The 57671-nt window shown below is 41.2% G+C and carries 55 protein-coding genes, 1 other RNA gene and 3 other annotated features (2 of these 59 running past the window's edge); of the genes, 51 read left to right on the plus strand and 5 right to left on the minus strand.

Annotated features, from left to right (window positions below; translation table 11 throughout):
• The 3 genes from hemB to BCM40_RS06640 all read left to right on the plus strand — a co-directional run.
• On the plus strand, positions 1–17 hold the 3' end of the coding sequence (hemB, locus tag BCM40_RS06630) for a porphobilinogen synthase (protein WP_065526625.1). Its footprint begins 967 nt before the window's first position; the window shows 17 of its 984 coding nt (coding positions 968–984); the start codon falls outside the window, past its left edge; it ends in the stop codon at positions 15–17.
• Positions 14–1300 carry a glutamate-1-semialdehyde 2,1-aminomutase gene (hemL, locus tag BCM40_RS06635; protein WP_065526624.1) on the plus strand — a complete coding sequence of 429 codons (1287 nt, stop codon included), beginning with the start codon at positions 14–16 and terminating at the stop codon, positions 1298–1300. Before hemB ends, hemL begins: the two co-directional genes overlap by 4 nt.
• Before the next feature lie 742 nt (positions 1301–2042).
• Positions 2043–2263, plus strand: a binding site (T-box leader).
• Between the two features lie 50 nt (positions 2264–2313).
• Positions 2314–4947 (plus strand): valine--tRNA ligase, encoded by a 2634-nt coding sequence (locus tag BCM40_RS06640; protein ID WP_065526623.1) that lies wholly within the window; start codon positions 2314–2316, stop codon positions 4945–4947.
• 279 nt (positions 4948–5226) lie between these two features.
• On the opposite strand, the gene BCM40_RS06645 is transcribed toward BCM40_RS06640, so the two are convergent.
• Together BCM40_RS06645 and BCM40_RS06650 are read right to left on the minus strand one after the other, a co-directional pair.
• On the minus strand, positions 5227–6024 hold the full coding sequence (locus BCM40_RS06645) for an ATP-grasp domain-containing protein (RefSeq protein WP_065526622.1): 798 nt from the start codon (positions 6022–6024) through the stop codon (positions 5227–5229).
• A complete protein-coding gene (locus BCM40_RS06650; protein ID WP_065526621.1) occupies positions 6021–6884 on the minus strand; it encodes an ATP-grasp domain-containing protein in 864 nt (287 codons plus the stop codon). The genes BCM40_RS06645 and BCM40_RS06650 overlap by 4 nt, the downstream gene beginning before the upstream one ends.
• A gap of 71 nt (positions 6885–6955) precedes the next feature.
• Here BCM40_RS06650 and BCM40_RS06655 point away from each other — a divergent pair, with 71 nt between their 5' ends.
• From BCM40_RS06655 to pheA, 30 genes are all read left to right on the plus strand, one after another.
• Positions 6956–8143: a bifunctional folylpolyglutamate synthase/dihydrofolate synthase gene (locus BCM40_RS06655; RefSeq protein ID WP_065526620.1), complete on the plus strand. Its 1188-nt coding sequence runs from the start codon at positions 6956–6958 to the stop codon at positions 8141–8143.
• Positions 8144–8190: 47 nt separating this feature from the next.
• The gene (locus tag BCM40_RS06660; RefSeq protein WP_065526619.1) at positions 8191–9894 is read left to right on the plus strand and encodes a sensor domain-containing diguanylate cyclase; all 1704 of its coding nucleotides are present in this window, start codon (positions 8191–8193) and stop codon (positions 9892–9894) included.
• A 215-nt stretch (positions 9895–10109) separates the two neighbouring features.
• Positions 10110–10625 carry a type IV pilus modification PilV family protein gene (locus tag BCM40_RS06665; RefSeq protein WP_065526618.1) on the plus strand — a complete coding sequence of 172 codons (516 nt, stop codon included), beginning with the start codon at positions 10110–10112 and terminating at the stop codon, positions 10623–10625.
• Between the two features lies 1 nt (position 10626).
• Positions 10627–11178 (plus strand): PilW family protein, encoded by a 552-nt coding sequence (locus tag BCM40_RS06670; RefSeq protein WP_065526617.1) that lies wholly within the window; start codon positions 10627–10629, stop codon positions 11176–11178.
• Complete coding sequence (locus BCM40_RS06675) at positions 11108–12640, plus strand: hypothetical protein (protein ID WP_065526616.1); 1533 nt, start codon at positions 11108–11110, stop codon at positions 12638–12640. The genes BCM40_RS06670 and BCM40_RS06675 overlap by 71 nt, the downstream gene beginning before the upstream one ends.
• 29 nt (positions 12641–12669) lie before the next feature.
• Complete coding sequence (locus BCM40_RS06680; protein WP_065526615.1) at positions 12670–13074, plus strand: hypothetical protein; 405 nt, start codon at positions 12670–12672, stop codon at positions 13072–13074.
• Positions 13067–14503 (plus strand): VanW family protein, encoded by a 1437-nt coding sequence (locus BCM40_RS06685; RefSeq protein WP_065526614.1) that lies wholly within the window; start codon positions 13067–13069, stop codon positions 14501–14503. The genes BCM40_RS06680 and BCM40_RS06685 overlap by 8 nt, the downstream gene beginning before the upstream one ends.
• Before the next feature lie 22 nt (positions 14504–14525).
• Positions 14526–16184, plus strand: coding sequence for a GspE/PulE family protein (locus BCM40_RS06690; RefSeq protein ID WP_197681401.1), 1659 nt, complete (start codon positions 14526–14528; stop codon positions 16182–16184).
• A gap of 3 nt (positions 16185–16187) precedes the next feature.
• Entirely contained in the window at positions 16188–17234 is a 1047-nt protein-coding gene (locus BCM40_RS06695; RefSeq protein WP_065526613.1) for a type IV pilus twitching motility protein PilT, read from the plus strand.
• Position 17235: 1 nt separating this feature from the next.
• Positions 17236–18447, plus strand: coding sequence for a type II secretion system F family protein (locus tag BCM40_RS06700; protein WP_065526612.1), 1212 nt, complete (start codon positions 17236–17238; stop codon positions 18445–18447).
• A gap of 131 nt (positions 18448–18578) precedes the next feature.
• The gene (locus BCM40_RS16565) at positions 18579–19037 is read left to right on the plus strand and encodes a prepilin-type N-terminal cleavage/methylation domain-containing protein (protein ID WP_065526611.1); all 459 of its coding nucleotides are present in this window, start codon (positions 18579–18581) and stop codon (positions 19035–19037) included.
• 24 nt (positions 19038–19061) lie between these two features.
• Positions 19062–20000, plus strand: a complete 939-nt coding sequence (pilM, locus tag BCM40_RS06710; protein WP_065526610.1) for a type IV pilus biogenesis protein PilM — start codon at positions 19062–19064, stop codon at positions 19998–20000.
• A gap of 6 nt (positions 20001–20006) precedes the next feature.
• Positions 20007–20750 carry a fimbrial assembly protein gene (locus tag BCM40_RS06715; RefSeq protein ID WP_065526609.1) on the plus strand — a complete coding sequence of 248 codons (744 nt, stop codon included), beginning with the start codon at positions 20007–20009 and terminating at the stop codon, positions 20748–20750.
• Positions 20747–21508, plus strand: coding sequence for a pilus assembly protein PilO (locus tag BCM40_RS06720; RefSeq protein WP_065526608.1), 762 nt, complete (start codon positions 20747–20749; stop codon positions 21506–21508). Before BCM40_RS06715 ends, BCM40_RS06720 begins: the two co-directional genes overlap by 4 nt.
• A gap of 98 nt (positions 21509–21606) precedes the next feature.
• Positions 21607–22362, plus strand: coding sequence for a prepilin peptidase (locus tag BCM40_RS06725; RefSeq protein ID WP_065526607.1), 756 nt, complete (start codon positions 21607–21609; stop codon positions 22360–22362).
• 575 nt (positions 22363–22937) lie between these two features.
• Positions 22938–23546, plus strand: coding sequence for a Maf family protein (locus BCM40_RS06730; RefSeq protein ID WP_065526606.1), 609 nt, complete (start codon positions 22938–22940; stop codon positions 23544–23546).
• Complete coding sequence (gene radC, locus BCM40_RS06735) at positions 23540–24232, plus strand: RadC family protein (protein WP_065526605.1); 693 nt, start codon at positions 23540–23542, stop codon at positions 24230–24232. The genes BCM40_RS06730 and radC overlap by 7 nt, the downstream gene beginning before the upstream one ends.
• A 94-nt stretch (positions 24233–24326) precedes the next feature.
• Positions 24327–25355, plus strand: a complete 1029-nt coding sequence (locus BCM40_RS06740; RefSeq protein ID WP_065526604.1) for a rod shape-determining protein — start codon at positions 24327–24329, stop codon at positions 25353–25355.
• Positions 25356–25368: 13 nt separating this feature from the next.
• Positions 25369–26253: a rod shape-determining protein MreC gene (gene mreC / locus BCM40_RS06745; RefSeq protein WP_065526603.1), complete on the plus strand. Its 885-nt coding sequence runs from the start codon at positions 25369–25371 to the stop codon at positions 26251–26253.
• Positions 26250–26780, plus strand: a complete 531-nt coding sequence (gene mreD, locus BCM40_RS06750) for a rod shape-determining protein MreD (RefSeq protein WP_065526602.1) — start codon at positions 26250–26252, stop codon at positions 26778–26780. The genes mreC and mreD overlap by 4 nt, the downstream gene beginning before the upstream one ends.
• A 16-nt stretch (positions 26781–26796) precedes the next feature.
• Positions 26797–27468: a septum site-determining protein MinC gene (minC, locus tag BCM40_RS06755; protein ID WP_156851267.1), complete on the plus strand. Its 672-nt coding sequence runs from the start codon at positions 26797–26799 to the stop codon at positions 27466–27468.
• Position 27469: 1 nt separating this feature from the next.
• Positions 27470–28270 (plus strand): septum site-determining protein MinD, encoded by an 801-nt coding sequence (gene minD, locus BCM40_RS06760; protein ID WP_065526600.1) that lies wholly within the window; start codon positions 27470–27472, stop codon positions 28268–28270.
• 61 nt (positions 28271–28331) lie between these two features.
• Positions 28332–29270, plus strand: coding sequence for a nuclease-related domain-containing protein (locus tag BCM40_RS06765; protein WP_065526599.1), 939 nt, complete (start codon positions 28332–28334; stop codon positions 29268–29270).
• Between the two features lie 223 nt (positions 29271–29493).
• Positions 29494–29575 (plus strand) — a sequence feature (ribosomal protein L21 leader region).
• Between the two features lie 13 nt (positions 29576–29588).
• Positions 29589–29897: a 50S ribosomal protein L21 gene (gene rplU, locus BCM40_RS06770; RefSeq protein ID WP_065526598.1), complete on the plus strand. Its 309-nt coding sequence runs from the start codon at positions 29589–29591 to the stop codon at positions 29895–29897.
• 2 nt (positions 29898–29899) lie between these two features.
• Positions 29900–30229, plus strand: coding sequence for a ribosomal-processing cysteine protease Prp (locus BCM40_RS06775; protein WP_065526597.1), 330 nt, complete (start codon positions 29900–29902; stop codon positions 30227–30229).
• A 13-nt stretch (positions 30230–30242) separates the two neighbouring features.
• Positions 30243–30533, plus strand: coding sequence for a 50S ribosomal protein L27 (rpmA, locus tag BCM40_RS06780; protein ID WP_008431505.1), 291 nt, complete (start codon positions 30243–30245; stop codon positions 30531–30533).
• 146 nt (positions 30534–30679) lie between these two features.
• On the plus strand, positions 30680–31195 hold the full coding sequence (locus tag BCM40_RS06785; protein ID WP_065526596.1) for a Spo0B domain-containing protein: 516 nt from the start codon (positions 30680–30682) through the stop codon (positions 31193–31195).
• A gap of 1 nt (position 31196) precedes the next feature.
• Entirely contained in the window at positions 31197–32486 is a 1290-nt protein-coding gene (gene obgE, locus BCM40_RS06790) for a GTPase ObgE (RefSeq protein WP_065526595.1), read from the plus strand.
• Between the two features lie 16 nt (positions 32487–32502).
• A complete protein-coding gene (locus BCM40_RS06795; RefSeq protein ID WP_008431510.1) occupies positions 32503–32955 on the plus strand; it encodes an ACT domain-containing protein in 453 nt (150 codons plus the stop codon).
• Positions 32956–32970: 15 nt separating this feature from the next.
• Positions 32971–33837: a prephenate dehydratase gene (pheA, locus tag BCM40_RS06800; RefSeq protein WP_065526594.1), complete on the plus strand. Its 867-nt coding sequence runs from the start codon at positions 32971–32973 to the stop codon at positions 33835–33837.
• 47 nt (positions 33838–33884) lie between these two features.
• Here pheA and BCM40_RS06805 read toward each other — a convergent pair whose 3' ends face one another.
• Entirely contained in the window at positions 33885–34418 is a 534-nt protein-coding gene (locus tag BCM40_RS06805; RefSeq protein ID WP_065526593.1) for a transcription repressor NadR, read from the minus strand.
• A 125-nt stretch (positions 34419–34543) separates the two neighbouring features.
• Between BCM40_RS06805 and ruvA the strand changes: the two genes are divergently transcribed.
• The 13 genes from ruvA (at position 34544) to dtd (ending at position 49388) form a co-directional block, all read left to right on the plus strand.
• A complete protein-coding gene (gene ruvA / locus BCM40_RS06810; RefSeq protein ID WP_008431513.1) occupies positions 34544–35140 on the plus strand; it encodes a Holliday junction branch migration protein RuvA in 597 nt (198 codons plus the stop codon).
• An 18-nt stretch (positions 35141–35158) separates the two neighbouring features.
• A complete protein-coding gene (gene ruvB, locus BCM40_RS06815; protein ID WP_038703626.1) occupies positions 35159–36157 on the plus strand; it encodes a Holliday junction branch migration DNA helicase RuvB in 999 nt (332 codons plus the stop codon).
• Positions 36154–37233 carry a tRNA preQ1(34) S-adenosylmethionine ribosyltransferase-isomerase QueA gene (gene queA / locus BCM40_RS06820; protein ID WP_065526592.1) on the plus strand — a complete coding sequence of 360 codons (1080 nt, stop codon included), beginning with the start codon at positions 36154–36156 and terminating at the stop codon, positions 37231–37233. The genes ruvB and queA overlap by 4 nt, the downstream gene beginning before the upstream one ends.
• Positions 37230–38372: a tRNA guanosine(34) transglycosylase Tgt gene (gene tgt / locus BCM40_RS06825; RefSeq protein ID WP_065526591.1), complete on the plus strand. Its 1143-nt coding sequence runs from the start codon at positions 37230–37232 to the stop codon at positions 38370–38372. The genes queA and tgt overlap by 4 nt, the downstream gene beginning before the upstream one ends.
• Positions 38373–38414: 42 nt before the next feature.
• Positions 38415–38690 (plus strand): preprotein translocase subunit YajC, encoded by a 276-nt coding sequence (yajC, locus tag BCM40_RS06830; protein ID WP_065526590.1) that lies wholly within the window; start codon positions 38415–38417, stop codon positions 38688–38690.
• A gap of 118 nt (positions 38691–38808) precedes the next feature.
• Positions 38809–39117 (plus strand): post-transcriptional regulator, encoded by a 309-nt coding sequence (locus BCM40_RS06835; protein WP_065526589.1) that lies wholly within the window; start codon positions 38809–38811, stop codon positions 39115–39117.
• 149 nt (positions 39118–39266) lie between these two features.
• Complete coding sequence (gene secDF, locus BCM40_RS06840; RefSeq protein WP_065526588.1) at positions 39267–41543, plus strand: protein translocase subunit SecDF; 2277 nt, start codon at positions 39267–39269, stop codon at positions 41541–41543.
• Positions 41544–41617: 74 nt separating this feature from the next.
• Positions 41618–41995, plus strand: a complete 378-nt coding sequence (locus BCM40_RS06845) for a LapA family protein (protein WP_065526587.1) — start codon at positions 41618–41620, stop codon at positions 41993–41995.
• An 86-nt stretch (positions 41996–42081) separates the two neighbouring features.
• Positions 42082–44424 carry a single-stranded-DNA-specific exonuclease RecJ gene (gene recJ, locus BCM40_RS06850; protein ID WP_065526586.1) on the plus strand — a complete coding sequence of 781 codons (2343 nt, stop codon included), beginning with the start codon at positions 42082–42084 and terminating at the stop codon, positions 44422–44424.
• Positions 44415–44927, plus strand: coding sequence for an adenine phosphoribosyltransferase (locus BCM40_RS06855; RefSeq protein ID WP_065526585.1), 513 nt, complete (start codon positions 44415–44417; stop codon positions 44925–44927). The genes recJ and BCM40_RS06855 overlap by 10 nt, the downstream gene beginning before the upstream one ends.
• 92 nt (positions 44928–45019) lie before the next feature.
• Positions 45020–46576 (plus strand): glycosyl hydrolase family 28-related protein, encoded by a 1557-nt coding sequence (locus BCM40_RS06860; RefSeq protein WP_083394480.1) that lies wholly within the window; start codon positions 45020–45022, stop codon positions 46574–46576.
• A 169-nt stretch (positions 46577–46745) separates the two neighbouring features.
• Positions 46746–48938, plus strand: a complete 2193-nt coding sequence (locus tag BCM40_RS06865; protein WP_065526583.1) for a RelA/SpoT family protein — start codon at positions 46746–46748, stop codon at positions 48936–48938.
• Positions 48939–48947: 9 nt separating this feature from the next.
• Positions 48948–49388 carry a D-aminoacyl-tRNA deacylase gene (gene dtd / locus BCM40_RS06870; protein ID WP_065526582.1) on the plus strand — a complete coding sequence of 147 codons (441 nt, stop codon included), beginning with the start codon at positions 48948–48950 and terminating at the stop codon, positions 49386–49388.
• 369 nt (positions 49389–49757) lie between these two features.
• On the opposite strand, the gene BCM40_RS06875 is transcribed toward dtd, so the two are convergent.
• Positions 49758–51335: an N-acetylmuramoyl-L-alanine amidase family protein gene (locus tag BCM40_RS06875; protein WP_065526581.1), complete on the minus strand. Its 1578-nt coding sequence runs from the start codon at positions 51333–51335 to the stop codon at positions 49758–49760.
• Between the two features lie 112 nt (positions 51336–51447).
• Positions 51448–51687 (plus strand) — a binding site (T-box leader).
• A gap of 56 nt (positions 51688–51743) precedes the next feature.
• Here BCM40_RS06875 and hisS point away from each other — a divergent pair.
• The 4 genes from hisS to BCM40_RS06895 all read left to right on the plus strand — a co-directional run bounded on the left by hisS (position 51744) and on the right by BCM40_RS06895 (position 55905).
• Complete coding sequence (gene hisS / locus BCM40_RS06880) at positions 51744–53024, plus strand: histidine--tRNA ligase (RefSeq protein ID WP_065526580.1); 1281 nt, start codon at positions 51744–51746, stop codon at positions 53022–53024.
• A gap of 2 nt (positions 53025–53026) precedes the next feature.
• Positions 53027–54799, plus strand: coding sequence for an aspartate--tRNA ligase (gene aspS, locus BCM40_RS06885; protein WP_065526579.1), 1773 nt, complete (start codon positions 53027–53029; stop codon positions 54797–54799).
• A gap of 55 nt (positions 54800–54854) precedes the next feature.
• Positions 54855–55037, plus strand: a non-coding RNA gene (gene ssrS, locus BCM40_RS06890) — 6S RNA.
• A 103-nt stretch (positions 55038–55140) separates the two neighbouring features.
• On the plus strand, positions 55141–55905 hold the full coding sequence (locus BCM40_RS06895; protein ID WP_065526578.1) for a tRNA threonylcarbamoyladenosine dehydratase: 765 nt from the start codon (positions 55141–55143) through the stop codon (positions 55903–55905).
• Between the two features lie 99 nt (positions 55906–56004).
• Here BCM40_RS06895 and BCM40_RS06900 read toward each other — a convergent pair whose 3' ends face one another.
• Positions 56005–57294 carry a replication-associated recombination protein A gene (locus BCM40_RS06900; protein WP_065526577.1) on the minus strand — a complete coding sequence of 430 codons (1290 nt, stop codon included), beginning with the start codon at positions 57292–57294 and terminating at the stop codon, positions 56005–56007.
• A 339-nt stretch (positions 57295–57633) separates the two neighbouring features.
• Here BCM40_RS06900 and cymR point away from each other — a divergent pair, with 339 nt between their 5' ends.
• On the plus strand, positions 57634–57671 hold the beginning of the coding sequence (gene cymR, locus BCM40_RS06905; RefSeq protein WP_065526576.1) for a cysteine metabolism transcriptional regulator CymR. It continues 379 nt past the right edge of the window; 38 of the gene's 417 nt are visible here — the first part of the coding sequence; its start codon is at positions 57634–57636; its stop codon lies off the right edge, out of view.

A 57671-nucleotide genomic window follows, 5' to 3' on the forward strand; every position in this document is an offset into this window, starting at 1 on the left:
TGGAGGGAAAAGAATGACATACGAAAAATCATTAGCCGCATTTGCGGAAGCCAAAACATTAATGCCGGGCGGCGTTAACAGCCCGGTTCGTGCATTTAAATCGGTTAATATGGATCCGATTTTCATGCAGTCTGGAAGTGGCGCGACCATTAAAGACATAGATGGCAACACCTATATTGACTATGTTTTATCTTATGGCCCCCTTATTTTAGGTCACGCACAAGAAGACGTAGTGAAAGCCATTCAAGAAACGGCTGCACTTGGAACTTCTTTTGGTGCACCAACAGAACTAGAAAACCAAATGGCGAAATTAGTCATGGACCGTGTGCCATCAATCGAAATGGTGCGTATGGTGTCTTCTGGAACAGAAGCAACGATGAGCGCATTGCGTGTAGCTCGTGGCTATACAGGACGCGACAAAATCTTAAAATTCGAAGGCTGCTACCATGGTCATGGCGACAGTTTGTTAATCAAAGCAGGTTCTGGCGTTGCAACTCTTGGTTTGCCAGATTCACCTGGTGTCCCAGCATCAGTTGCTCAAAACACCATTACAGTCCCTTTCAATGACCTTGAAAGCGTTCGTTTAGCTTTCCAAGAGTTCGGCGATCAACTAGCGGCTGTGATTGTAGAACCAGTTGCAGGGAATATGGGCGTTGTTCCACCGAACGAAGGGTTCTTAATGGAACTTCGCAACTTAACACACGAAAACGGCACAGTGCTCATTTTTGATGAAGTAATGACAGGATTCCGTGTTGGCTATAACTGTGCACAAGGCTATTACGGCGTAACGCCTGATATGACTTGCCTTGGCAAAGTAATTGGCGGCGGTTTACCAGTTGGCGCATTCGGAGGTAAACGTGAAATTATGGAGCAAGTTGCACCGAGTGGTTCGATATACCAAGCGGGTACATTGTCAGGTAATCCACTTGCTATGCGTGCTGGCTTTGAAACACTTTCTCGCTTATCAGAAGAAAGCTACAACACGTTCATCGAACGCGGCGATCAACTTGAAAAAGGATTCCGCGAAGCCGCAACAAAATACAACATCCCGCATACAGTTAACCGTGCAGGATCAATGATCGGCGTATTTTTCACAAACGAAGACGTAGTTGATTTCGAATCAGCAAAAACGTCAGACCTTGAACTGTTCGCAAATTATTACCGCTTAATGGCGGAAGAAGGCATTTACTTGCCACCATCCCAGTTTGAAGGCATGTTCCTATCGACTGCCCATACGGAAGAGCATATCGCAAAAACCGTAGAAGCATTCCATACCGTATTTGCTAAACTCGCACGCTAATAAAATAAGTAGAGCTACCCTAAAAAGTTATGTAAGTAACTAATTGGGGTAGCTTTTTTGTGTGTTGAGTTTTCGGTTGTAGGAAATCGTTGTTTTCCGTTCCAATGCTCGCTTTCCGCGGACACGGCCTCAGCCGCTTCACTCACTGCGTTCGCTCCAGGGTCTTCAGCTCGTGTTATTTCCGCAGGAGTCGAGCATCTGCACTCCAAACAACTAGGCGTATTACTTTAATAGAAAGTTGTCTTGCTGAATAAAAGTAATATTTTTTAATAAGGTACCATTCTAAAATAATGATGAAACAATCCTCGTAAGCCACTTCGTTTTTTAACACATAAGCGACCGAAGCGGAATAAGAAAGCGACACAACCTACCCAAACCACTCCATAAAAGATGTCTACTCACTAAGCTTCGGCGCGTCCAAGGGCTAGGCGAAGCTAGAAGACAGGTGTTCTTCCTGGCTTCTGGCGGGAGCCATGCCCAAAGCGTCCGAAGCGGAATAAGAAAGTGACACAATTTCCCAAACAATCCCACAAATAGATGTCCACACTCTAAGCTTCGGCGCGTCCAAGGGCTAGGTGAAGCGAAAAGACCGGTGCACTTCCGGGCTTATCGCGTGAGCCATGCCCAAAGCGATTCTCACTATCTCCATCCTCATAATCCCGTAAAATTCTAGCTCCCTTCAAGAACTTCAAAATAACTTGACGCAAAAACCTTCTATTGAGTACAATAAGAGTAATTAGATATTCATGCGTTGATGAGGATAGTAGGGTATACGGGCATTTCAGAGAGAGGACCATTTGGTGAGAGGTCTTTATGGCGTATAGTTGAATGTCACCTCGGAGCAGTTGCCGTGAAAAGAGTAGCGGGAACCGGACTTAACATCCGTTATGAAACTTGAGAGCCAGGTCTGTAACTAGACCTGTGTATAAAGGTGGTACCGCGAAAAACTCCTTCGTCCTTTAAAGACGACAGGAGTTTTTTGCGTTCTACCAGAAACTAAAGGAGGAATTCCCATGACTGAACAAATGTCCACAAAGTACGATCCGCAATCGATTGAGAAAGGCCGTTACGATTGGTGGGTCGACCAAAAATTCTTTGAAGCCAAACCAGAAAGCGGCAAAACGCCGTATACCATCGTGATTCCTCCGCCAAATGTTACCGGCAAACTACACTTAGGTCACGCGTGGGATACTACATTACAAGACATCATGACGCGCATGAAACGCATGCAAGGCTTTGACGCACTATGGCTTCCAGGAATGGATCATGCAGGGATTGCTACACAAGCTAAAGTAGAAGGCAAACTCAAAGAAGAAGGCCGTTCACGTTATGATTTAGGACGTGAAGCGTTTCTTGAAGAATCATGGAAATGGAAAGATCAATACGCAGGTCATATTCGTGAGCAATGGGCAAAATTAGGTCTCGGACTTGATTATTCGCGTGAGCGCTTTACATTAGATGACGGATTGTCAAAAGCAGTACGTGAAGTATTCGTAAAATTATACGAGAAAAAACTTATTTATCGTGGCAAATACATCATCAACTGGGACCCGAATACGCAAACTGCAATTTCAGATATTGAAGTGATTCACAAAGACGTAAAAGGTGCTTTTTATCATATGCGTTATCCGCTTGCAGACGGCAGTGGACATATTGAAGTAGCGACAACACGTCCAGAAACAATGCTTGGCGATACAGCGGTCGCGGTTCACCCGAAAGACGATCGCTATAAGCAGTTAATCGGCAAAAAAGTTATTTTGCCAATCGTGGGACGCGAAATTGAAATTGTTGCAGACGATTACGTGGATCGAGAATTTGGAAGTGGTGCCGTTAAAATCACACCAGCTCATGACCCGAATGACTTTGAAATTGGGAACCGTCACAATTTAGAGCGCGTACTTGTTATGAACGAAGATGGATCAATGAACGAAAACGCGGGCAAATACGAAGGCTTAGATCGCTTTGAATGCCGTAAGCAAATCGTAAAAGACTTACAAGACATGGACGTGTTGTTCGAAATTGAAGAGCATATTCATTCTGTTGGTCACTCTGAGCGTAGCGGAGCTGTAGTAGAGCCTTACCTATCAACACAATGGTTTGTTGATATGCAACCATTAGCTGCTGCATCTGTAGAAGCGCAAAAAAATGGCGACGGTGTTAATTTTGTACCAGATCGTTTTGAGAAAACGTATTTACACTGGATGGAAAACATTCGCGACTGGTGTATTTCTCGTCAATTGTGGTGGGGGCATCAAATTCCAGCTTGGTATCATAACGAAACAAATGAAATTTACGTAGGGCACGAAGCACCAGCTGACGCTGAAAACTGGACACAAGACGAAGATGTGTTAGACACGTGGTTCTCATCTGCTTTATGGCCATTCTCGACTCTTGGCTGGCCAGAAGAAAACGATGATCTTAGCCGTTACTACCCAACGGATGCATTAGTTACAGGTTATGACATCATCAACTTCTGGGTATCACGCATGATTTTCCAAGCATTAGAATTTACCGGTGAAAAACCGTTTAAAGACGTGTTGATTCACGGGTTGGTTCGTGATGCTGAAGGGCGTAAAATGTCGAAGTCACTAGGTAACGGGGTTGACCCAATGGACGTGATTTCTCAGTACGGAGCAGATTCGCTGCGGTACTTCTTAGCGACAGCATCGTCTCCAGGGCAAGACCTTCGTTATTCAAACGACAAAGTCGAATCAGTATGGAACTTTGCCAATAAAATTTGGAATGCGTCTCGTTTTGCGTTGATGAATATGGAAGGCATGACGTACGATCAAATCGATTTGTCAGGCAAAAAATCCGTTGCGGATTCATGGATTTTAACGCGTTTAAATGAAACCATTGAACAAGTAACAGAGCTTGCAGAACGTTATGAGTTTGGCGAAGTGGGACGTTCACTTTACAACTTTATCTGGGATGATTTCTGTGACTGGTATATCGAAATGTCGAAGTTGCCATTATACGGTGAAGACGAAAGAGCGAAAAAAATGACGCGTTCGGTACTTGCTTATGTACTGGATAACACCATGCGTTTACTGCACCCGTTCATGCCATTTATTACAGAAGAAATTTGGCAGAACTTGCCGCATGAAGGCGAATCGATTACGATTGCCGCTTGGCCAATCGTAGATGACTCGTTAACAAACCAAAGTCAATCTTCTAGCATGAAGTTATTGATGGACGTGATTCGTTCGGTTCGTACAATTCGCGCAGAAGTACAATCGCCAATGAGCAAAAAAGTGCCATTGACGATTTCTGCAAAAGACGCCAACACGCATGCGGTATTAGAAGCAAACGCTGCGTACATCGAACGTTTCTGTAACCCTGAAACTTTAACGATCGGCGAAAACATCGTTGCTCCTGAAAAATCGATGTCAGCAGTAGTATCAGGTGCTGAATTATTCATGCCACTAGAAGGCTTGATCGATATTGATGCAGAGCTTGCTCGTTTAAACAAAGAGCTTGAAAAGTGGGCAAAAGAAGTAAAACTTGTTAGCGGAAAATTGTCGAACGAACGCTTTGTTTCAAAAGCACCTGAAGCAGTAGTTGCTGAAGAACGTGCAAAACAAGCCGATTACATGGAAAAACACGCAACAGTTGAAAAACGCATTGAAGAACTAAAAAACTTATAAAACGACAAAACCGCTTTCCCGTATTGGGAGAGCGGTATTTTTAATGGTTCATAAGCTAATAAGTTGAACTATGAAACTAATATTCCAAATCGCTCCGGTCACTTTGGGCATAGCTCTCGCAAGAAGTCAGGCGAAGAACGCCAGTATTCTTGCTTTGCTTAGCCCTTGGTCGCGCCTCCGCTAAGAAACTTACTAAATCAGGTATGCCTATATTTATACGTTATTTTTATAAAAGACAGTGGAAAAAAGGTGGAGAATCTAGTCTAACTTAAATAGAAATTATTTCAGTCGATCTTCTCGGTGAAAAGGAGCATGTTTTTCCATTTTTCGTATATGCTCTACAAACAATTCCGCAATGTTGTCATCATGTGTTTCATAAAACGAACGAGCACCCACAGGATCTTCGATTTCATTAAATACATGCTGTCCGTCTTCAAGTAGTAAAAAGTCTATGCCGATATAATCGCTGTTTAATGCACGAGCAATGCGCAATACATTTTTTTCTTGAGCAGCTGTTAACATGTATTTTTCGACAGAGGCGCCAAGTGAGTAATTGGCTTTAAACGAGTCATTAGAAATTCGTTTTACAGCCCCTACAATTTCTAAGCCGATCACATAAACTCGAATATCCGCTTGGTGAGCAACAACTGGTTGGAAAAGGAGGGGAGCGGTCGTGTTTGGTATATCTTTTTCTGATTGGAGTAGCCACACTTCTGCACCACCATGACCGTTCGCGGTTTTTGCAATGCATGGATAGCTGGGCGTTTGTCGATAACTTGGTATAGTAGGAACGCCGAGCATCATAAACAACTCAAAACTTTTCCATTTGTCGTTAGCAATGCGATTTACTTCTGCGCGATTGATCAAGTGAATGCCATGGTCTTCTAAATAACGAGCGGCTAATGGCCGCCTTGCGCGAAAGACAACTTGTTCACCCGCTAGAGTATTGGCCAACTGTGTAAGTCCATGGTCACTCCAGTCGTCCCATTCGACCAAATCAAAATCTCCAGATCGCTGTAATTCTTCTATAAATCCACGATTCTGTTGTGCATCCTGCGTTTCATACAGAAGTTTCATGACAAGTCCTCCAGTATATATGCAATCATGGCATCGGCGACATTGATTCCTGTGACATTTAAAATATTGCGGATGTGTGCAGCTGCATTGACTTCGCAAACGAGCGGCTGTTCACCTTTACCGTATAGTAAGTCAACACCAGCGAAAGTAGCACCGACTGCTAGAGCTGCGGCTAACGCGACGTCTTGTTGTTCTGAAGTAAGCTCAATCGGAGATGCCACACCGCCATTGGTAATGTTGGCGCGGAAATCCGTTGTGGAATGGCGTTGCATCGCAGCGACAATTTGACCACCTACAATATTGACGCGGATGTCACGACCACGACTCGATTCGATAAATTCTTGAAAAACAAAATCAATTCCTCTAAGGCTCTCAACTTTGTCATAAAATTGTTCTTCCGTTTCGATCAAATACACTTTCATGCCGAAAGAACCATGTCCTTCTTTTATAATCATGGGCAGCTTCAAACGTTCAATGACTTTTTCGAAATAACCGGAATTGATGATTGAGAAATTCGGGTACACTTTTGGCGCTACAATGGTTCTTGGCATGGGTAAACGTTGAGCAGCAAGCTGAACGTATTGCGTAGCTTTGTTATCGCATAAATCAATAACTGAAGGATCGTTATAAACGGGCACACCCCGACTTTTCAAAAAATAGCCTAGTAAAATATCCTTATCCAATAATATTGCGAAATCAGGTATACTCAAATTGACTGATAAATCCATTATAGTTTCATAGTTTTTCATAATTTTTACAGAGACCCCTGCTCGTTGTGCTGCTTCCGCAACTAAACTTGCTTGGTCTGCAAACTTATCGGAAACCAAGCTTCCGTTGTAGATCACCCAACAACTCGTCATATCCATTCCACCTTCGTGCTATAATCATACACAAAAAGTGTATCATGTTTATAAGAGAAATGAGGCTACTAATGATAATTGGACTAGAACAATATAAAGAAAAATGGAATATCCAAACCGATACGGCCATTCATCCAGGTTTAGAAGCCATTACGGCGGCACTAGACGAAGTTGGGAATCCACATAAAGTTGGAAAGTTTATTCACTTAGCAGGAACAAATGGAAAAGGATCTACTGCCACTTTTTTATCTAGCATTTTACAGGCTCATGGTTATTCTGTCGGTAATTTTTATTCCCCATGCATTGAAGATTTACATGACCAAATTCAATTGAATGGCAACCCCATTAGCCCGATAGAACTTGATCATATTATGCAACAACTTAGTCACTTAAAAACTCCATTAACTGATTTTGAACTGTTAACACTAGCGGCATTACTGGTTTTTAAAGAACACCAACCAGACTTTGCGATTATCGAAGCAGGAATGGGAGGGGCATTAGATAGCACGAACGTAATCATTCCTGAAATTGCGATTATCCCATCTATATCTATGGACCATACAAACTTTTTAGGAAATTCAATAGAAGAAATTACTCGGCACAAAGCAGGAATTATAAAAAAATGGCAGCCTGTTGCAATTGGAAAACTGCCTGTAAAATCGATAAATATTATTCGAGAAACTGCGAATATGCTACACGCTGACATAATCAGGCCAAAAGACCTTGGTAATGTCGAGTTAAAATTAAAAGGTCCTCATCAATTAGAAAATGCCAGTTTAGCTATGGAAGCTGCTAAAGAAGTACTTGGTCAAAACTTTAATGAAGAACAAGCTATTAAAGGCTTGTCATCTGCAAACCTTGCTTATCGATTTGAAGAAGTGTTTCCAGGCGTTATATTTGATGGGGCACACAATAAGGCGAGTGCAGAAGCGTTAGTGAAAACTGTGAAAGAGCTGTATCCAGACCACTCTGTCCATGTCGTAATGGGCATTCTTAAAGACAAAGATTACATAAATGTACTTCGTGAATTGGAAACTATAAGCGACCGATTTACTTTTCTGGATTTTGAGAACGAGAGGGCATTAGCGGCTGAAAAATTATTATTAGAATGCGCAATTAAAAGGAAGACAATTCTAAAAAATAATGATATATTACCTGTATACGAAAAACATACAGTGACTTTAGTCACTGGTTCTTTATATTTACTATCCCTTCTAAGAAATGATAATTATTCATTTTTCCGGCATTATCAAGATTAAATTCGAATATAGCGTTATGGGATGTAAAACAGAGAGGAAAGATGGGTATGGAGGGGAATACAAAACGTAAAAAAATTCTTTGGAGTTTCTGGATTTTAGTTGTTCCGGCAAGTTTACTGCTTGTCTATAACTTTTTTCCTCCGGTAGTAGAGAACCCTTGGAATTTGGTAGGTTATATAATATTTTTTGTATTGATGAGTTTAATGCCGATGAACATTAATGGGGCATCAACATTTTTAGTGCAATGGGTTACAGTTGCACTTTTTCTTAAATACGGAGTTTTTATCGAAATTTTGGTTTCGCAATTAGCGATGTTGATTGTGTTGTACCGAAGTCGTACACAAGAAGATCAATCGTTGCGAATTCCATTTAATTCACTTATGTTTTTTAGCGTTTCATTAATCGCAGGATTAACATATACGGCGATTGGTGGAGAAATCAATTCACTTAACCTCATCCATGTCATTGTGTTTGGGTTAATTTTTCAAGTGGTGTCAGTGCTCGTGAACCAAGTCATCTTTTACTTGTACGATTCCATAGATGGCAGTCCTGGTAAGTTTTTCTCGGTAGATGCAATTTGGGATTTTGTGTTGATGATTGTGATTTTCCCATACGCAATCGCTTTGTACATGTTTGAATCTTATATTGGCGTTGTTGCATTGCTCTTGTTAGGTATTCCTTTTTTAACAATGACAGTTGTAATGAAGATGTATAATAACTCTGAACAAATTAATATGGATTTGAAAAAAGCAGGAGTGATCGGCCACCAACTTGCTGACCGTTTGGAGACCAATGAAGTTTTCGATTTATTTATCGTAGAAGTAGCTAAATTGTTTAAGGTGGAATATGCGTACGTCATTGACTATCGTGACGGCTTACAGCAATTTATGCGCATTTATGAAAATGGTCAATTAGAGCCGCGTAGTATTCCTTCTATCTCCTATGAACAGGGAACCGCCGGAAGAGTTATATTGACAGGCGAATCTTTTATCTATAATGAAAAAAGCGATTGGCAAAATTTATCGACTGGAAATTTGCCTGCCGATACGGAAAGCATTATGGCTACTCCAATTGCCCGTAACAATAAAACTGAAGGGGTGCTCGTACTAGCCTCGAAAAAGAAATACGCATTTGCGAAACATCAGTTGAAGATTTTGGATATCCTTAGTACGTATTTTGCCGTGTCACTTGAAAAAGCAGGGTATATGCAACGTGTTATCGCGAAAAGTGAACGTTGTGGATTAACTCGCTTGTATAATTACCGCTATTTAGATGAGAGTCTTGAAAAACACATTCAAGAAATGAAAGAAGGCAAACTAGAACAATTGTCACTCGTGATGATGGACATCGATCATTTCAAAAGCATCAATGACCGGTATGGACATCAAAGTGGCAATGATATTTTAGTCCAGTTGGCTGACATACTTAGAGAAGAGATAGCGGGCGAAGGTATGGTGGCCCGTTATGGTGGGGAAGAATTTGTCGTTCTTCTCAGAAATTATAGTAAAGATTTAACGATGCTTCTTGCTGAAAAACTGCGCAAGCGAATAGAAAGTCACGAATTCCTAATCGAAACCGATTTGGCCAATGAACGTCAACAACAAATTATCCACATCACAATGAGCATTGGTGTGTCATCCGCGCCAGAAGATAGTGATGAAGGAATGTCCTTAATCCGGAATGCCGATCGAGCGTTATATATCGGTGCCAAACAAGCTGGACGGAATAAAGTTGCTGCTTATTCAAAATAAAGACTGTGAAAGAGTATAACTCTTTTACGGTCTTTTTTCCTATTTTAAATTGAAAAATGATAATTTTTTTAGTGAAAACATGTGAATTTATAAAAAACACTATTCAGAACGACTATAAAAATGTAATATTAAGTTAAGCAATAATATAGATAAAAAGTTTCTTTTATTAGGAATAAAAAGGAATATTAAAGTGTTTCTTTAAGGAGTGGCTGCTTATGGCTTTTAATGAAAAAGGAATGAGTTTAGTTGAAGTTTTGGCAGCAGTGGTTATTTTGAGCATCATATTTGTAGGCATCATGACCATTTTTCCTCAAATGACGCTATTTAATAGCAAGACAGAAACAAAATTGGACACGATGAATTTAGCAAGACAAGAAATCTCCCTTGTGTCTGGAGAGTCAGCGTGGATAGGAAAGCGTAATAGCAGCAATTCAGATATTTACGAGAATTTTAAAACGGTGCTAGAGACTAAAATGCCGGTCATAGGCTTTAAAAAAGTGACGCAGTATCCGAAATTTATTCGCTATGAAAAAGTGGATAATTACCGGTATGAAGCAGATGTTTATACAGAATGTCAGCCTTTCTTAGAGGCAGATGTAAATAATATGACTTGCAACGATCCAAGCTTAACGCAATTATACAAAGTACATTTGAAGGTGTATGACGGTGCGCGAATCAGCAGTCAAACTTATTCTTATATTAAATTCCTTGTCGAAGAGAAGGTTGATTAATATGAAAAATAACGAAAAAGGACTAACAATGATTGAAATTCTTGCTGCACTTGTGTTGGTTTCGCTTGTTGTTGCTGGTGCGTGGACGGCAATGTCGATTGGCTTTAAACATAGTGTTGTCGAGACTACAAAAACACATATACAACAAGACGCAGCTTTAGTAATTGCAAAATTATCAAGTGCGCATCGGAAAAGCGATCGTTATGTCATGAAATTTGAAAATGAGCAGCTCATGTTGAAAACTTGTTCTGATAAAACAGGGTGCGGATCTTTCGAAAAGCTGGTTGATAAAACCTACGACTTTAAAGGTACTTCTATCAATGGGGTTGTTTATACGGGTGCCTCATATACGGAAGTAACAATCACACCAAGAGAACAACATAACCCCATTACTTTAACACTCACGGCGGGTAAAGCTTCAATTTCACTAGATACAGTCTTAACACGACTCATCACAGGCATGTTGGAAACGGGGGAGAGACATGAAAGTTCTCAAAAATCAGCAAGGATACGCATTATTAGTTGTTCTATTAATCGTGGTTCTATTCTTTAGCTTATCAGCTACATTTATTGCAGGGTCTTTAAATCATTCGAAACAAGAGCAGACGATCGATGTCAACAATCATGCTGTAGCTGCTGCAGAAATGGGGACTTTGTACTTTACAACCGATTTTGAACGAGAACTTAAAATGTTGAAGTATGAAATGAACACACAAACACAGTTAAAACTAAATGCACTGATTGACTGCATTAAATACCCTCTTGGAAATGCGTGCAACACACAAGCTAAACGCGATCAATGGGAAGAAACTATTGAGCAAGAAATGAAGGCGATTTTAATTGGACGCATTATGGATAAAGTTCAATTGCTCAATACACAAATCGACGTTAAAAAAAGTCCGTTTACTGAAGAAAAAATTGATTACTCCATTTTAAAAACAACTACCGTGAAATTAAACAAAGAATTAAAAAATGTAGATTTGCCTGCCACTGTAGATAAAGAAGTCGAATCGATAAAAATCGAAATGAACGTGCAAGGAACTTCAGAAGGTGTTTTAAAAGAATTGATAGCCACATTTTTGGTTAAAATGCCTGACGGTTTTTTGAGTTCTGAGGAATCTATCAAAGTAGATACACTGCAAATAACAAGCAATGTGGATTTGAAGTATGAAAATGTATTCTCCTTAATTCCACCAACACAATCTTGTTCCGCTTTATTAACAAATGTTTTAAAAAGTATTGCGAAAGCCCCTTATGAATGTTTATCAGTCCCTGGAGAGAAATTGAGCACTTTTGTAGACCAAATTAAAACTGCCAAACTAGATCCGGTTGATTTCCGGGTTTATACAAACAGTTTTAGTGAGTATGTTTGTGATAAAAACTGCAATAATATCAATTTTCAAGGTGTCAGTGTAGTGGTGAAAGAAAGCGATGCATCTGCTTCAAATAACATCAATAACTTAGTGAACGCTCGTCTCATTATTAATGGGAAATTAGGGACTGGAAATAACTTGATGAACTTAGGGAAAAACGGGGTGAAACAATCACTAATTGTTAAAGAATTAGTGATTGATGGCAATATTAAAAATTCGGCGAATACTAATTTTTTAGTGCTTGGCTATAACAATCCATTAGTGCTAGCCAATTTGAAATGGGGAAATCATATTGAGATTTCCAATAATTCACGATTTTGTGTAGATATTGATCGTGTTAAAAGTTCAGATTTAAATCTTCTTTCTCAACAAATTATTTTTTCAGGCAGTGGCGTTATGTCTTATTATTCCGCTGATAAAAATAAAGTTTTTGAATTGAAAAATGCGTCTGGAGCAGATCGAACTGTCAAGGAAGGAAAAAACACATATAAAATGACAGATCTATACGTGAAGCGAGAAAGTTCGTACTCTACTTTCTTAGCAAATTGTGGCGTTTCAATAAAAAGCACAAACACAATGCCATTAGATGTATCGATTCCAGTTCCGATTGACATAGATATCGATTTGGAAATTGACTACTAAATATTATTAATGAAAATTGGGGGATTTGCATGATACGCTTATTAGTTTTTCTTATTTTAGCCGCAATCGTTTTGCCGCTTACTTATTTTCGCTTTAAACAATTTCCATTAGTAAAACGAATGATTATTTCAGGTGGCGCCCTTGCCGCTGCCGCCGTAGCACTTTTAATGCAAGAAAGTTATGCATGGTATATTGTAGCGCTTGCACTAGTTGGTGTGTCGTTCCTAGCCGCATTTGCTTTTGCGAAGATCATCACAAAAGAACGTCAAGAAAAATTGCGTATTGCGGAAGAACGCCGCGAACAAAAATTGCAGCAATCTTTAAAGAAATCAGCAGTTTTAGAAAAAGCACCGGCAATAGAAACTGATGAAAAGCCAATGTCGTTTGGCATGCAGTCGATTGATGCTGAGCGAGAGGAGATTACACGTGGATAATAAATTAGTTGGTTTAACATTTGCAGCCATATTTGGTTTTGCACTTATTGTATTCGGGGCAGCCAATGCCGGCGCATATGCTGTAGACACATGGATATTCCCAGTTGAAGAGTATGGCGATAACACGTATATCGGCACGAATGATGTATCCAATATGGAAGTTCCTGCTGCGAAAATGATGCTCGCAGGTCAATTAGAAGCGTGGCAAGCAGAAGCGAAACTTGACGTTGTCTATCAAGATGCAACAGCAACATATCCACTTGAAACTGCAGAAATTTTATTAGACGAAACGTTAAGTAGCGCTCAAACTGGATCACAAAATAGTTTTGTGTTTGGTCTTTCTCCAGATGCAACACGTGAATTTTTAGCAGAGCAATTTCCAGTTGTTACGTTTACAGAGACTGACATTGCAACGATCAATAACAAATTGGAAACTGCACTAAAAGCTGGCCAAACAAAAACAAAAGTTTCCATAAGTGATGATAGTTTAAGTGTAGATCGTGAGAAAGTTGTAGATGTCGTTTTCCCGACAAAATTTGTGAGCTTAGATAGCGCTACAGTTATCGAAGCATTAAATGGCATTCAATTAGCGCCTGAAACGCAATTTTCATTTTTAGACTTTATTGAAGAATTACCTTTAACAGATATTAGTGATGATGAATTGACGCAAATCGCTTCAACGATTTACGGCGCAGTATTGCAAACTAATTTTTTGATCGATGAGCGGAGCATTGGAACACAATTACCTGCACAAGTTCCAGCTGGCCAAGAAGCAGCAATCAATCGCCATTTAGGAGTTGACCTTGCTTTTACAAATCCAAACACAAGCTCATTTACCTTAAACTTATCGAAGAAAAAAGATTCGTTAAATGCTTCAATTAGTGGTTTTCCATTTGTATACGAATATGCAATTGGCATTACAGAAGAAAAAGAGATTGAAGTGCGAGTGGTGCAGCAATTTAGCGCATTTGTAACAAGTGGCAAAAAAGTAGAGGAGAAAGGATTAAAAGGGAAGAGTTTGACGGTTATTCAAACTGTAATCGACAACGATGAGCCGTTAGAAGTGGTAACGGTATCGAAGGATTTTTATCCCCCAATTCATCGTATCGAAGTTCTTCCATTAGAGAAAAAAGAAGAACCGGTAACAGAAGCACCTGTTGAAGGCGATTCAGACTTTGTTGATGCAAATGGAGACGGTGTTCATGACGATATCACTGCAGATCCGGAACCAGGAGATTCAGATTTTGTCGATGTAAATAATGATGGCGTTTATGATCCGCCAGTAGAAGAGTCGAACGTGCCAAAATCAGGTGAACCAGGATTTGTGGATGACAACAATGATGGTGTTTATGATGAAGTAGAAGACGAACAACAACAGCCTGAGAAGAAACCTGTTTATGATAAAGGCGGAAATTTGGTTACGGAATAATAGTCAGAAAGGAGGGGGCGGTATGGCGATTGTCAGAAAAAGACTAGGTGATATTTTAGTCGCACAGGGCTTGTTGACAGAAGCGGACTTACAAGAAACGCTAAACAATAAGCCGAGCGATCAAAAGCTCGGTGATGCTTTGTTGCAACGCGGAATCATCACCGAGCGCCAATTGATCGACACGCTTGAAGTTCAGTTAGGCATCCCCTACGTCTCGCTGTTCCGCTATCCGTTCGATCCAAAGTTATTTAACGTCGTACCAAAAGATTTTGCTAAGCGTAAACTTTTGGTGCCGTTAAAAACGGTGGGTGACCGTTTGTTTATAGCGATGAACGATCCGACAGATTTTATCACCATCGATGACCTCCGGCTGACGACTGGCTTTCATATTGAACCAGCAATCGCTTCAAAAGAAGATATTGTAAAAACCATTGCCAAATATTATGACGAAGAATCATATGATGAATTGTTAGAAGATATGCCACAAACAGCGGAAGAACAACAAAACGAATTAGACGACTCTGATGCGCCCATTGTCCGGTTAGTCAATCAATTGTTATCAAATGCCGTTTCACAAAAAGCTAGTGATATCCATTTAGACCCGCAAGAAAATCGAGTTCTTGTCCGGTATCGTATTGATGGAACACTACGCACGGAGCGAACCTTACCAAAGAGTATGCAACAAATGATGACGGCGCGGATTAAAATTTTATCCAATTTAGACATCACCGAAAACCGAATTCCACAAGATGGCCGGATTAAAACAACGGTTGACTTCCGAGCCATCGATTTGCGGGTATCGTCTTTACCAACAGTATTTGGCGAAAAAATCGTTATGCGAATTTTGGATTTGAGTCAAAACCTGACAGATATTTCGAAGCTTGGTTTTAGTGAACTAAATATGCAACGCTTTATGCGAGAAATCAGTAAACCAAATGGAATTGTTTTAATCTCGGGTCCAACTGGATCGGGTAAATCATCCACCTTGTATGCGGCGTTAAATAAACTCAATTCTGAGGAAGTTAACGTTATTACCGTTGAAGATCCCGTTGAGTATCAGTTAGAAGGCATTAACCAGATTCAAGTAAACGCAAATGTCGGTTTGACGTTTGCGGCAGGATTGCGATCCATCTTGCGACAAGATCCTGACATTGTCATGGTTGGAGAAATTCGAGACAAAGAAACAGCTGATATTTCGATACGTGCATCTTTAACTGGGCATTTAGTGTTAAGCACCATTCACACAAACGATTCAATCGCCTCGATTACGCGTTTAATGGATATGGGCATTGAACCGTTTCTTGTAACAGCGTCTTTAAATGCTGTTATAGCTCAACGGTTAATCCGCAGAGTTTGTCGTGATTGCAAAGAATTACACCCAGTTACAGTGAGAGAAAAAGAAATTGCAGCTAAACGCGGGATTCAACTGGAAACCATTGCGCGTGGGAAAGGGTGTCCTGCATGCAACATGAGTGGTTATAAAGGGCGTATGGCTATTCACGAAGTATTGGTTGTAGACGAAGACATCAAAGATATCATCAACCGCGGGGGTTCTGCAGCGGAAATTCGAGAAATTGCTATCAAAAATAAAACCATCTTTCTAATCGACGATGGATTATTAAAAGTAAAGGAGGGCATGACAACGACAGAAGAAGTACTTCGCGTTGCCATGACAGATTAGCCTATGACGACAACTACTACTTTTATTGATCGTATTTTGACAGAAGCGAATGACCGTGGTGTTTCCGATATTCATATGACGACAGGCATTACGCCTGTTTTTCGAATTAATGGGAAGTTGGTTCAGTTTGGTGACAAAAAACTCATGCCGGATGATACGTTTTCTATTGCTAAAGCCCTTATGCCTGTTTCATTATGGGATACGTTTCTAGAAAAAGGCGAGATGGACTATACGTATTCGATTCCAGGAGTCGCTCGCTACCGTGTCAATTCGTTTCATCAACGCGGGTCTATCTCACATGCATTTCGAACAATTGCATCAAACATCCCGACAATTGATGATCTTCAAATGCCAGATACACTGAAAAAACTAGCAGATACCCATCAAGGGCTAATTCTTGTAACCGGTCCTACAGGATCGGGTAAGTCGACAACGTTAGCGGCCATGATTCGTTACATGAACGAACATATGAACAAGCATATTATTACTTTGGAAGATCCGATTGAGTATATGCACAGTCATGGCACATCGGTTATTGACCAACGAGAAGTTGGCTTTGATACGAAATCATTTGCCAATGGTTTACGTGCTGCACTACGACAAGATCCAGACGTGATTTTAGTTGGGGAAATGCGTGATTTAGAAACAATTACGACCGCAATTACGGCAGCTGAAACGGGACATTTAGTGATGGGAACGCTACATACATCGAGTGCTGCATCAACCATTGAACGAATTATTGACGTTTTTCCCCATGAACAACATGCACAAATCCGTACGCAACTTGGTGGCATTATTAAAGCGGTTATTTCTCAACGATTATTGCCAACTGCTGATGGTAAAGGACGCGTCGCAGCAACAGAAATTATGATTTCAAACTCTGCGATTGCCAACTTAATCCGTTCAGAGAAAGTGCACCAAATTCCGAATGTTATTTTGACAAATCGTGCATTAGGCATGCACATGATGGAAACATCTGTACAAGAGTTGTTGAAAAAAGGCAAAATTACGCGTGAAGTTGCGCAACCTTATTTGATAGGGGTGGATTAAGATGGCTCGCTATAAATACGAAGGGCGTGACCGGATAAAAGTCAGATCTGGTGTTGTGGTTGCGAGTGGTCGCAGAGAAGCGGTTAGCAAATTACGTGATGAAGGAATACGCGTAATCGACATACGTGAAATGCCAACATCTGCTTTGCAAAAAGACATTTCAATCGGAAATCCCGTTAAACGTGACCAATTTATTATGTTTTTACGCCAGTTTTCAACCTTAATGCGTGCAGGTGTAACTATTGTTGATTCTGTTCATATTTTATCGCAACAAGTAGAATCAAAACCTTTACAACGAGCTTTAGCGGAAATCGCGGAAGAGTTGAGAAAAGGTAATTCTTTATCTAATTCACTTGCTAAATTCCCGAAAATTTTTGAACCTTTAACGATTAACTTAGTTAAAGCGGGAGAGTTAGCCGGAAACATTGATGAATCATTAGATAGTTTAGCCACACATTATGATAAAGCCTATCAAACGAGGCAAAAAGTTATTTCTGCCATGTCTTATCCGGTAGTTGTCGGTATTTTAGCAATTGGAGTAGTAATTTTTCTATTGTCTTCAATAGTACCAATGTTCGCAGATATGTTTTCAGGATTCGGTGGCGAATTGCCATTAATTACACAATTCGTCATGGGTGCTTCAGATTTTGTTCAAGGGTATTGGTATTTGCTTTTATTAGCAGGACTCACAATTGTAGCTGTAATTTGGCTAATGCGTAAAAATCCAAAAGGCAATATGATTCTGGATACTTTACTTATAAAGGCACCAATATTCGGTAAAATTATGCAAAAATCAGCACTTGCTCGTTTAACAAGAACATTAAGTTCATTATTTTCTAGTTCAGTGCCAATTTTACAATGTCTTACGATGACCGAAAAAGTGGTCGACAATGCTGTGATGTCAAAAGTGATCTTGCAAGCTCGTGACTCTCTTGAAAGAGGTGGTTCCCTAACGGAACCAATGCGAAAACATTGGGCATTTCCGCCACTAATACCACATATGATTTCTATTGGGGAGCAAACTGGATCTTTGGATCATATGTTAAGTAAAGTTGCTGAGTTTTATGAAAAAGAAGTCGAAGCTGAAACGGATCGATTAAAAGCCTTGATTGAACCTTTAATGATTGTTTTCTTAGCTGCTATTGTCGGGACTATAGTACTTTCTATTATGATGCCGATGTTTGAAATGTTCCAGAATGTGGACAATTTATAAGTATAAAAGTAAATTTTTATTAAAAATATATTATAAATTTATATAAAAACTATTGCAAAAATTAGTACTATTGATATAATTAACACATACTCTAAGTAGTATAAAAAAGTAAAATAATAGGGGGAAAGAAAATGAAAAAATATTTACAACAAAAATTAAATAACGAAAAAGGTATGACGTTAATTGAGCTTTTAGCTGTTATTGTTATTATCGCAATTATCGCGGCGATAGCGATCCCTGCGATTGGGAACATTATTGAAAATAGCCGCGTGGGTGCAATGAAGTCTGATGCTCTAAATGCTATTACTGCGGCTGGAGTGTATTATGCCGATAATCCTGCAGCAGCTGATAATGTTCCTGTATCTACTTTGAAAACTGATTACATGAGTGATACTGGAACGTTGAATCCAGGTTTAACGGTCAGTAAAGCTGGCTTAGTATCTGGGGATGCTGCAGTTAGTGCCACTCTTAAATTAACTTTTGATGGTGCAAATAAAAAGGCTATAAGTGGTACATCTAACAACGCTGATGCAGGTGATTATCTCACGGCACAACATGGTGGATTAGGTAAAGTAACAGTTACACGCTAAAAATTAAGACTAGGAGCTGAAAACATGGCCTTATCGTTTTTATCAAGAAAAGCACGCGTCGTCACCATTACAATAGAAGAAGACGCGATTCGTCATGTCGACTTGCAATCCTCTTGGCCACTTGAGCTAAACTGTGCGGAAGAATTACTTCTTCCCACAGGTATTATTGAGGATGGCAAAATCGTCGATGCAGAAGCGCTGGCCTCGGTACTCGATAAGGCTGTTAATCAGTGGGGTCTCTCTAAGAAGTCAGTCCGCTTCCTCGCCCCTGACGAATTCGTTATTGTCCGCAAAGTACCATACCCCGAAAATGTCCAAGTCGATGAATTAAAAGGTCATTTCTTTATTGAGATTGGCTCGACTTTGTACTTACCATTTGAAGATCCTGTCTTTGATGTGGTGCCGTACCATTTAGAAGACGATCAACCGGAAGCGATTATTATTGCTTCACGAGAATCCATTGTCCAAGCTTATGAAGATGCGTTTGAAAAAGTGAAGTTAAAAGCGGTTGTAGCGGATATTACACCTCTCGCGCTTTATCGTTTAACCCATTTGCAACATGATTTCGTTGAAGAAGAGCATGTAATGTTAATTGATTTGCAATCAAAAAAAATGACCGTTTCGATTTTCCATGAACATTACCCAATGTTTATGCGTCCAATCGATATAGAAATTGAAGATCCATTTTTAGCAGATCGTACTGCAGTTATGGACACAGTTGAAATTGAAGCTGAAAAACTAGCGAACTTTTATCGTTACAATATGAATGCGGGACAATTTGGTGTAACAAAAATAGTGTGTAATGGTGACTTTTACGACTGGCCGACGTTCCAACAAAATCTAGAACGACGTTTCCAAATACCGGTGTTACCTGTTGTTATTGATGCGATTCCGTGTGGCGAAGAAAAAGATGTGCCTAGACGCTTTAACCGGGCAATCGGTCTCGCGCTGAAAGAGGTGTAAAATACTATGTTGGTAGATATTAACTTATTGCCGCAAAAAGAGCGGGACCGTCCCGCTTTTCTTATTGCGGCGATTGCGATTTTGTTGTTGGCTGTAATCGTTTGGGCAGTGTTTGCCATTATAGCTAACGCCAATGAAAATGAACAGCAACTGTTAGCTGCACAAACTGTCCAAGTCACCTCTGAACAAGCAGCCATCCGCGCTAACTTGGAAGCTGCACAAGGGATGAACGAAGAACAGCAATTAAAAGTGACAGTTGATTGGGCGGAAAGCTATCAATTTGATACGGTTCCTCTTTTAGAAGAATTGGTTTCTATTTTGCCAGCACGTGGATTTTTTGAAAGCTTCTCATACACAGGCTTAGATCAAGCAACTTTATCTGTTCAATTTGATACGACTAGACAAGCTGCGTATTACTTAGCGCAACTAAAAGCGTCAGAACTTATTAAGTCAGTCACACTAGACGGTGTCGCACAAAAAGAACTTAGTATTGAAGAGAGTGGAGAAGTTATAGAAGAAGTTGAAGAAAAACTGCCACGATACATAGCAACGTATACGATTCTTTTTGATGACCAACGCCTTCCAACAGACGATACGGCAGTTCCAGTTGACGGCGAAGCAGCAACTGAAACTCCGGTTGAAGAGGTTGTTGAAGAACCGACTGAAGAAGTTGAAGTGAACGTAGATGTTACGACTGAAACCGAATCACCAGAAACCGCTCCAGCAGAAACAGGAGGGGATGAACAGTGAGTAACTACTCGAAAAGCCAAAAAGAAAAAGGTTTAATCATTTTAGCGAGTATTTTCTTGATCGCTTTATCAGCATACTCATATTTTATGGTTTATGTTCCGACGAAAGAAACGAGAATTCAAGCTGAACAAACCTTAAGTTCTGAACGTGACGTCTTGATTGCCTTGCAAACACAATTTAAAGAATTGCCGGAAACTGAAAAAGTAAATCCGCGCGAATTGCAACGAAAAGTTTCAGTTGAGGCGTTAACAGAGTTAATCGTATTGCAAATTGAACAAGCTGAATTAATGTCAGGGACACTCGTTGACAACATTGGCATCACAGAAGGTCTTGTTGAATTACCTGTTCCTGTCGAAGGTCTTGAAAATCTTCAAGAAGTGCTAACGACCGTTACGGTAAAAGCAGATGATTACCGTGAGATTACAACTTTTATTGAAAAAGTGGAAGCAATGGAACGCATTATGATTGTCGAAGCCATCAATTTTAGTTCGGGAGAAGAAATCACGACAACCGAACAAGTGAACGAAGACGATGCAATTGATGTCACGTTAACTTTTTCCGCATATTTCAGACCTGATCTGATTGCTTTGGCAGATACGTTACCAAAAGTGGATACGCCAACTCCAGCGGGCAAAAAGAATCCGTTGCCAGATTATAATGGGGTAGATTTAGCGGATGAAGAAGCTCAAGATGATAATGCTGTTAAAGTAAACGTTGACGTGGATGTTGAAGAAAGTGCATCAGCATCGAACGAGTAAGGAAGAAAAGAGAAATCATTGCGATTTCTCTTTTTTTGATAGAATAGAGTTTAAACTTAAGTGTTTTTTATTATTAAACTAAAGCAAAGAGGGTTTCTATGGTATTAACTTATTCTGTTTTTATTGGTGTATTTGGACTGGTTTTCGGATCATTTTTTAATGTAGTTGGCCTGCGTGTGCCGAAAAAAGAGTCGATTGCTTATCCGCCGTCACATTGTACAAACTGCGATCGCCGATTAACTGCGCTAGATTTAGTGCCGGTATTTTCTTATCTATTCTTAAGAGGAAAATGCCGTACATGTAGCTCGAGCATTCACTGGGTTTATCCTTTAATGGAAGCGATCACTGGCATTTTATTTGTTGCATCGTATTTAGTGTTTGGTCTTACACCAGAATTGATCGTAGCGATTTTGTTTGTGTCGTTACTCGTTATTATCACGGTATCTGATATTGCGTATATGCTTATTCCTGATAAAGTGTTGTTGCCGTTTGCAGTTGTGCTACTCGGCTTGCGTTTTGTGATTCCGCTAGATCCATGGTGGAATAGTTTGCTTGGTGCGGTCGTCGGTTTTTCGTTGCTATTCTTAATCGCTATCGTATCTAAAGGTGGCATGGGTGGTGGCGACATTAAGTTATTTTTTGTGATTGGGTTAGTGCTTGGTTTAGGTGGAACGTTAATGACCTTATTTTTCGCATCGTTTATTGGCGCGGTCGTGGGCATTATTCAATTACGTGTCACGAAAAAAGGGCGCAAATCCCCGATTCCATTTGGTCCATCTATTGCGGCCGCAGCGATTATTGTGTATTTCTGGGGCGAAGGAATTCTCACATGGTATATGAATTTTCTAGGATGAAGACTTAATTAGGAATGTAGACTACTCGATTCGTTTGAGTTGTCTACATTTTTTTCGTTGATGTCAAACCGCTCCGGACGCTTTGGGGATGGCTCTCGCCAAAAGCCAGGGAGACCACCTGTCTTTTAGCTTCGCCTACCCCGTAAACGCGCCTTCGCTAGTATACAGTTTTACATTAGCAAGTAATTAAAATAGGGTGTTTTGCAACCAGGTAATGTTTTTACACTAAAAATTTAAGAATCATAGAGAAGAAAGCCAGTTGTGAAAATACATTTTGAATATCTTTGTTTATTTTATTCTATAGTCGTATGAACACTTTGAGCATAGCTCTCATAAAAAGCTAGTATGAAGGTGAACGTTACACCTTTTAATATTTATTAACCTATATTTGTAGCAGTCCTTTTGGGAAATATAATAAATCAGATTTATCAACACCTACCACAAAGCGCTTCAAGACTTAAAGAACAACCAAATCTCATTTTTCAACAAGCCTATCAAAGCAAAACTCATTTTTCATCATTTGTTTTCGCGTTTACGGAAATGGTATGATTCTTGAAAAAAGGAGAGATTCTCTTATGAAATTTAAATCTAATTTCCCACTCATACTCGCTTCCCAATCACCACGCCGCCAAGAATTGCTTAATATGCTTGGAGTTGACTTTACTATTAAACCAAGCACGAAAGATGAACCGGATCCGCAGCAATTTCAAACAGCGCTCGGCTATGTGTTAGCTTGTGCTGCACAAAAAGCTCAAGAAGTGGCAGCTGACAATAGAGATAGTGTCGTTATTGGTTCAGATACAATTATTGTATTAGATGAAGAGATTTTATTAAAGCCGAAAAGCAAAGAACAAGCTAAAAGCTATTTGCAAAAACTATCAGGTCAAACGCATCACGTTATTACTGCAGTAACGGTTGTTCATGGCGATAGCGAATTGTCATTCCATGAAACAGTGCAAGTCACATTTTTTGAATTGCCGGAAGCGTGGATTGATGCCTATATCAATACAGAAGATCCATATGACAAAGCAGGTGCTTATGGCATTCAAACAGTATCTGGTTTGTTTATTAAAGACATTCAAGGTGATTACAACGCAGTTGTTGGTTTACCGGTTGCGGCATTAACGCAAAAACTGAATGCTGCAGGGTTTATTTCGTTAGAAGGGAGCGGTGTTCAATGCTAAACGATACACCGTTAATGATTCGTGATGTTCATGTTACAGATCGCCCTCGTGAACGTCTGATAAACCAAGGGGCATCAGCGTTATCCAATCAAGAACTCATTGCCATTTTACTGCGCACTGGCAGTCGACAAGAATCGGTGCTCCATTTGGCAAATCGCGTGCTTACTCATTTTGAACACATTCAAGAATTAAAGAACGCCACGATTGAAGAAATGGTGGCGATTAATGGCATCGGCCAAGCAAAAGCGGTGCAATTACTTGCAGCGGTCGAACTTGGCCGCCGTTTGTCTTCCAAACAAACCGACACGAAATTTACCATTCGTTCACCTAAAGATGCCGCTTCTTATTTAATGGCAGATATGACCTCGCTCAAGCAAGAACATTTTGTTGTTTTGTTCCTCAATATTAAAAATCAAGTGATGCACAGACAAACGATTTTTGTCGGCAGCTTGAATGCTTCTATCGTTCATCCTCGAGAAATTTTCCGTGAAGCGGTCCGTCGTTCGACAGCTTCTATTGTTTGCGCACACAATCATCCCTCTGGTAATCCAGCACCTTCTCCTGAAGATATAGAAGTCACCAAACGACTAGTTGAAGCAGGCAGCATTATCGGAATCGAACTACTCGATCACGTGATTATCGGTGACCACCAATTCATTTCGTTAAAAGAAAAGGGGTTCATGTAGCACTGTTTATTTTTTTTCTTTTCGTCTATAATGATTGGTATTGTGTCCTCACGATTGTGGGGGGGCAGCTGTTTAAAAGAAGGGACGAAAAACTTTGTTTGGATTTGGTTCAAAAGATGTTGGAATAGACTTAGGCACGGCAAATACATTGGTGTATATTAAAGGCAAGGGCATTGTTCTTCGCGAACCTTCTGTTGTCATTAAAAATAAAACGACTGGCGAAATTGTAGCCGTCGGTAGCAAAGCGAAAAACATGATGGGGCGTACAGCAAGTTCTATTGAAGCCGTTCGTCCAATGCGTGACGGCGTGATAGCCGATTACGATACGACGTTAACGATGATCAAGTATAATCTTGTAGAAGCGTTTCGAGCAGTTGGTGGCAAATGGAAAACGGGAACGGTTATGATTTGTGTGCCTTTTGGCATTACGTCTGTTGAACAGCGTGCGGTTTTAAATGCGGCTCGTTCGGCTGGAGCTCGTGAAGCTTACACAATAGAAGAACCTTTCGCTGCAGCAATTGGAGCAGATTTACCCGTATGGGAACCTGTTGGCAGTATGGTCGTCGATATTGGGGGCGGAACAACAGAAGTCGCCGTTATTTCACTTGGCGGAATTGTTTCGAGTGAATCGATTCGTGTTGCTGGAGATGCATTGGATTCAGAAATTATCCAGTATATTCGCAAAGCGTATAAAGTATTGATTGGTGAAAGAACGGCAGAAGCACTTAAAATCGGCATTGGTTCTGCGGTTATTATGGAAGCTTCTGAAAAAGATGTATCGATGGAAATTCGTGGGCGCGATTTAGTAACAGGTTTTCCAAAAACGCTGCAAATCACAGCTGGTGAAATTGCAGAAGCGTTGAGTGAACCTGTAGCGGATATGTTAGCTGGGATTAAAGCAGCTCTTGAGAAAACACCGCCTGAATTGAGTGCAGATATTATCGAAAACGGCATGGTGTTGACTGGTGGAGGGGCGTTATTAAAAAACCTCGATCGTTTAATATCAAAAGAAACCTCCATGCCGGTATCTATCGCTGAAAACCCATTAGACTGTGTCGCGCTTGGCACAGGAAAGGCGCTTGAGAATAGAGACAAATTCCGACGCCAGTTATCATTTAAATAAGGAGGATGGCGATATGCCACAACTTTTAACAAACAAGCGGCTTATTTTGCTGCTGTTGGGTGTCATCCTGCTCGTTGCACTAATTTCTTTTTCGCTCCGTGATCGCGACAACGTGTCGCTTCCGGAACAAATCATAAAAGATGCTGTTGGGGCCGGGCAGTCGGTATTTTCACGACCTGCTCATTTTGTGACTGGAATTTTTGATAATGTCGATTCGTTACTGAATACATTTGAAGAAAACCAGCATCTGAAAACGCGCTTAGAAGAATTTGCGGGTGTGCAGGCTGAAGTAAAGGACTTGCGTTCTGAAAATGAAGAACTGAAAAAAATTGTTGGAAAAGAAGAAGATTTGCGAGACTTTAATCCGATACAAGCAACTGTTATTGCACGGAACCCGGATCAATGGGAAGAAAAGTTGATTTTAAACCGAGGATCAAACCAAGGCGTAAAACCGAACATGGCGGTTATGACAGCAAGTGGCTTAATCGGCAAAGTGACGTTAACCACACCGACTACTTCAACAGTTGAATTGATTTCGACACTCAACCCGAACTACCGCGTTTCCGCGATGGTCGTTGGTGGAGCGAAAGATGTTTACGGTCTTATTGAAGGGTACGATGCAGAGCGTCACGAATTATTATTAAAACGCATTGATGCGAATATTGAATTGAAAAAAGGCGACCAAGTGATTTCAAGTGGGCTTGGCGGAATTTTCCCGAAAGGTGTTTTAATCGGGACGATTACGGAAGTAACAATTGACGAATTTGGTTTAACAAAGCTTGCTTACGTCAAACCAGCAGCTGACTTTTCGCTGTTAAACCACGTTATTATTGCAGATCGAGTGATGCCAGAAGTGGACGGTGAAGACAATGGCGTGACAGGAGACGATGAATCATGATTCGTTTTCTCATTCCTTTGATCTGTCTCGTTTTGTTTTTCATGGAACCGGTTTTTGGTCTTTTTTCGCCATTAAATATTGGTGGCGAATTGAATTATATTGTGCCGCGTTTTCTCATTATGTTTTTGATCTTCCTCACGCTTTATTATGATTTAAAACATGCCATGTTTTATGGATTATTTTTCGGGCTCTTGTATGATGTCTTTTACATTGATATTATTGGATTATATTCTTTTTTGTACCCGGCCATTTGTTTGGCTGCAGCAGCTGCGTTCAAAAAAATCCCTCGGAATTTATTGACAGCGACCTTGCTGACGCTTGTTTTATTGGCATTGTTCGAGTTTTTGCTTTACCAATTCTTCCTGCTTATTTCATTTACGGGAATGCCGCTTGGCACATTTATCACGACAAGATTATGGCCAACCATGATTGCCAATTCCATTTTCTTGGTGATGCTCGGCTGGATTTTCAAGTCGGTAATGGTCACGCAATTAACAGAGCGTGACAATAAGATAGGGTTATATTAATGAAAGCGCAGGTGACATTTTTTTGAAGAATCTCGTTAATATTAAAGGGAAAAATAAAGGACTTGTGCTGTATCTCGATGATCAATGTGCATATTCTGAGTTGTTGACCGAGTTAAAAGCGAAAGTATCGGATCCTGCGCTAGACAGTGATACCGAAGTGACGGTGCATTTAAACAAACGTTATTGCACAGAGAGTCAAATTCAAGAATTGAGCAAAGTGGTTGCGACAAACCCTCATTTAAAAGTTGTCGGAACAACGAGCGATATTTTAAAAGTTGAAGAATGTGAACAAAAGATAATTGAAAGCCAGTCCGAAACATATGTCGGTATCGTGCGATCAGGACAAGTGATCAAAGCGGAAGGCGACTTAGTCGTGATCGGCGATGTTAACCCGAACGGTCGCGTTGAAGCAGGCGGCAGTGTGTATGTATTAGGTCGATTAAAAGGTGCAGCGCATGCCGGAACAAAAGGCAATCGCGATGCAGTCATTGCAGCATCTTGGCTAGAAGCAACACAATTGAAAATTCACGATGAATTGGAAACCATGACAGACGAATTGTCTAGTTTATCGGAACAACCGGAAATGGAATGTGCATATTTACATAAAAATGGCACCATCATCATTGACCGTTTACAGGAATTGCGGTTTATCCGTCCGCAAATTTCAACGTTTAAAGGAGGAAGCTAGTGTGGGAGAAGCTATCGTAATTACATCAGGTAAGGGAGGCGTCGGAAAAACGACGACAACCGCCAACCTCGGCACTGCATTGGCCCTTCAAGGGAAAAAAGTATGCTTAATCGATACCGACATTGGATTGCGTAACCTCGACGTTATTTTAGGACTCGAAAATCGCATCATTTATGATTTGATTGACGTATTAGAAGGTCGTTGCAAAGTGCACCAAGCGCTTGTCAAAGACAAACGTTTTGAAGATATGCTTTATTTATTGCCAGCAGCGCAAACTGCTGACAAAAATGATGTTAATCCAGAACAAATGAAAGAGCTCGTAACGGAGCTGAAAAAAGATTATGACTTTGTTATTATCGATTGCCCAGCCGGCATCGAGCAAGGGTATAAAAACGCTGTAGCGGGAGCGGACCATGCAATTGTCGTGACAACTCCTGAAATTTCAGCCGTTCGTGACGCTGATCGCATTATCGGTTTGTTGGAACTTGAAGAAAACATCGATGCACCCCGTTTAATCATTAACCGCATCCGTCCGCATTTGATGAAAGCGGGAGAAGCACTGGATGTCAATGAAATCACGACACATTTGTCGATCGATTTACTGGGCATCATTGCAGACGACGAGCGTGTCATTTCAAGCTCGAACAAAGGAGAACCGATCGTTATGGACCCGTCCAACACCGCTGCACTTGGCTACCGCAACATTGCGCGCCGCTTGCTAGGTGAATCGGTTCCTTTGATGAGCATGGAAAAAGCACCGCCAAGTTTGTTCACAAAAATTAAAGCAGTCTTTACGAAATAAATTAGTTTGAGCCTTCGCTATTATAGCGAGGGCTTTTTTTAAAACTTTCGGGAGGTGTGGAATGAACGATTTTTTACTTGTGCAAATGGTTTCGGCAGAACGATTGAAATCTGGCCACGAATTAAAGGTGCCTGTTTTATCTGAGTTAAAAAATTCATTAGCTGGTGTAAGTGGTGAACAACGGACGGCTACTTTATTGACTAGAGAGTTGGATTTGTCAGGAGATTTTGTGTTATTGAGTGATGTTACTATTCCATATAAAGACAGCTCGGTGCAAATTGATTTGCTAGTGATTCATGCAAATTTTGTATGTGTGTTAGAAGTAAAGAATATGATTGGGGATTTTTATTTTGATTCGGTTAACTATCAGTTTCACCGAGTTATCGATGGCCGAAGAGAAGGTATGCGCAATCCAGAAGCGCAAGTGCATCGTGCGGTAAAAGCAGTTAATGGGTTTTTAGGCGTTCCGGTTCAAGGTGTCATTGTTTTAACGAGCCGATCTAGCAAAGTAGTCGATGCCCCTAAACTTTATCCGGTTGTGTCGCTTGATTATTTGCCGTTTCATTTAGAGAAGATGGTGGAGGGTTCGCCACATTTTGATGTGGCAAAGCTAGCGAACAAGTTAAAAAAATTACCTCCGCAAGAGATTAGTAAGTCCTGGCTCGCGCGTCATCAAATTAGTTTTGATTCTTTGCGGCTTGGTGTGACATGTCCAACGTGTCGAACGTGTTCGCTAATTTGGCGAGACCGCAAATGGCATTGTGAGATCTGCGGTTTTCATTCGCGAGATGCTCATGAAGTGACGCTTCAAGAATATGCGGTTTTGTTTGGTAGCGAACTGGATACGCGATTTGCGTACCGGCTACTTGGAGTTGAAAACAAATATGTGCTGTACCGGTTGCTTGAAAAGTCAGCGCCGAAAAGTCGGATTCGTGGAAAGAGACAAATTATTGAAAGTCGCGAGCTGTTGCGTGAGTATTTTAGTCGCATTTATCGGTGACCGCACCTCCAATGGGGAAAAGCGCACCTCAATCGTCCAAGACCGCACCTCGCGACCGCAAAAGCGCACCTCAAACAACAAAGACCGCACCTCGCACCGAGATAACCGCACCTCGCACAAATCAAAACCACACGCGCCACAATCAATTTCCCGAAATAGTACATTCTCTATTGACTCGACTAGTTCCCACATGGTATTATTCTAATGTTATGTTTGTAGCGTATCGTTGCTACAACCGCTCGAATCAGGTTACTTTAAGAAGATGCTTCGGCAGATCACCTGAATAGGCGAGTCTTAATCTAGAGGAGGTGCAAGGATATGTACGCGATTATTGAAACTGGTGGAAAACAAATCAAAGTTGAAGCAGGCCAAGAAATCTACGTTGAAAAATTGAACGGAGAAGCTGGTGATGTTATCACTTTTGACAAAGTTCTATTTGTAGGTGGAGATGATACTAAAGTGGGTGTTCCTTTTGTTGAGGGAGCTACTGTTACGGCTAAAGTTGTAAAAAGCGGCCGCGCTAAAAAGATCACTGTTTTCACTTATAAAGCGAAAAAGAACTATCACAAAAAACAAGGTCACCGTCAGCCATACACAAAATTGACTGTCGATGCAATTAACCTGTAAGAATGATACTTGTAACTGTAAAAGAAACGTCAAACCGCATTTCTTCCTTTGAAATGTCAGGTCACGCGGATTACGCTGAACACGGGCAAGACCTCGTATGTGCTGGAGCATCTGCTGTCTCTTTCGGAGCGGTGAATGCCATCATGGAGCTGACGGGAATCGAACCAGACATTCAGCAAGCGAATAGCGGCTTTTTAAAAGTCAGTTTTCCGAATAACTTGGATGAGAAGACAGATCAACAGGTTCAACTGTTAGTGCGCTCTATGATTGTTTCATTAAAAACGATTGAACAAGACTATGAAGAATATATTAAAATAACCTTCACAGCTTAGGAGGTGGGACAGAATGTTAAGATTAGATCTTCAGTTTTTTGCATCTAAAAAAGGTGTAGGTTCAACGAGAAACGGACGTGACTCAGAATCTAAACGCCTTGGCGCAAAACGTGCAGACGGCCAAGAAGTTACTGGTGGTTCAATTTTATACCGTCAACGCGGGACTAAAATTTATCCAGGTGAGAACGTTGGACGCGGCGGAGACGATACACTTTTTGCTAAAATCGACGGAGTTGTTCGTTTCGAACGTTACGGACGCGATAAGAAAAAAGTTAGCGTATATCCAGTTGCACAAGAAGCTTAATACAAAACGAAAAGGGCTGCTTTCGCAGTCCTTTTTCTTTTGATAATAATCGACGCACTTCACGAGACAAGATAGACGCATTATTTTAGGAATTTACTGCGAATTATTGGTATACTGGAATAAGAAGCTGAATCAGGACGTGACTTATGGAAAAACCAATGACAGTGGCACAATCGCTTCGGCATGCGCGCCATGATTTTTTAAATGACCTTCAATTAATCAAAATGAATATGGATCTTGGTCGTCTCCAAGAGGCGCAAGCGCTTATTCGTTCGTATGCCGAAGCGTCTATGCATGCCAGTCGGTTAGCTGACATCGGGCTACCGCTGACAGAGGAGTGGCTGTTGACAGTCAATTGGCGCTTTCCTGGATTTAATTTTCTTGTAGAGTGTCAGGCTGTTGCAGCACCCGCACATTTAGATGGCGAATTCCGGCGTTTTTTAGAGGGTTTTGTGGAATTAGCAAAAAAACAATTGAGTCCTTATCAAGTGTTTGATTGTGAGATTTTATTGACATCCGACGCAGCGTTTTTTGAAATAATTATCAAGTGTTCGGAGAGTTGGCCGGACTTGAAGCTAGTGGAAACAGATGGATTCACTGTACGAAAAGAGTGTAGCGAAGACGGCACAATAGTGGCTGTTCGTGCACAGATGGAGGGATAATATGTTTGTCGATCACGTAAAAGTTTATGTTAAAGGTGGCGACGGCGGAGATGGCATGGTTGCTTTCCGTCGCGAAAAATATGTACCAAACGGCGGTCCTGCCGGTGGAGATGGTGGTAAAGGCGGGAATATCGTCTTTATCGTTGAAGAAGGATTGCGTACGCTAATGGATTTCCGTTACAAACGGATTTTTAAAGCAGAACGCGGAACGCACGGCATGAGCAAAAATCAACACGGTGCGAAAGCCGAAGATACATTGATTAAAGTTCCACCAGGCACAGTTGTAAAAGACGTCGATACAGGCGAAACAATTGCTGACCTAGTTGAACATGGTCAAACTGCAATTATTGCTAAAGGCGGACGCGGCGGACGAGGAAACTCACGTTTTGCAACGCCTGCAAATCCTGCTCCAGAGCTTTCGGAAAAAGGCGAACCGGGTTATGAGCGCAACGTCATTTTGGAATTGAAAGTGTTAGCGGATGCTGGACTTGTTGGATTCCCGAGTGTTGGGAAATCGACATTATTGTCAGTCGTTTCTGCAGCGAAACCAAAAATCGCTGAATACCATTTCACAACGATCGTTCCAAACTTGGGCATGGTTGAAACAGAAGACCAGCGCAGCTTTGTTATGGCCGATCTTCCTGGATTAATCCAAGGCGCACACGAAGGAATCGGTCTTGGTCATCAATTCCTACGTCATATCGAACGCACGCGTGTTATTATTCACGTCATTGATATGTCGGGTCTTGAAGGACGCGATCCTTATGAAGATTATTTAACAATCAATGAAGAATTAAAACAATACAATATGCGTTTAACAGAACGTCCGCAATTGATTGTTGCAAATAAAATGGATATGCCAGATTCTGAAGAGAATTTAGCGAAATTCCGTGAGAAATTGCCGGAAGATGCACGTATTTTCCCGATTTCTGCGTTGTCGCGTAAAGGCTTAAACAATTTATTGTTTGCCATTGCAGATGTGATTGAAGTAACACCAGAATTCCCATTAATGGGCGATGAAGAAGCTGATTCAGAAAGCACTGTATTGTACAAACACGAAACAGATGCTGATGGCTTTAGCATTACACGCGGTCCTGATGGTGCATTTATCTTGTCTGGTTATGCGATTGAACGTATGTTCAAAATGACAGACTTTTCTCGTGAAGATTCAATTCGTCGCTTTGCTCGTCAAATGCGCGGCATGGGAATTGATGATGCCCTTCGTGAACGTGGAGCGGAAAATGGCGACACGGTTCGCTTGCTTGAATTCGAATTCGAATTTATGGATTGATGCGGAGGTAGCTTGAATGAAGGATATTTCGGAACAACGGTATTATTTAGTGCGTGAAGACGTTTTAACAGAAGCGATGCAAAAAACGCTTGAAGTGAAAAGAATGTTGCAAAATGACCGCATTTCGATTATGGATGCCGTTAACAAAACAGGTCTTTCACGCTCCGCGTTTTATAAATATCGTGACGCTGTATTTCCGTTCCATTCGATTGTCAAAGAACGGATCTTGACGGTCTTCTTGCAATTAGAAGACCGCTCAGGAACGCTTGCGACACTTCTGCAAACAGTCGCTGAAAATGGCTGTAATATTTTAACCATTCATCAAACCATTCCGATTCAAGGACGGGCGAATGTGACTTTGTCTTTGGACGTTACGGCGATGGATGGGAACTTGGACGTATTTTTGCAACAGCTGAAAAAACTTGATTTTGTCGAGTCGGCTGATGTGGTATCAAGCGGATCATCTTAATGGAGGAATGTTTAAATGACTGGACAAGCTATAAGTAAACGAATCTCATATTTAGGGCCGGAAGCGTCATTTACACACCTTGCGGCAACAAAAGTTTTCCCTGATAGTACCCTAGTGCCATTTACAACCATTCCTGAATGCATAGAAGCAGTGGCAGAAGGCAGCGTAGATTACGCTGTCGTCCCACTGGAAAATGCATTAGAAGGATCGGTTCCATTAACTGTAGATTATTTATTCCATGAAGCTCAATTGTATGTGACAGCTGAAGTATTGTCGCCGATTGAACAGCATTTATTGGTGCACCCTGAAAACCGCCACGCGGAATCATTTGAAGCGATTTATTCGCATCCGCATGCATTGGCACAATGCCACAAATACCTTTACTATACATATAAAAATACGCCACTCGAGCAATATAGCTCAACAGCAGCGGCAGCTAAAATGGTATCTGAATTGCCAGAGCGCAATATCGCAGCAATAGGCAATGAATTTTCAGCCCGAAAATACGGCTTGGATATTTTGCAACGCGATATTCATGATTTCCATTTTAACCACACACGCTTTTTCGTGTTGTCAAAAACCAATCATAAGCTCGAAAATCCGGATCATGAAGACCAAATCAAAACAACCTTGATGATGACTTTGCCAGAAGATGACCGTTCAGGTGTGTTACACCAAATATTGTCGGTTTTTGCATGGCGCCGTTTAAACTTGAGTAAAATCGAGTCCCGTCCATTAAAAACAGGTCTAGGTGATTATTTCTTTATTGCAGATGTACTAGCAGATGAAAACGATGCGATGATGCGCGGTGCCTTTGAAGAACTAACAGCTTTAGGTTGTACGGTAAAAACGCTCGGCTCGTATTATACTTATAAAAATTAAAAAAAATCCCGCAGCGGAAATGCTGCGGGATTTTTTCATTTAATGACTTATTCGCTGTCTTCTAATAAAAACCCGTGCTCCCGCATTGCGTTTACAGCTTGGTCAAGGGTCTCGTTGTCTGGCCCAGTAATGGTGTGAAGGTGCGTCCCATCTGTTAGCTCGAGCAAATAACTAGCTCCTGTATCACGTATGCGTTTCATAAAGGCTTCTACTTCTTGAACGTTCGATACATGAACGCCTGCAGTTAATTCACCATATACGGGATGCTCAATCGACACATCTATAACAGTAACCCCTGCTTCGACTAATAGCTTCAATTCTAGTTCAGTGTCTTCGGCTAGGTGACGACAAGCAATGCGTCGACTTGCTTTTTCTGTCGTACGGTCCATTAAATACAAATACCCTTGGCTCGTAGCGATGATTGGTTCGCCTTTTGCTTTTAGCAAAGTCATATCCCCTACAATCACTTGCCGAGATACGTTGGTAAGAGCAGCCAAATCACTGCCGGTTATCGGTTCGTTTGCCGTTTTAATTTTTTCGAGCAAAAATTGGCGCCGTTGTTCACCTAATAATTTTTTCATTTAAATCCCTCACTTATCGACTCGTTATAGTTATCTTATCATGTGCCGAACAACAGTGGGATTATTTCGTCTAAAGCACAAGAATATGCTATAATTGTTAAGTTGAATTAAAGGAGAGACTGTCCATGTACGATTACATAAAAGGCACGGTGACACGCGTAACGCCTGAATATTTAGTAATAGAACAACAAGGAATTGGCTGGCAAATCTTTGCGCCAAATCCGTATTCATTTGGCACAGAGGATTTGCAAGTGTTTTTGCATCATCATGTACGTGAAGATGCTCAATTGTTATTTGGTTTTCCAACTTTCGAGCAGCGGGAATTATTTCGTAAACTAATTTCGGTTTCTGGTATCGGTCCAAAAGGGGCATTAGCCATTTTAGCGAGCGGACAACCGCAACATGTCATCGAAGCGATCGAACAGGAAAATGAATCGTATTTAGTGAAATTCCCAGGAGTCGGTAAGAAAACAGCTCGTCAAATGATTTTGGATCTAAAAGGCAAGCTTACTGAGTTTTTCGGAGATTCGTTAGGCGTGGAAGACACGAGTAACTTGCTATCTAACGACCAACTAGAACTTGAAGAAGCAATGTTGGCACTCGGAGCTCTTGGCTATTCAGAACGGGAAATCAATAAAGTAAAACCGCAATTACGTGATTTGGATTTAGATACAGAAGGCTTTATGAAAAAAGCGTTGCAGTTATTACTTAAACAAAACTGATGAAAGGAGGCGAACGACATGGAAGACCGCATTATAGATAGTGAAGTTTCGGAATTTGATGATCGTTTTGAACAATCATTGCGCCCTCAAATGTTGTCTCAATATATTGGGCAACATAAAGTAAAGCACAATTTGCAAATTTTCATCGAAGCGGCAAAAATGCGTCAAGAAAGTTTAGACCATGTCTTGTTGTACGGGCCTCCTGGACTCGGGAAGACAACATTGGCTGCTGTTATCGCCAATGAAATGGAAGTAAACGTCAAGATGACTAGTGGCCCTGCTATTGAACGACCAGGTGACTTAGCAGCAATCGTCTCATCGCTAGAACCTGGAGATGTCTTGTTTATCGATGAAATTCATCGCTTAAACCGTGCCATTGAAGAAGTACTTTATCCTGCAATGGAAGACTTCTGTTTAGACATTGTCGTTGGCAAAGGTCCAACCGCGAGGTCTGTACGCCTAGATTTGCCGCCGTTTACGTTAATCGGTGCAACGACACGTGCGGGTGCTTTATCGGCACCGCTGCGTGACCGCTTTGGGGTGTTGTCACGGCTCGATTATTACGACACGGAAGCGTTGACGGAAATCGTCATTCGTTCGTCAAAATTATTCGAAGCAGACATCGATCCAAATGCCGCTGTTGAAATTGCACGACGATCTCGTGGAACACCGCGTATTGCCAACCGTTTGTTAAAGCGTGTGCGCGATTATGCACAAGTGCGTGGCACCGGCACCATCACAATGGACATGGCAGAGCAAGCGCTTGAAATGCTGCAAGTCGATCCACTCGGACTGGATCACATTGACCATAAACTATTAACGGGTATGATAGAACGTTTCCGCGGCGGACCTGTTGGACTCGATACCATCGCAGCAAGTATTGGAGAAGAGTCGACAACGATTGAAGATGTTTACGAACCGTACTTGTTGCAAATTGGTTTTATTCAACGAACGCCAAGAGGCCGTACCGTTACACAATTAGCTTATGAACACTTTAAACTGGAGATGCCTGAATGACTAAACTAACTGAAAACAAGAGCTTAACTATACAAGATTATGATTTTGATTTACCTGAAGACTTGATCGCACAAACACCGTTGCTTGACCGTACATCCAGTCGTCTATTGGTTATGAACAAAGAAACCGGCGAGACGTCTCACCGTCATTTCCGCGACATCATCGATTACTTGCATAAAGGAGACACGCTCGTGTTAAATGATACGCGCGTATTGCCTGCGCGTTTAATGGGTGTGAAAGAAGATACTGGCGCTAACATCGAATTATTGCTGTTAAAGCAAATTGAAGATGATGTATGGGAAACTTTGGTGAAACCTGCAAAAAAAGTGAAGATCGGCACGGTTGTGTCATTTGGTGAAGGATTGCTGCGTGCAGAATGTACCGCTATTCTTGACCACGGCGGACGTCACTTTAAAATGATTTACGACGGTATTTTTTATGAGATTTTGGATCAATTGGGTGAAATGCCATTGCCCCCATACATTCGTGAAAAACTAGAAGACCAAGACCGTTACCAAACGGTTTTTGCAAAAGAACGGGGCAGTGCGGCGGCGCCAACTGCTGGACTTCATTTTACAGATGAGTTGCTAGAAAAAATTCGCAACAAAGGTGTAAATATTACGTTTATCACACTTCACGTTGGACTGGGTACATTCCGTCCCGTGTCAGTAGAGTCAATCGAAGATCATGAAATGCATTCGGAATTTTACCGAATATCAAAAGAAACCGCCGAGTTAATCAATGAAACAAAAAAGAACGGTGGACGAATAGTGTCAGTTGGCACAACTTCAACACGTACACTAGAGTCTGTTGCTCAAAAGTTTGACGGCGAATTGCAAGAAGATAGTGGCTGGACCGATATTTTCATCTTCCCAGGTTATGAATTTAAAGCGGTAGATGGCTTGATCACCAACTTCCACTTACCAAAATCGACATTGGTGATGCTCGTAAGCGCATTATCGAGCCGAGACCACATTTTAAACGCTTATAAACAAGCAGTAGATGAACGTTACCGTTTCTTCAGCTTTGGAGATGCGATGTTTATTGAACCACAGAAAAAGGAGACTCATCAATGACAGCAGCAGTTACGTACGAACACATTAAAACCTGTAAACAAACAGGTGCACGACTTGGAATCGTCCACACCCCACACGGATCTTTCGAGACACCGGCATTTATGCCAGTGGGAACGCAAGCAACAGTTAAAACAATGTCGCCAGAAGAATTAAAAGCAATGAATGCCGGTATCATTTTAAGCAATACATACCATTTATGGTTGCGTCCAGGAAATGATGTCATTAAAGAAGCAGGCGGATTGCACAAGTTCATGAACTGGGATCGTCCAATTTTAACGGATTCAGGCGGTTTCCAAGTGTTTTCACTAAGCGAATTCCGTAACATTAAAGAAGAAGGCGTTCATTTCCGTAATCACATGAACGGCGATAAATTATTTTTAAGCCCTGAAAAAGCAATGCACATTCAAAATGATCTTGGTTCTGACATCATGATGGCATTTGACGAATGTCCACCTTTTCCAGCGACTCATGAATACATGAAATCGAGTGTTGAGCGAACTTCGAGATGGGCAGAACGTTGCCTCGAAGCGCATCAACGTCCACAAGATCAAGGATTATTTGGAATAATTCAAGGCGGAGAGTTTGAAGATTTGCGTAAGCAAAGTGCACAAGATCTTGTATCACTTGATTTCCCAGGGTATGCAATTGGTGGATTATCGGTTGGTGAACCAAAAGACGTTATGAACCGCGCGTTAGAATTTACAACGCCGTTAATGCCTGCTAACAAGCCTCGTTATTTAATGGGGGTCGGATCACCTGACTCATTAATCGATGGAGCAATTCGCGGCATTGACATGTTTGACTGCGTATTGCCAACACGTATCGCACGTAACGGTACATTGATGACAAGCACAGGGCGTTTGAACATTAAAAACGCAGCATTTAAACGTGATTTCGGACCAATCGACGAAAAATGCGATTGCTATACATGTACAAATTATTCGCGTGCATATGTCCATCATTTAATTCGTGCCGATGAAACCTTCGGAATTCGACTTACTAGTTATCATAACCTGCAATTTCTGTTAAACTTAATGGGACAGGTGCGTCAAGCTATTCGAGAAGACCGCCTGGGAGATTTCCGCGAAGAATTTTTTGAAGCTTACGGTTTCAATAAACCCAATGCTAAAAATTTCTGAGTTTGAAAAAGAATAGAGAAAGTGAAAGGGGGAAATTGAATAATGGATACGTTAATTGCGTTATCACCTTTACTATTAATGTTCTTGTTAATGTGGTTTTTCATCATCCGTCCTGCCCAAAAGCGTCAGAAAGCAACGAAAGACATGCAGTCTGAACTAAGACGTGGCGACCGCATTGTCACAATCGGTGGTTTGCACGGCCTAGTGGATGCAGTAGATGATGCAACAGTCTACATCACGGTAGCTGATGGCACGCGTTTGCAGTTTGAGCGTCAAGCGATCGCACGTGTAGTGGAATCTGCAAAAGCAGCAATCTAAATGTAAAAGCACGCCTTCGATTCAGAAGGCGTTTTTTTATTGAATAAAAAATGTACTTATTCTAAATTTTCCAGTTACGAGGTACAATAGGTACAGCACATCGGAAAGGAGTATTCGCATGACGAGTTATCCAGAACAATTTAAATTCGTTTTGCCAGCGCTCGAAAGTAAACGCAGTGAATTTCATCATTTCGATTACGATACTTTTACAGAAGAAGATTTATGGGAATTTTGTGTAAAGAAAAAATGGCGAAAAAAAGATATAAACACTATGCACTTGTATGAAATGATTAACGACATTATGGATATGAGGGCATCTGACTTTTTGGCTTATCATCAAGTTGAAGCGTTAAAAAAAGCCCGGTGGCATGATGACAGCACGCTTGAAAATATTCAACATTTACTGCGTCCACCGAATAAAAAATAAATGCATATTTTTTATTCGGTAGACTGGATTCAACTAGATTTTTAAAACACACATCTATCACTCGATTAGCCGAGTTGAATTTGACAGCGCTTTATCGCTGTTTCATAATGATAGTGCTGTGTTTTTCACGACGAGGAGGAAAATTACATATGAAAGCAAGAGGTCGCATTATTGCCTTTTTCTTGTTGGTAGCTTTACTAATAGGAGTTATTGGCAGCACGAGTTTACCGATCGCCAAAGACATTAAATTAGGATTGGATTTACAAGGTGGTTTTGAAGTGCTTTACGAAGTAACAGCGCTTGAAGATGGCCAAGAAATTACGCAAGACGTGCTGACGGATACGACCAATGCGTTAATGAACCGAATTAACGTACTCGGTGTCAGTGAACCGGTGATTCAAATTGAAGGAGAAGATCGCATTCGTGTTCAATTAGCGGGCGTAGAAGATCAGTCTTCTGCTCGAGAATTGCTGTCGACGGAAGCCAACTTAACATTCCGCGATGCTGAAGACAATTTATTGCTTTCAGGGAATGACTTGAAACAAGGTGGAGCTACGGGAACCTTTGATTCGAATGGTAACCCAATCGTTACATTGGAATTAAACGACCCGAGTAAATTTGCTGAAATTACAGAACAAGTTTCACAAATAGCATCACCTAATAATGTCCTGGTTATTTGGCTTGATTTTGAAGAAGGTGTAGATTCATTTGCAGAAGAACGGTTAAAGGCCGATCCGAAATTTGTTTCTGCTCCAAGTGTAAACCAACGAATTTCTTCACCATCTGTTGAAATTTCAGGGTCATTTACAGTAGAAGAAACGCAAAACCTTGCGGGAATTTTAAATGCCGGTGCGTTACCAGTTAGTTTAGAAGAGATTTATTCAACTTCTGTCGGTGCGCAATTTGGTGAGCAAGCTCTAGACCAAACAATGGTGGCAGCTGCAGTTGGTATTGCGTTAGTGCTGTTATTCATGCTTGTATACTATCGTTTGCCAGGTATGGTCGCAGTGGTTACGCTATCTGCCTATGTGTACTTGATTTTGCTCGTATTTGAATGGATTGGTGGCGTGTTGACGTTGCCAGGTATTGCGGCAATTATGTTGGGTGTCGGGATGGCAGTAGATGCCAACATCATCACATATGAACGTATTCGTGAAGAAATGCGTATAGGGAAGTCGATTAAAGAGTCGTTCCAAGTAGGCGCACGTTCTTCGTTTTCTGCCATTGTAGATGCGAACGTTACAACTTTATTAGCTGCAATTGTGCTATTTTATTTTGGTACAAGTTCAGTTAAAGGATTCGCGACGTTACTTATTATTTCTATTTTAGTTAGTTTCTTAACGGCTGTTTGGGGATCACGTTTACTGCTTGGCTTGTGGGTCAACAGTGGTTTACTCGACAACAAACCTGGTTTGTTCGGATTGAAAAAATCAGTGATTTATTCAAAAGAAAAAGAGTTAGAAATTACTGATCTGCCGACGCGTTTCGACCGTTTTGATTTTGCGGCCAATCGCAATAAGTTTTTCTTAGCTTCGATTGTATTGATCGTTTCTGGAATGGCTGTTCTTGGTGTGTTCCGTTTAAATCTAGGAATCGATTTCTCAAGTGGGACGCGAGTGGAAATTGCATCAGAAGCTGCGTTAACAAAAGAAGAAGTGCAAACTTTCTTAGATGGAGCTGGATTTGAAACAGACGATATTGTTATTTCAGGTGATGATTCCAATATTGGTGTTGCTCGTTTCAAAGAAGAGTTTAGCCAAGAACAAATTAACAATTTGAAAGCTGTTACAATGGATGAGTTTGGCGCAGAACCAAACGTGTCAACAGTGTCACCGACAGTAGGTCAAGAATTGGCGAAAAATGCACTGTATGCCTTATCCATCGCAGCTGTTGGCATTATCATTTATGTCGCGTTCCGTTTTGAATGGCGCATGGGTGTCGCTTCAATCGTTGCATTAATTCACGATGCATTCTTTATCGTCGCAGCATTTAGTTTGCTCCGTCTTGAAGTAGACATTACCTTTATCGCTGCGGTCTTAACGATTATCGGTTACTCGATCAATGATACGATAGTGACATTTGACCGTATTCGTGAAAACATGAAACGGATGAAGAAAATTGATACGGTCGAGCAATTAGAGAAAGTGGTCAACGTATCACTTCGCCAAACGCTAGGGCGTTCAGTCAACACGGTGTTAACCGTCTTATTAGTTGTAATTGCGCTATTAATCTTTGGTGCACCTTCAATCACCAACTTCTCGATTGCCTTACTTATTGGCTTGATTGCCGGTACTTATTCTTCAATCTTTATCGCGGCTCAGTTATGGCTAGTTTTGAAAAAAGGTGAGTTGAATAAAAAGGGACCAATCGATATTGAGAAAAAAGAACAAGAAAACAAATGGGGTTCTGACGAGCCTGTCGTTTAAGTTTGAAATAGAAATGGAACAGGGTATAGTTAGAATGACCCTGTTCCATTTTTTAGTTGAGAGGAGAAATGACAATGAAACTACAATGGCTACTTTTAATTGGACTTGTTTTTGCCGTAATTATTGCTGTATTTGCCGTTGTCAACGTTGATGAAGTTCCCGTCAATTATGTATTTGGCGAAGCTGAATGGCCATTGATTTTGGTTATTTTAGCCTCTGCGCTTCTTGGTTTTTTACTGAGCAGCGTGTTGGCGATTATGCGCAACTACCAAATGCAACGCAAAATTAAAGCATTGCAAAAAGAAATGGCAGTAAAAGAAACACTAATCGCGACACAACAAAACGAAATTGGTGCCTACCAAAAAGCGGGCATAGAACCAGAAGCTCAAATTGTAACAAGTGAAAAACCACCAGAAGATTCGGAAGAAAAAACAACTAAAGAGGAAATCTGAAAAAAATGAACCTTTCGATGGAGACATCGAAAGGTTTTTGTCTGTGATTTTTTACTGTATAATGAATCGGTGAGGAAGTGAATTCGATGATAGAATCTAAAAAAAGATGGCGTTTAACAACGCCAGATGAACAACGAGTCCAAGACATTCAGAACGAATTGAATATATCATCTGTGCTAGCTAAAATTTTAGTGACACGTGGTTTAAATACAGCGGAAGCAGCACGCTCATTTATGAACATGGATGTTAGTGGTATGCACGACCCTTATTTAATGAAAGACATGGACATCGCCATTGCACGAATTCGAGAAGCCATTGATAAGCAAGAAAAAGTTGTGGTGTATGGCGATTACGATGCGGATGGTGTGACGAGTACGACGGTTATGATGACTGCGCTACAAGATTTAGGGGCCGATGTGTCTTTTATGATACCGAATCGCTTTAAGCATGGTTACGGACCCAATACGGAATTGTTCAAACAAGCTTTTGATAATGGAACCAAATTAATCGTTACTGTCGATAACGGCATTTCTGGCATCGAGCAAGTGGACTTTGCCAACAGCTTGGGCATGGATGTTATTATTAGTGATCACCATGATATTGGAGAGCAATTACCGAATGCGTTAGCAATTGTTCACCCACGTCATCCCGAAGGACATTATCCTTTTGGCGAACTCGCGGGAGTTGGTGTCGCGTTTAAAATGGCTCACGCGCTATATGAAGAAGTTCCAGATCACTTGATCGAGTTGACCGCGATTGGGACAGTGGCCGATTTGGTGCCGCTTCACGGAGAAAACCGTGTGTTTGTAAAAGAAGGATTGGCGGCATTAATTGATTCACCGAGTCCGGCGATTGGAGCTCTTTGTGAAGTAGCGGGTATCAAACAACAAGACATAACAGAAGAAACAATTGGCTTTATGTTCGGTCCACGCATTAACGCCATTGGACGCCTGCAAGATGCAGATCCAGCTGTTCAAATGTTCTTAACAGAAGACCCTGCAGAAGCGCGTTCGTTAGCTTCTGGACTAGATGTGTTAAACAAAGAACGGCAAGCCATTGTAAAACAAATTTCAGAAGAAGCGATGCAACAAGTTGAACAACGTTATCCAGAAGGCGTTCCGCGAGTACTAGTTGTCGCACAAGAAGGTTGGAATCCAGGGGTAGTTGGAATTGTGGCGTCGAAACTGACAGAGAAATTTTATCGTCCGTCGATTGTTTTGTCGCTTAATCCAGAAAACGGCAAAGCAAAAGGTTCTGCACGAAGCATCGATGGTTTTCATTTGTATAACGAACTCGCTAAAAACCGGGATATTTTGCCTCATTTTGGAGGACACCCTATGGCAGCGGGGATGACACTTGAAGCCAGTGATGTGGATGAGTTGCGCGAACGGTTGATCGAGCAAGCAGAAACGAGTTTAACAGCAGAAGACTTAATGCCTGTTATTGATATTGATATTCCGTTGCGTTTAGACGAAATCGACATTACGGCTATTGAATCGATGCGTTCACTTGCGCCATTTGGGATGGGTTTTGCTAAACCGAAGTTTTACCTTGAAGGTGTACATGTATCATCGATTCGTAAAATTGGTGCGGCTCAAAATCACCTGAAAATGGAATTAACGCAACATGCAGCCTCGCTTGACGCAGTGGGCTTTGGGCTCGGTACTGTAGGAGATGAGTTAACACCAGATGTGAAAATTGATGTGATTGGTGATTTGCAAGTAAACGAGTGGAACGGTCGTAAAAAACCACAGCTAATGGTGGAAGATGTTCGGACAGATCAATGGCAATTATTCGATATTCGTGGCATTCGCCAAGTATCACGATGGTCAAAGCTGATACCGACTCAAAACCAAGTGTTTTTAGCGTTTAAAGAAGAAACACCGGCTTTATTTCAATCGTTTTTACCGCAACCGATTTGCACAGTGGCTCAACTAGATGCTTTGTCTACTAGCAAAGATCATTTAGTGCTGCTGGACTTACCAGAATCAGAAGAGCAACTAGCAGAGGTTTTGGCAAAGTTAAAACCAAAACGAATTTATGCGCATTTTCATGCCAAGGACTCTCAGTATTTCGAGCAAATTCCAACGCGTGAACAATTCAAATGGTTGTTCGCTTTTATTAAAAAGCGGGGATCATTTGACTTTAATAAACATTGTGACGAGTTAGCAAAACACAAAGGTTGGACCCGCGAATCATTATTTTTCATGCTGCAGGTGTTTTTTGAACTTGGTTTTGTTACACTTAACAATGGCATTACCGAGATTGCGCAATCGCCAAGCAAACAGGATTTATCAGAAGCTCCGATTTACAAACGTCGTGAGCAGCAGATTGCCTTAGAGCAAAAGCTTTTGTATGCGTCTTTTAAAGATTTAAAAGAGTGGTTCGATACGAAAGTATCTGCCAAGGAGGAAGAAATATGGATTTAAAACAGTACATTACCATTGTTGAAGATTGGCCAAAACCAGGAATTCGTTTTAAAGACATCACGTCGTTGATGGATAACGGAACTGCCTATAAGTATGCAACAGATCAAATTGTTGAATACGCAAAAACAGTAAATGCTGAAATCATTGTAGGGCCTGAAGCACGCGGATTTATCATCGGCTGCCCAGTCGCTTATGCACTTGAACTTGGCTTTGCTCCTGTACGGAAAGAAGGCAAATTGCCACGTGAAGTGATCAAAGCCGAATACGGCCTTGAATACGGAACAGATATTTTAACGATGCATAAAGATGCTATCAAACCGGGTCAACGCGTATTGATCACGGATGACTTGCTTGCAACGGGTGGCACAATTGGGGCTACGATTAACTTAGTAGAACAGCTAGGCGGCATTGTCGTTGGCTGCGCATTTTTGATTGAATTGACTTACTTAGATGGACGCAAAAATTTAGGCGGCTATGACGTCACGACATTAATGCAATATTAATATGAAATCTCTTTGCCTTTTGGTAAAGAGATTTTTTTCTAACATCACGGGTATAGATACTGTAATAACTATATAAGCGAGGTGCCTGAATGATGAAGTTGGAAAAAAATCACAATCCCCTTTTAAATGCCGCATGGATTGACCAATTGTTGGACAATCGTACACCCCTAGAAGAAATAACCTACGAAACAGAGCGATATTTTAAAGCGATTAAAAAAGATTTTGCTATGAGCAAGTATTCTCGTCAGAAAAAAACATTCGTGCAACACGTTTGGTCCCTGTTTTCAGAAAAATTTACAATAGAAGATGAAGAGGGTTTCAAAAGTGTTGTTTCTGGAAATAATCTTTATCCGTCGTGGAAAGAGCGGCTTGATCGAGAGTACCGAAAACTAGAGTCCACTATTTTAGACCGCGTCGTTGTGACCGATTATGGGGCCATGGGAGATGGACTAACCGACAATACAGCTGCCTTTTACCGTGCATTTGGTAAAGGTGCGATAGAAGTAAAAGTACCGGCAGGCGTTTATTTAGTTAAAGGATTGCGTATTCCATCTTGGACGCGTCTAGTTGGAGCTGGCAAAGGCAAGACGATTATAAAGCTTCATCCAGATGCACCGCGCCGGACACGGTTACTGACTAACCGCAATTACATAAAAGGCAATCGGAATATTTCTGTAGAACAGTTAACGTTAGACTGGAACGTGGAACGTCTTGGCAATATTGAGAAAACCAGCACGGGTAATAATTACTCGAGTTGTTTAACATACTCAAATCTCACATACGGATGGGTAAAAAATGTAGAAGCGCTCAATCCTGGATTGCACTGCTTTGATATTACTTCGCCGTTTTATAATTATGCAGGTGATGGGTTACGCGGAAAGAGCGGTAGCCAATTTGTTTGGCTTGATGGCGTTAACGGTTCAGGATTTGGTGACGACGGGGTAACGACGCATCATAGCGATTATATTTTCGTCTCAAACTCTCATTTTAGTGACCCGAGCGGGCGAGCGCATAAACAAGGGGTATCTAATTCAAATGGCTTTGAAATAGACGATGGATCTAGACATGTCTGGCTCGTCAACAATTCGAGTGCACGCTGTTTTGGTGGTGTCGAAATAAAAGCCCACGCGGAATCATCAGCAGCGACAGGCGTTCATATATCGGGTCATTTATCTGTTCATGATAATCGATCGTTTAATTTCCGCCATATTGGCCATCATAAAAAAGAAGATCCACAATCGTTATCTGCGTTTAATATTCGTGCGCAAAAGCTAGTATCGATCGAACCTACCGAAACAGCGTTGTATAAATCTTCATCCCCGCGCTCTTTAGTCGTATCGGGATATCGAAATGTAGCCATAAACCGCTTTTTGTTTATAGGCGATCCCAATTACGACTACAAGCAAAAACCCGCTGTGGCCATTCAATACCGAGCTGAATGTGTTTCATTGACAAATGGTGTTATTGAAAATTTTGTCACTGCTAATGCTGACGTTTCGATAGCGGGTGGCGAACAAAGTGCCAATAGTGTTCGTATAAAAAATCTGTTGAGCATAGCTTCGGCGAAAGAAACCGTTAAAGTAGGAGCGGAAAGTAGTTTGATTCATTTAGAAGAAGTTCGAAAACGAAGCAATCTTTTCTATAACTGAATGTTAATGCACAATATAAAATACGTTCACTTTTGCTTGTTTGTCGAAATTTGACGAAAATTTCACGAAAGTCTTGTTATGCGGCTTTCAAAGCTTTACATTTAACTACATTCCTTTTTATAATAGATAGATATACTTTTGGAAAAAATGAAAAACAAGGTGGGCAATTATGTCTAAAGATCAAGTAAGAACAGCTGAAGATGTATTCGAAATGGTTGCGTCTTATATGAATGCCGATCATGTACAAACGATCAAGAAGGCATATCAAGTTGCGTATGATGCTCATATGGGACAATTCCGTAAATCGGGAGAGCCTTATATTGTACATCCGGTTCAAGTAGCAGGGATTTTAGCAGATTTACAAATGGATCCCGCGACAGTGGCAGCAGGCTTTTTGCATGATGTAGTTGAAGATACGGAAGTTAGCCGTGAAGATATCGTCCATGATTTCGATGAAGAAGTAGCGATGCTCGTTGATGGTGTGACCAAGTTGAGCAAAATTAAATATTTATCAAAAGAAGAACAACAGGCAGAAAATCATCGTAAAATGTTTGTCGCAATGGCGCAAGATATTCGTGTCATCTTGATCAAACTTGCTGACCGACTGCATAATCTGCGTACATTAAAATACCAGACTGTTGAGAAGCAACGCATCAAAGCAAATGAAACATTAGAGATTTTTGCCCCGATTGCGCACCGCCTCGGTATTAATACCATTAAATGGGAATTGGAAGATACTGCGTTGCGTTATTTAAATCCGCAACAGTATTACCGGATTGTCAATTTGATGAAAAAGAAACGTACCGAACGGGAAGATTATTTAAATAAGGTCATGGGCGAAGTTCGCATACAACTCGACGAAGTCGATATTAAAGCGGATTTATTTGGTCGGCCTAAACATATTTACAGCATTTACCGCAAAATGGCAATTCAAAACAAACAGTTTAATGAAATTTATGATTTGTTGGCTGTTCGTATTACGGTAGAAAGCATTAAAGATTGCTACGCGGTGCTTGGAATTATTCATTCCACGTGGAAGCCAATGCCAGGCCGTTTTAAAGACTATATTGCCATGCCAAAACAAAACTTATACCAATCGCTTCATACAACGGTGATTGGTCCACAAGGCGACCCACTTGAAGTACAAATTCGTACTGAAGAAATGCATCGCATTGCCGAATACGGAGTTGCTGCGCATTGGGCGTATAAAGAAGGTAAAATGGCGGATAAACCGAAAAGTTCGGTAGATTCACGTTTGTCGTGGTTCCGTGAAATTTTGGATTTCCAAAACGAATCCGATAATGCGGAAGAATTCATGGAATCGTTAAAGTATGATTTGTTTTCAGATATGGTTTATGTTTTTTCACCAAAAGGCGACGTGATTGAAATGCCAGCAGGTTCTTGTCCAATTGATTTTGCTTACCGTGTGCACTCGGAAATTGGCAATAAAACCATTGGCGCGAAGATCAATGGCAAAATGGCACCACTTGATACGGAATTGCATACTGGAGACATTGTAGAGATTTTGACTTCTAAACAGTCTTTTGGTCCGAGTCGTGATTGGTTGAAAATCGCGAAATCGACACAAACGAAAAACAAAATCAAGCAATTTTTCAAAAAGCAATTGCGTGAAGACAATGTGCAAAAAGGTCGCGAATTGATTGAAAAAGAAATTAAAGCACAAGAATTCCCGGTAAAAGAAGTATTAACAAACGACAATATTAAACGCGTTTGCGAGAAGTTTAATTTTGCTGGCGAAGACGATATGTATGCAGCAGTTGGCTTTAACGGCATTACTGCGCAACAAGTTGTGAACCGCTTAGCTGAAAAAATGCGCAAAAAACGTGAACAAGAAGAAGCCATCGAAAAAATTACCGTTGAAATGAAATCCAACGTACCGAAAAAGCAAACGGAATCAGGCGTTATTGTTAGAGGAATTGATAACATGATGATTCGCTTGTCAAAATGTTGTAATCCGGTACCAGGAGATAATATCATCGGGTTTATTACAAAAGGTCGCGGCGTATCTGTTCACCGCACCGATTGTCCAAATGTCCACTCAAATGAAAACGATCGACTCATTCCAGTAGAGTGGGAAAACGAAGGCACACCTGATAATAAGTCATATCAAGTGGATATTGAAGTTCAAGCGTATGACCGTACCGGTTTGATCAATGAAGTGATGCATATGGTCAGTGAAGCGAAAACCACGATTACAGCAGTTAGTGGACGAGCAGATAAAGATAAAATTGCAACCATCAATTTGTCGATTATGATTGCCCACATTTCACATTTAAATCGGGTGACGGAAAAAATCAAGTCCATTCCGGACGTCTATTCGGTCCAACGTGTAACAAATTAAGGAGGCAACATGAGAGTAATTTTGCAACGTTCAAAACAAGCATCTGTAACAGTCGACAGCGAGACAACCGGTGCGATTAGCTCAGGTTACGTACTGCTTGTTGGCATCACTCATGAAGATACAAATAAAGACGTCGACTATTTAGCTGGGAAAATTGCACAACTTCGTTTGTTTGAAGACGAAGATGGCAAGATGAATCGGTCTATTCTTGAAAATGGTGGTGAAATCTTATCGATTTCCCAATTCACTTTATATGGCGACGCTAAAAAAGGACGGCGCCCAAGCTTTGTCGCTGCAGCGCGTCCAGAAGTAGCTGAACCGCTGTGGCAAGCGTTTAACACAGCGCTTGAAAGTCATGGACTAGTTGTCGAAACGGGTGTTTTTGGCGCTATGATGGACGTTCAGTTAGTAAATGACGGTCCAGTGACGATTATGTTGGAATCTAAATAGTAGAGTTGGAGAGAAGTGCTAGGTGAGTTTGCCTAGTGCTTCTTTTTTGTTTGTGTTGCTGGAGGAGTTATGCGCGGTGCGTAAGAGGATACGCGCGTTGGGGGAGAAATACGCGCGTTTGACGGGAAATACGCGCGGTAGAAAAGGATGCGCGCGTTCTGCGGAAAATATGCACGCGCCACGAGAAATACGCACGCTCCGGGAGAAATACGCACGCTCCGGGAGAAATACGCACGCTCCGGGAGAAATACGCACGCTCCGGGAGAAATACGCACGCTCCGGGAGAAATACGCGCGGACGGCAGAAAATACGCACGATACCCCAAAATACACAAAAAAAGCACGGAGGAATTTCCCTCCGTGCCACAATTCACTCTTCTAATTTAGCATCAAAATAATTGATAATGCCCGTATAAAGCCCGAGTGCTGCTTGTTCACGGAACTGTTTGCTTGTTAAGACGCGTTCTTCATTAAAATTGCTCAAGAAGCCAAGTTCGACTAAAACAGCGGGTTGCTTATTCTCGCGAAGTACCAAGTAGTTGCCGTGTTGAACGCCACGATCATGCAAAGTTAGCTTTTTACCAAGCTCAGCATTGAGGTATTCAGCCAACTCTTTTTGGTAGTCGTGTTGGTAATACGACGTAAATCCGGAAACGCTGCTGTCATCGGTAGCATCGTAATGAATGCTAATAAAAGCATCCGCTCCAGCTTGATGACTACCAGAAACGCGTGTGCGAAGATCGACATAGGTGTCCGATTGACGAGTCATGACAACTTCTGCACCAGCTGCATTTAAATGGTGAGACAAAATTTCAGCCGTTTTTAACGTCAATTCTTTTTCTTGTGTTTTGCGAACGCCAACTGTGCCGCCGTCGTTACCGCCATGTCCAGGGTCTAGGACGATAGTTAAGCCGTTCAATGTACCTTTTTTACGGACAATTGTTTCACTTTGTTCTTTTGCAAATGCTTCTTCAGTCGAGACAACCCATTCTGCGACAAATGCAGTTTGGCCATCTGACAATGATACTTGATACCAATCATCTTGTTTTGCAAGAACGGCTAATTTATCTCCAGCATTTGCACGACTAGCTACTTCAGAAGAAGTAGTTGCTGCAGTCCGTAAATTTGTACCATCTGTCAAAATGACGACGGATTCATTTAAGTCGCTTTTGACTGTCTCAACCGTTTGGTCTGACAATTGGCCATGAAACGCATAAACCCAGCCAATTTTGTCTTTAGCCAATTCGATTTCAACCCAATTGCCTGCCATAGATAAGACGGGGAAGACTTGACCTTTCTGAACCGTCTCTTGAATTTTTGAGCTCAAGTCAGGTTTTGAGCGAACGTTTAATGCATTTACTGCAACTTCAAAAGAGGAAACTTTAGAAATGGCGGTTTTTTTCTCTTGTTGTGGTTCTTCTTTTGACTCTGTTTCGACTAGTGTTGCTTCTTCAGATGCTTCAGCAAAACTTATGTATTGTTTTGAAACAAATCCACGTGAATTGCGGAAATTGATTTCAATCCATTCACCTGCTGAACTTATTACTTCCGCTCGGTCACCAGCGTTCATTTTTGTTAAAACTGCTGCCGATAAATCGGGTTGTGAGCGGACGTTCAAGCCATTTACTGAAGAAACGGCAGTTTGACCAGATGCTTTTTCCGCATCTCCACTTTCAGTCGTAAGCCACGAAGCAATCCAGCCTTCTTGTCCATCAACGCGGACTTCTAGCCAATCGTCTTGTTTAGATAAGACAGTTGCCGATTGTCCTTTTTCTAAGTCACCAGTCACGCTATAAGACAGTCCAGGACCAGATCGAACATTGACTGTTGTGCCGGTAATTTCCACGGTGCCGGTGTCGGCGAAAACGTGATTTTTATCTAACAACGGAAAGCTGGCAGCTATGAATAAAATAAATGAAATAAATGCGATAATCCTTTTGTGCTTCATGCCATACCCCCTATAGAAACTTCTCTTCCATAGTATCAAAAAACAAAGCGCTTGTGTCAAAAAGGTTGACAAGCTCTCGGGGAGTTATTAAGATTGATTTATTATACTTATATATTTGCTGACGACGAAGAAAGTAATTGCATGAATAGGCTGAAAAGAGAGGGAAAGTCTCGGGCTGTAAACTTTCCTACAGACACCTGCGATGAATAACACTTTTGAGGCTTTTTTCTGAAAGGTGCTTGCCACTTATTAGGAGAAAACGGAACCGGCCGTTACCCGGAATGAGAGGATGCATCTTTTTGCATCAACTAGGGTGGAACCGCGGAAGCTAATACAAGCTCTCGTCCCTTGCGTAAAGCAAGGGGCGGGAGCTTTTTTGTATGGAAAAATAAAGGAGTGAACCAAAAGATGAACATTCAAGCACCACGCGGCACGTATGATGTGTTGCCCGACCAATCGGCTAAATGGCAAGAAGTAGAACAAAAAATTAATGACTTGTGCAGATTGTATCAATACAAAGAAATCCGCACACCTATTTTCGAACACACGGAACTTTTCCAACGCGGTGTAGGTGACACGACGGACATCGTTCAAAAAGAAATGTATACGTTCCAAGACCGTGGCGATCGTTCATTAACGTTGCGTCCAGAAGGCACAGCATCAGTTGTTCGTTCTTACGTAGAAAATAAATTATTTGGTATGCCGGATCAGCCGGTTAAATTATTTTATACAGGTCCTATGTTCCGCTATGAGCGCCCACAAGCAGGACGCATGCGGCAGTTTGTGCAATTTGGTGTAGAAGCAATCGGTTCTAAAGATCCGGCAATTGACGCAGAAGTCATTTCGTTGGCGATGGAAGTTTATCGTTCTGTGGGACTTAAGCAATTGCGATTGGTGATTAATTCTCTAGGTGACACAGAAAGCCGCATTGCGCACAAAGAAGCATTGATCAAGCATTTCGAACCAAGCATCAATGAATTTTGTAACGATTGCCAAACACGCCTCGAGAAAAATCCATTACGCATTTTGGATTGCAAAGTAGACCGCAATCATCCGTTAATGGCAACTGCGCCGTCACTTACAGATTATTTAAATGAAGAATCACGTGCTTATTTCGATGAAGTGCAATCATACCTTTCAAGCATGGATATTGAATTTGTTGTGGATCCAAATTTAGTACGCGGACTTGATTATTACAATCACACAGCATTTGAAATTATGAGCGATGCTGAAGGTTTTGGCGCAATTACAACTTTAGCTGGTGGGGGACGTTATAACGGACTTGTTGAAGATTTAGGTGGTCCTGATGCACCAGGGATTGGCTTTGCGATGAGCATTGAACGTTTGTTATTGGCACTGGAAATGGAAAAAGTCGTTATTGGTCAATCAAACAACTTAGAAGTATATGTTGTTGCGATGGATGAGTCGACAAAGAAAAAAGCCTTTGCAGTAGTGCGTGATTTACGCGTAAATGGCATTTCAGCAGATATGGATTTTACTGCACGTAAAGTAAAAGCACAGATGAAATCAGCCGACCGTAAAGGAGCTGCATTTGTCATCGTTATCGGTGACACAGAACTAGAAAGTGGCAAAGTGAAATTAAAAGAAATGGCGACGGGTGAGCAGCAGGAAATGTCATTCGACGAAATCGCAGCAACTTTATTGAAAAAGAAATCACTGGAGGAATAAATATGTCAAGAACGCATTATTGTGGAGAAGTCAACGAAACGGTTATTGGACAACGTGTAACATTAAAAGGGTGGGTACAAAAACGCCGTGACCTTGGTGGATTGATTTTTGTGGATGTTCGCGATCGCTCTGGAATTGTTCAAGTTGTTTTCAATCCGGAAATTTCAAAAGAAGCCGCAGCTATTGGCGAATCGTTACGCAATGAATTTGTTGTGCACATCGACGGCTTAGTAGTAGAAAGATCGGCAGGTCAAATCAATGCAACAATGAAAACGGGTAAGATTGAAGTGCAAGTTGATCACGCAACTGTTATCAATGCTGCGAAAAATCCGCCGTTCGCAATTGAAAACAACACAGATGTCAGCGAAGATTTACGTTTAAAATACCGTTATTTAGACTTGCGTCGCCCGGCAATGTACGAAACGTTCAAAATGCGTTCTGACGTCACGAAATCGATTCGTCGTTTCTTAGATGAAGAAGGATTTATCGAAGTGGAAACGCCGATTTTAACGAAATCTACTCCAGAAGGCGCACGCGATTATTTAGTGCCAAGCCGAGTTCATGACGGCGAATTTTATGCATTGCCACAATCTCCTCAATTGTTTAAGCAAATGTTGATGGTTTCTGGTTTTGATAAATATTACCAAATTGCTCGTTGTTTCCGCGATGAAGATCTTCGTGCTGACCGTCAGCCAGAATTTACACAAATCGATATGGAAATGAGTTTTCAATCGATGGAAGACATTATTGACATGAACGAACGCCTAATGGTTCAAATGATGAAAGATGTAAAAAATGTCGACATTGAACCAACTTTCCAACGAATGAGCTATACAGAAGCGATGGATCGTTTTGGCTCAGATAAACCGGATGTGCGTTTTGGTTTAGAACTTGTAAATGTTTCAGATTTAGTCAAAGATTCGGCATTTAAAGTGTTTACGGGCGCGATTGAAAACGGCGGTCAAGTAAAATTGATCAATGTGAAAGGGCAAGCGGCTAACTATTCTCGCAAAGACATTGATGCACTAGGCGAATTTGCTGCAGTCTACGGAGCAAAAGGACTTGCTTGGTTAAAAGTAGAAGAAGAAGGCGTGAAAGGTCCTATTGCTAAATTCTTTGAAGGCGAAGCAGCAACTGCGCTAACAGAACGTGCACAAGCAGAAGCAGGAGATTTATTATTGTTTGTTGCAGACAAAAAGTCAGTAGTTGCAGATGCACTAGGAGCACTTCGTTTGAAGTTTGGTAAGGAATTAGGATTGATTGACAGTTCGGTTTACAAATTCTTGTGGATCACAGACTGGCCATTACTTGAGTATGATGAAAAAGATGGTCGCTATTATGCTGCTCACCATCCGTTCACAATGCCGTTTGAAGAAGACTTAGACAAATTGGCAACAGATCCACAAAGTGTTCGTGCACAAGCTTACGACCTTGTGTTGAACGGTTATGAGCTAGGTGGAGGGTCGGCGCGGATTTATCGTCGTGAAATTCAAGAACAAATGTTTGAAGTATTAGGCTTTAGTAAAGAAGAAGCAAACGAACAATTTGGTTTCTTGATGGAAGCTTTCGAATATGGCACGCCTCCACACGGTGGGATTGCATTCGGTTTAGACCGCCTTGTGATGTTGTTAGCAGGCCGTACGAATTTGCGTGATACCATCGCTTTCCCGAAAACGGCAAGTGCTAGTGACTTGTTAACAGACGCACCAAGCGCAGTATCGGGCGCGCAATTGGACGAATTGAGTTTATCGCTGAACATTCAGAATAATAAATAATTTTAAAGTAAAAGACTTGTCTTAATAAAAAAGCTGTGTTAATATACGGGTATAGAGAATCCTGATGTGTTCGTTTTAAGCAATTCGATTTTGACCCAACATTATGTCGTCGGGAGATCACATTTCACCATGGCTAACATGCCTTAACGGGAAGTTATAAGTGGTGAAGAGGTCACCCACCTGCTTTCAGCGGGTTCAAACGATGCGCACCAACAAAGACGGCACGATTGGGATTCTTACTAAAAAAATCATTTTTATCCCTTAGACAATTTATTGTCTAAGGGATTTTTTATGTGTATAATCCCTATTATGCGTATCAACTTTGAAAGGCAGTGGCTCTTATGTTACATCAGTTCTCAAGAAACGAATTAGCAGTAGGTAAAGAAGGAATCGAGTTATTAAAAAATTCAACGGTCGCCATTTTAGGAATTGGGGGCGTGGGTTCGTTTGCAGCTGAAGCATGTGCACGAAGTGGCGTCGGTACGATCATTCTTGTGGACAAGGATAATGTCGATATTACCAACATCAACCGTCAGCTTGTCGCCAATTTATCTACCGTTGGAAAATCCAAAGCAGGTGTGATGAAAGATCGCATCGCTGACATTAACACCGAATGTAACGTCATTTCTTTGCATATGTTCTACACTGAAGAAACATATGAAGAATTTTTCAGTTACAATCCCGATTATGTAATTGATGCATCAGATACGATGATTTATAAAGTTCATTTGATGGAAGAATGTTATAAACGTGGCATCAAAATTATTGCGAGTATGGGAGCGGCAAATAAAACCGATCCAACACGCTTTAAAATCGCGGATATTTCAAAAACACATACGGATCCATTGGCGAAAATTATCCGTAAGAAATTACGTCAGTCTGGAATTCGTAAAGGCATTCCAGTAATCTTTTCAGACGAAAGCCCAATCATCGTTCGTGAAGATGTGGTGGAGAACGTTGGTAAGCCGGATGCAAGCATTCGTAAAGCGCAGATGCCGCCGTCCTCAAACGCATTCACGCCTTCTGCAGTTGGCTTAATCGCTGCGAGCTGGGTAGTTAACGATATTACCAAATCAATTCCCATTACACGCGTTCGCATGAATTAATTAGCAGCCGGCTCTTTTCATGAGCCGGCTTTTCTTTGCACTTTAATGAAACTGAAAAAGCCATTTCCAATTTAGGAAACAGCTTTTGTTTAAGTGCATTTATTTTTTGTTTTTTCGGAAGCTTTTTAGCTTTTCATAAATCCCGGCGAATTTCTTTTCTTCACCAGCAATGACTGGTTTGTAGAATTCTGCTTTTTTTACTTCTTTTGGTAAGTAGTCTTGATCTGCCCAGCCACCAAACGAACCTACCGGTGTGTCGTGCGGATAGCGATAGCCACCATGACCGAGTTCTGCGCTTCCGGCATAATGGGTATCACGTAAATGCATCGGGATGTCACCGACTTCACCTTTGTTAATGGCACTAGTCGCGGCATCAATGGCTTTATAAGCCGAATTGGATTTTTCGGAAAGACACATTTCAGCAACTGCTTGTGCGAGTGGAATACGGGCTTCTGGTAAACCAAGGCGGTCCGCTGCTTGGCACGCTGCAAGCACGTGACCTCCAACGGCTGGGTTGGCAAGTCCAATGTCTTCGTATGCCATAACGAGTAAACGTCTAGTCACTGCTGTTAAATCACCATTTTCAAGCAAGTGCGCCAAGTAATACATCGCGGCATTCACATCACTACCACGTACTGATTTTTGCAAAGCAGAGAGCAAATTGAAAAAGTGAGAGCCTTTTTTATCGCCAAACACACCAACACGTTTGATCATTTGTTCGACCATTTGATCTTCCACTATAAATTTCCCATTAATTTCATCAGATGCGATAACAATTGATTCCAGCATCGTCAATGCTTTTCGCGCATCACCATTTGTGCCTTCTGCAATGCGTTCAACTTGTTTTTCGGAAATCTCAATTTGTTCGTTGCCAAGTCCTCGTTTTGGTTCGGTTAAGGCAGCGTTTAAAAGCTGAACGATGTCTTCGTGGGTTAAACGTTTTAACTGTTTGATTTCCCCGCAACGTGAACGAATCGCAGGATTGACATCATGAAATGGATTTTCAGTCGTCGCACCAATCAATACAATCGCGCCACTTTCGACGTGCGGCAGTAAGGCATCTTGTTGTAATTTATTAAAGCGGTGGATCTCATCGAGAAACAGCAGCACTTTACCGGTCATCCGAGCTTCGGTAACGACTTCTTCGACATCTTTCTTGCCAGAAGTTGTGGCATTCAATGCGATAAATGGTAAGTTTGACGTTCCGGCAATAGCATGAGCGATAGAAGTTTTACCAATTCCAGGTTCACCATATAACAGCATGGACGGGACATGTCCGTTGCTGATCATTTTATACAAAGCCGTATGCGGTCCAATTACGTCTTTTTGTCCGACAACTTCATCAATTGTTCGCGGACGCATACGAAAAGCTAAAGGCTCGTTATGCATGAGAAAACTCCTTTCGTACATTCGTTCTATCAGTATAGCGTTTAGGATTTCAAAAGTCATTGCAAGTCCATTCGTGTCGAATTATGCTATACTGTTTTGAAGAATAAACGTAGTTAAACGGGAGATTTTTCGATGTATTATTAGCATTATTCTGTTAATAAAACTAGACGCATGTAGTAAATTGTTCAAGAAGAGTAAATTGGATTTCTTCTCAAGAATAATTGATTTGTTTCAAACAAGTATGGAGTAAACTAGTGGAGACTCCCGCAGGAAAGCGCAGCTAGTTTACGGAATACCAATCTTATGAATATTATCAAACTTAGAGGTGTAGGTGTACTCATGAAAATATCAACAAAAGGCCGTTATGGGCTTACGAT

It is taken from the genome of Planococcus donghaensis (genome assembly GCF_001687665.2).
GTDB lineage: Bacteria > Bacillota > Bacilli > Bacillales_A > Planococcaceae > Planococcus > Planococcus donghaensis.

Bases quoted from the DNA above. Each gene is read 5' to 3' on its own strand.
- hemL (WP_065526624.1), top strand. From the start codon at position 14: ATGACATACGAAAAATCATTAGCCGCATTTGCGGAAGCCAAAACATTA.
- BCM40_RS06640 (WP_065526623.1), top strand. From the start codon at position 2,314: ATGACTGAACAAATGTCCACAAAGTACGATCCGCAATCGATTGAGAAA.
- BCM40_RS06645 (WP_065526622.1), bottom strand. From the start codon at position 6,024: ATGAAACTTCTGTATGAAACGCAGGATGCACAACAGAATCGTGGATTT.
- BCM40_RS06650 (WP_065526621.1), bottom strand. From the start codon at position 6,884: ATGACGAGTTGTTGGGTGATCTACAACGGAAGCTTGGTTTCCGATAAG.
- BCM40_RS06655 (WP_065526620.1), top strand. From the start codon at position 6,956: ATGATAATTGGACTAGAACAATATAAAGAAAAATGGAATATCCAAACC.
- BCM40_RS06660 (WP_065526619.1), top strand. From the start codon at position 8,191: ATGGAGGGGAATACAAAACGTAAAAAAATTCTTTGGAGTTTCTGGATT.
- BCM40_RS06665 (WP_065526618.1), top strand. From the start codon at position 10,110: ATGGCTTTTAATGAAAAAGGAATGAGTTTAGTTGAAGTTTTGGCAGCA.
- BCM40_RS06670 (WP_065526617.1), top strand. From the start codon at position 10,627: ATGAAAAATAACGAAAAAGGACTAACAATGATTGAAATTCTTGCTGCA.
- BCM40_RS06675 (WP_065526616.1), top strand. From the start codon at position 11,108: ATGAAAGTTCTCAAAAATCAGCAAGGATACGCATTATTAGTTGTTCTA.
- BCM40_RS06680 (WP_065526615.1), top strand. From the start codon at position 12,670: ATGATACGCTTATTAGTTTTTCTTATTTTAGCCGCAATCGTTTTGCCG.
- BCM40_RS06690 (WP_197681401.1), top strand. From the start codon at position 14,526: ATGGCGATTGTCAGAAAAAGACTAGGTGATATTTTAGTCGCACAGGGC.
- BCM40_RS06695 (WP_065526613.1), top strand. From the start codon at position 16,188: ATGACGACAACTACTACTTTTATTGATCGTATTTTGACAGAAGCGAAT.
- BCM40_RS06700 (WP_065526612.1), top strand. From the start codon at position 17,236: ATGGCTCGCTATAAATACGAAGGGCGTGACCGGATAAAAGTCAGATCT.
- BCM40_RS16565 (WP_065526611.1), top strand. From the start codon at position 18,579: ATGAAAAAATATTTACAACAAAAATTAAATAACGAAAAAGGTATGACG.
- pilM (WP_065526610.1), top strand. From the start codon at position 19,062: ATGGCCTTATCGTTTTTATCAAGAAAAGCACGCGTCGTCACCATTACA.
- BCM40_RS06715 (WP_065526609.1), top strand. From the start codon at position 20,007: ATGTTGGTAGATATTAACTTATTGCCGCAAAAAGAGCGGGACCGTCCC.
- BCM40_RS06725 (WP_065526607.1), top strand. From the start codon at position 21,607: ATGGTATTAACTTATTCTGTTTTTATTGGTGTATTTGGACTGGTTTTC.
- BCM40_RS06730 (WP_065526606.1), top strand. From the start codon at position 22,938: ATGAAATTTAAATCTAATTTCCCACTCATACTCGCTTCCCAATCACCA.
- radC (WP_065526605.1), top strand. From the start codon at position 23,540: ATGCTAAACGATACACCGTTAATGATTCGTGATGTTCATGTTACAGAT.
- mreC (WP_065526603.1), top strand. From the start codon at position 25,369: ATGCCACAACTTTTAACAAACAAGCGGCTTATTTTGCTGCTGTTGGGT.
- mreD (WP_065526602.1), top strand. From the start codon at position 26,250: ATGATTCGTTTTCTCATTCCTTTGATCTGTCTCGTTTTGTTTTTCATG.
- BCM40_RS06765 (WP_065526599.1), top strand. From the start codon at position 28,332: ATGAACGATTTTTTACTTGTGCAAATGGTTTCGGCAGAACGATTGAAA.
- rplU (WP_065526598.1), top strand. From the start codon at position 29,589: ATGTACGCGATTATTGAAACTGGTGGAAAACAAATCAAAGTTGAAGCA.
- BCM40_RS06775 (WP_065526597.1), top strand. From the start codon at position 29,900: ATGATACTTGTAACTGTAAAAGAAACGTCAAACCGCATTTCTTCCTTT.
- rpmA (WP_008431505.1), top strand. From the start codon at position 30,243: ATGTTAAGATTAGATCTTCAGTTTTTTGCATCTAAAAAAGGTGTAGGT.
- BCM40_RS06785 (WP_065526596.1), top strand. From the start codon at position 30,680: ATGGAAAAACCAATGACAGTGGCACAATCGCTTCGGCATGCGCGCCAT.
- obgE (WP_065526595.1), top strand. From the start codon at position 31,197: ATGTTTGTCGATCACGTAAAAGTTTATGTTAAAGGTGGCGACGGCGGA.
- BCM40_RS06795 (WP_008431510.1), top strand. From the start codon at position 32,503: ATGAAGGATATTTCGGAACAACGGTATTATTTAGTGCGTGAAGACGTT.
- pheA (WP_065526594.1), top strand. From the start codon at position 32,971: ATGACTGGACAAGCTATAAGTAAACGAATCTCATATTTAGGGCCGGAA.
- BCM40_RS06805 (WP_065526593.1), bottom strand. From the start codon at position 34,418: ATGAAAAAATTATTAGGTGAACAACGGCGCCAATTTTTGCTCGAAAAA.
- ruvA (WP_008431513.1), top strand. From the start codon at position 34,544: ATGTACGATTACATAAAAGGCACGGTGACACGCGTAACGCCTGAATAT.
- ruvB (WP_038703626.1), top strand. From the start codon at position 35,159: ATGGAAGACCGCATTATAGATAGTGAAGTTTCGGAATTTGATGATCGT.
- queA (WP_065526592.1), top strand. From the start codon at position 36,154: ATGACTAAACTAACTGAAAACAAGAGCTTAACTATACAAGATTATGAT.
- tgt (WP_065526591.1), top strand. From the start codon at position 37,230: ATGACAGCAGCAGTTACGTACGAACACATTAAAACCTGTAAACAAACA.
- yajC (WP_065526590.1), top strand. From the start codon at position 38,415: ATGGATACGTTAATTGCGTTATCACCTTTACTATTAATGTTCTTGTTA.
- BCM40_RS06835 (WP_065526589.1), top strand. From the start codon at position 38,809: ATGACGAGTTATCCAGAACAATTTAAATTCGTTTTGCCAGCGCTCGAA.
- secDF (WP_065526588.1), top strand. From the start codon at position 39,267: ATGAAAGCAAGAGGTCGCATTATTGCCTTTTTCTTGTTGGTAGCTTTA.
- BCM40_RS06845 (WP_065526587.1), top strand. From the start codon at position 41,618: ATGAAACTACAATGGCTACTTTTAATTGGACTTGTTTTTGCCGTAATT.
- recJ (WP_065526586.1), top strand. From the start codon at position 42,082: ATGATAGAATCTAAAAAAAGATGGCGTTTAACAACGCCAGATGAACAA.
- BCM40_RS06855 (WP_065526585.1), top strand. From the start codon at position 44,415: ATGGATTTAAAACAGTACATTACCATTGTTGAAGATTGGCCAAAACCA.
- BCM40_RS06860 (WP_083394480.1), top strand. From the start codon at position 45,020: ATGAAGTTGGAAAAAAATCACAATCCCCTTTTAAATGCCGCATGGATT.
- BCM40_RS06865 (WP_065526583.1), top strand. From the start codon at position 46,746: ATGTCTAAAGATCAAGTAAGAACAGCTGAAGATGTATTCGAAATGGTT.
- dtd (WP_065526582.1), top strand. From the start codon at position 48,948: ATGAGAGTAATTTTGCAACGTTCAAAACAAGCATCTGTAACAGTCGAC.
- BCM40_RS06875 (WP_065526581.1), bottom strand. From the start codon at position 51,335: ATGAAGCACAAAAGGATTATCGCATTTATTTCATTTATTTTATTCATA.
- hisS (WP_065526580.1), top strand. From the start codon at position 51,744: ATGAACATTCAAGCACCACGCGGCACGTATGATGTGTTGCCCGACCAA.
- aspS (WP_065526579.1), top strand. From the start codon at position 53,027: ATGTCAAGAACGCATTATTGTGGAGAAGTCAACGAAACGGTTATTGGA.
- BCM40_RS06895 (WP_065526578.1), top strand. From the start codon at position 55,141: ATGTTACATCAGTTCTCAAGAAACGAATTAGCAGTAGGTAAAGAAGGA.
- BCM40_RS06900 (WP_065526577.1), bottom strand. From the start codon at position 57,294: ATGCATAACGAGCCTTTAGCTTTTCGTATGCGTCCGCGAACAATTGAT.